Genomic DNA, 57,671 nt, shown 5'->3' with positions numbered 1-57,671 from the left:
AAATAATGTATATATTTATGTATATGATAAATATTTAACTCTAATAAAATCGGTTACTGTTAGTCTTAGTAGTTATAGTTATCAAGCTGAAATAGCATTCTATCGAAATAATCGATTCTATGTAGTTACCGATGGTGGCTCTCAATTTGGTGCGAGAACGGAAGTGTTTAGCGATGACGGGTTAACTAGACTCACAACTCTAACAAATGCTGGAGCAAGAATATGTGCTATAGCTAAGTATCCAATACAATATATAGGATCCTCTATTCAATATTTTAGTACAGCAGATAGTCTAGTTTACATATTTGATTTTTCGTTGAACAATCCGACTTTACGCTTCACACCACCATTCAGTATGAGTATTGCAAGTGGTGGGGGATATTATCAATATATCGAAGCTCTGCAACTGCACTGTTTTACGGATTTTGCTAGTGCATATTTTAGAGTTTATAGTAGCGATTTCAGCTTAGTATTCAATGGTGGAACTAATGTTTATACTGCTATTAGAGATTCTAGATTTCCATTTTATCATACTGAGACTGATGCTATATATGGTATGTACAGTTGGTCTAATGGTAATTACTATTGGATTTATTGGGTTAAGATTAGTAAAACAACGTATCAAGTGATATCCTCTGTTGCACTAGTTCAACAAGTAGGAAGTTCTGCTATGGATAGTACCTATCACTCACAAGGGAGTACGATACCCAAATATTATAGTGGTTCTAAAAAATATTATACTTATTTAAGTGGATTAGGTAGAGTATTTGCTTTTGGTGTAAATAATGATGGAACGATAAAAGGGTTTGAAACGGGGACACCAAAAGATGTATCCTATTTATTGAATCCTGCCAATGTAGAAGCCATAAATTATGTAGATTATCCAGAAAAGAACTTAGTAGCAATGGGGATACCGCAGTATTACGATGAAACCATAATGATGTTTATCAACAACGATACGACTAAGTCTGTCACAAACAAAACATATCATACAGAGTATACCATTAAATAATTGGAGGTTATTTATGATTTATATTGAGTTAACACCAGATCAAGAACATATTGCTCTAACGCATTATGCACCATTTGACAAGGTACATGGGTTGGGTAGGACTAGAGAAGAATTAGAGAAAACTGGTATTTTAGTAAGTGAACTTCCGTCTATCGAAGACCAAGAAGGAAAAGTGCCAACTTTAAGATATAATAAAGAAACAAAAGCGTTTTACTACGAGTATACTGACCGTCCTTTAACTTTAACTGAAGAGATTCTACAACTAAAGTCTGAAAATGCTCAAATGTTATATGCTCTGATGATGGGAGGACTTATTTAATGCTTACTTTTGAAAAAATTAATGGTTATTATGTAAACGGTCTATGGACTAAAGAAATGGTAGCTAATGCAGTAGTAAAGAGTAAAATTACTACAGAACAATATCAAGAAATTACAGGTGAACCATATCATATTTAATTAGTACAAATAGATAACTTTAGGGAAAATGAACACAACACCACAATTATGTAGGTGTATTTTTTATGTCTAAAAACCAAGGAGACGTTAATGAAGATAGATATCGGTGTATTAATTGCAGTTTGTGGCTTAATTTTAAGCTATTTAATGCTTCAGTTTAATAAGCAAAAAGAATCTAAAATTGACACTCAACAAGATGCAAGCATCAAGACAAGACTCGACTACATTAGTAAAGGGGTAGACGATATTAGAATAGATCAAAAGGCAAACGAAAAACAATTACTAGCTCACGGAGAAAGAATTACTAGACTAGAAGAATCACAAAAATCTTCTCATAAACGTTTAGATAATATCGAAAAGGAGTCTAAATCATGAACTTCAAATTTGAACATTCTTCTTACTTCACAATCTTATCGGTGCTCACAGCATCGCTTTTTATATTTAGAGATAATCCCGAATTGGTTAACTTAATTTTAGGTGCTTTCATTGGAGCGTTTACTAAAGGAAATTTAGATAAGAGAGGAGATAATAACAATGGTTGATATAAAGAAAACATGTAGAGATATTAACGAGCTTTTACCAGTTGCACAAAAAGCATGCAGATTATTTCTTGAAGAATGTAAGAAAGCTAAAATCGATATTTTTATTTCAGAAACTTACAGATCACAAGAAAGACAAAATTATCTTTATGAACAAGGGAGAACACTACCAGGAGATAAAATAACTTGGACAAAATCAAGTAACCATACTGGACGATTAGCTTGGGATATTGCGGTAAATCCTCCTAAATCTTTATATGATGAGGCAACTTTAAATAAAGCTGGGGAAATTGCTAGGAAATTAAATATTACATGGGGCGGTACATGGGAAAAAGATAAGACCGATAAACCTCATTTTGAAGTAAGTAATAATTGGATTGCACCTAAACTTACGAATATAGTTTCTAAGCCTAATAAGGTTACATTATCCATTGCAACAGACATAGTTCCATATCCAGGCAAGGCTTTAAAATTCGGTAGTAAAGGTAGAGATGTAGAACGAATTCAAAGAGCTATAAAAGCGACAGTTACAGGTGTTTTTGATGTAAAAACTAAAGAAGCGGTTATTGATTATCAAAAACTTAAAGATTTAGTTTCAGACGGAATTGTGGGTCAAATAACTTGGAGTATGTTATTTTAAAAAAAGCCCTGTGTCCAAGGTTGTTCTGACCCAAAAAAGTTAGACAAAAAAGTTAGGCAGCTTCTAGAACCTGAGTTCGGTATCTACTGGACTTAGGACTTTAAAAAATATTGTAAATTCATAACTTAATAGTTTTGACTACTAAAGTTTAACTAAAGGCTTTCCCATTCTATATGCAGAACATTATTCAAAATAAAGAGAAGTAAAGAGTAAAAGTTTTTCTACAATTCCTTATTATATCAGTGACGTATAAGAAACTGTATAAAATGAGAAAAAAGCCATTCCCTTTTAGTTCAAGGAATTGGCTTTTTTAACTTTCTCTAACAATGTTTATGTAAACTAGATTTATATGTGATATACATGAGAAATTCAAAGCGATTAAATTCAATTATATGTGAAGAAGTAACAATGCATAAAATTTGGAATTTGTAAATTGGGAAAATTTTACAACGTTTTAAAACGGGCATATATTACTAAAAGGGTTTATTTTTCTATGTTTGAAGCGTTTTTGGGTTCATTTTTCATATCTATTTTTTTGTTTTTTACGACAAAAACGCTCATTTTTTTCCCAATACACATATTAATTTTACTATGATAGCATTCTATTATACCGGTATAAATTAATAATGAAAAAAAGGGGAAGTTTTAATGAAAAAGAAAATAACAATCACTTCTGCGATGGCTGCAACAATTTTATTTAGTTCAATAACACCAACTATTCAAGCACTTGCTGATACTAAAGAACCTTCTTCAGAAGTTACTATTCAAAATGATAATGTACAGGCAAAAACATTAAAAGATAATAAATATTTAAAAGAAGTTGAAACTAGGGATGATAAAAATATTTACCGTTCTACTTTTAATAAACAAACAAATAGTATTGAAATTAAAACGTTAGATTTAAATGGAACTCTATTAAACACAGAAACATTTAATAATCCAACAACTAATTCGAATGTCCAAATGGCAGCTGCATCGAGTACTCCTATTGCCCAAAAAGTACCTTACGATAATTATTACTACCGCATTTATAGTTATAATTCTACTTTTATTTGGTTAATTCAAATATTTAATAAAGCTGCTTTAAACCCTACAGAAAATTCAAAAACGAGTGGACCATTAAAAGAATTCAAATCTTCTGTAGATGCGTTTTCTGCTAATAAAAACCAATTAGTTGCAAAAGTTGGCGGAGGTATTTTAACTGCGATCGCAGCTTTATGGTTAACACCAGACCTTACTTTTACAAAATTTGCGGCTCTTTTATTATCAGCAGGTGCTGGAATATATGCTTACTCAGAAGGAAAAGCAGTTTTTGATGCATATACAGATTCTAAACTTGCTTACCAAGCTGTAAAAAACGCTATGTAACAAAAAAAAGACTATCATTAGATAGTCTTTTTTTTGTTTATTCAAAGAATAATTCTCCATAAAAATGATAAAGGATACCCAAACGCTACTATAAACACACCCGTAATAACCCATCTATATTTTTGATTTTTTAGTTTTAAGTTTAAAACAATTAAACCTATTAAAAATAAAAGTGTTACTCCATACGTTTCAATCATATTTTTCTCCTTTTTACTCTTGGATTTTAAATTTTATGCATTTCGAATATAATTACCATTTCTTTCCTAATATATATATCATAGAACGTTTGATTTCAAATGTATATACTTTACATTATATATTTAAGTTAATATGCGATTTTAAATAAAAGTAATTAGGTCTATGTGATAATTTAGGAAGATAGAATCTAATCATCTGTTAGCGATAAAGCGATTATAGATATAAGTTAATTAATGCTATCCACTTTATTAAATCACATTGAATAATATCTATGATCATTTTTATTGCCGATAAGCGTATTTATGTAATCTAAATCTTAGTATTGATTCTTCAATTTCACTTGCGGTAGTTACTTAAGTTTTTAAAGTCGATTTCCAATCGTGGAAGTCGACCTTTTTTAATCCTCTATATTGAACGGTATAAAAACTTTATTGTATTGTTAACCAGGTACAGATTAATTGGTTATACCGGATAGTTCGAAGTTAAATTCGAGTCATTAAAGCTTATAAACATCAGCAATAATATTAAGTGGAAGTAAGTAATTAATTTCCTTTAAATGGATTATTCCACTGATTGCATCAATCTTTTTAATTTTGCCAACCTTAGTCTCATATCTTCCATTTTTCCAATAATCAAATGCAATTTCTTCATCATTTTCAATTGCCTCTGAAATTATAAAGTTAATCCTTTCCTGTTCTGTTTCATCAAGAATTGGTTTAGGTACTTTATTTTGGTCATCGATAATATTCCTAACTCCAGCAAATTGTTGAGGAATACTTGCAAAAGGCTGCCATTTAATAATCCCACGTCCCATACTTCTCTGTGTCACGCTAAATGACCTCCAATTTTATTATTATTTGCTCGAATTGTACTGTGAGCAGTAAAGCTACAAGCTCTTAATAAGCTATTTTTACCGTACTTTCGCCTAATTGAGTCCATAGCTCCAGTGAGTTTCTGGTCTTTTTGTTTCTTTATTGGATCAGTAAAAAATGAAATTTGTTCTGATTCAACATTTACAAAGTTTTTTAAGGCAATTGATATCGTTCGTATTGGTTCTTTGTTATAACATTGTTCAAGTATATTAAGACATACTATATAGAAATCCTTAGTTAGATTCGTTGGTTCTTCAATTGTAACTGACTTTGAAAAGCCTCCAATACCAGAGCTGTACCCAATACCAAAATGGATTGTTCTAGCTTGATGATTGTTACTTCTTAATCGATAACAAACTTCTTCTAATTGTTCTAGGATTAAAGTTTTAATCTCATGTGATTGATAGTCACGTAATAACACCTGACTTTTACCAATGCTCTTATCTTTTGGTTTATAATTCTTCATCTCTCCGATTTTTGAAAAATCTATTCCGTTGGAATGTAGGTGTAGTTCTGTTCCCATTACATTCCCAAATTGCTTAATTAAAACCTCTTTTGGGTAACAAGCTAATTCTCCTATAGTTGAAATTCCTAAACGATTTAATTTTTGTTCTGTTTTTTTTGCAATACCCCAGAATTTACTAAGGGGATTAATTTTCCACATTTTTTTCTCCACATCTTCAAATGACCACATTGCAATTCCGCTTGGAGATTTTTTTGCTTCTACGTCCATACATATTTTAGACATTAACAAATTTGGTCCGATGCCAATAGAACAAGAAAGACCAAAGTGTTCATAAATATCCTCTTTGATAGCATGTGCAAGTTCTAAAGGAGTTTTTTTATGCAGTTTTTCATATCCCTTCATGGAGAAGGCGAATTCATCTATGGAGTACTGCATGAAATCGCAGGGGGCGACGTATTTACTTAACATTAACTTAGTGATTTCATTTGATATTTTTACGTACAAGCCCATAGACGGATTTACGATATAAACGTCCTTCTGTCTTAATATTTCAAAATTACGACTTCCTGTTTTGATGCCTAACTTTTTCATTTCCGGTGTTGAAGCTAAGACCACCGAACCCTCTCTCTTTGTATCACCTACCACAGCTAATTTTGTTGTTAAAGGATCTAAACCCATTAAAATACAACTAATTGAAGCATAGAAAGACTTCATATCTATAAAAAATATCAAGTCATTAGGAAAGGTTGAACCGTCATACATATTTAAAACCTACCTTAAAATAGAATGTTTGTTCGTGAATAATTAAATTATAATACATATTATACACAAACACTTGTTCTTGTATACATGAATTTCATTAAAATGTAACAGTGTTTTAGAATGTTTGTTCTGTTTTGATTAGTAGATTATTTTTAAAATTCTCCTTATTGAGCTAAATGGCAGGATAGTTGCATATGGATTCAATACCAACGATAGATATATTCCAACAAAAGATTAAAATGTGTTATCGTTTAAATATGATTTGTCTAGAGGAGCAACATGAGAAAGGTGTGCAGAAGTGTGAACAAAAGAATATTTTTGATTTTATTTACTGTGATTTTACTATCTGTATTTGTGGGTTGTGGAAAAATCTCTGAACAGACTTCGTCAAAAAATGTGCAATCCCCAACCAGAACGGCTTCTAAGACTGTTGAAACCAATAAGAGTACATCCGCCGATGACACAGAAAAACCAACGAGTGAAAGTGAACCCAACAAAAGAGTACCAGCATCTAGCACTTTAAAGACAACAGGTAGAACGGACGGGTTTGATGACAGCAAATATACACTAATTGTAGTAGATGGCGGAGATATGTCAGGTTATAGAAAGCCGAGTGTCAGAGTTGATATCGGGTTTGGCGATAGGAAATATTGGGCTTTTACAAATGAATACGGACAGCTAATTCGTGTTGAGGCAAAAAATATAATACTCCAAAGCCCGAATACTGAACACGTTTTATCGTCTGGAAGATACTATTCAGATGAAGCAAAGGTTCCCGGTACAGAGAGACAAGAATTAGATGAAGGACATGTGATTGCTGACTCACTTGGGGGAGTATCTAACGCATATAACATTACTCCTCAAGACAGCATTCTTAATAGGCACGGCGATCAAGCCTATATGGAAAAAGTGATTCGAGATGCAGGTGGTTGTACAGATTTCGTAGCAGTGATTCAATATCCAAATACTCAGACGCAAATTCCTAACCATTATAAATTCACATACAAAATTCAGGGCAGATCCATTACAGATGAATTTGACAATGTAAACCCAGATGAAGTGAACAAAAATTTAAGGAAAACGACAGGTACGAGCAGTACGCCACCGAAAACAGATAATCTACCTGTAAACGAAACGGAAAATAGTAATGAAGATGTTAGTAAAGTTGATACCAATCATAACGGAAGTGTTACGATAGCTGAAGCTAAAGCTGCTGGCTTTAAAATGCCAATTAAGCGAAATTCATGGCTCTATAAATATATGGATGATCGAGATGGTGATGGCTTAGTAGGTGAATAAATGGGGGGATACGGCGATTCTTTTCTTCTTATTGAAGTAACGGAGCAGGTTTGTTCAATAAGAAATCACAAAGGGAATGAGCATTTTACTGTAAAATATGATTAGACTTAATGTTCTAATAAAAAAATTATACAAAAAAGGTGATGTACATTAGTTGAATTGTGTTCAACAGTAAAAAATTACGGCCTAACAGTTGCTTTATAATACCGATAAATAGGAATTTATCTGAAATGATTAAGTAAAAATAATGATGAGAATTGAGCTTCTGACAAGGAGGAGATAACTGTGTCAAAATTATTAAATGATATTTTGTCTGGAAGTAGTGACATAGCCAAAGATGCTATCAAAAATTATATCGACGATAAAGTCAATATTTCCATTACAAAAGAAAGAAACAATGGAATTGACATAACAACCGAAGTACTTATTGAAGCAGGTATTAAAGATGGTGTTATTATTAATCTTTTGGTGAAATATTGGGGGTTACTTGATGATGAAGCTAGGGACATATTAAGAGTTATAAAAACAATCGAGTATCCATACAAAGCATTAGCTTTCTACTTGAAAGAGCAAGGGTATACTACTAAAGGAGTTAAAGATTTTATGGTTGTGAATCATGTTCGTAATAAGCTGAGAAATAATCACGAATTATGGAAACTGACTCCGGACAAGTTAATGCAAAAGGTGAAGGAAACATAAATAATCGCGATAGTAGAACAAATTTTAGGAGTCGATGATCGACTCCTTTTTAAGTATTTGGCAGTTTAGTTCAATAATAACCGGTTTTCCTTTTTACGTTTTTATATAATATGTAATAATATTTATATGTAATAATTGAACAACCAAAGATAGGCAACCAAGAAAAACGAATATATTCCCTAAAAATCAGGTTTGAAAATTAAGTGACAAGCAAAAATTTCTGGAAGGTATGAAAGGAAATTACTATGAGTGAATCTATGAAGCGGATTAATGAATTTAGAGATGAGCGCAATTGGCGGCAATTTCATAATGAAAAAGACCTGGCCATTTCCATCTCCTTAGAAGCAAATGAATTATTGGAATTATTTCAATGGAAAACTCCAGAGGAAACGAAGAGAAATCCTGAGCGGCTCAAAGAAGAACTGGCAGATGTTCTTATTTACTCTTATATGATGGCTAATAATCTAGGCTTTGATATTGATGAAATCATCGCTGAAAAACTGATTAAAAATGCCCGGAAATATCCAGTTCCTAAAAGCTTTGGTCAAAAAAAGAAATATAATGAATTGGATGAGGTAGATTAAGCAATGGCTAAGTTTAACTGTATAACATTGAAAGTGAAAAATAGAGAATTGGAAGGTTTCGATAAACTTCGGCTGCCTGAACAAAATACTCTTAGAAACGGCAATGTCGTTTATATTTACAAAGGAACGAAGTCGAAAAAGATTTACATAGGACAAACGAAACGCTTTACTGAGCGGAATAAGCAGCACTATAATGGTCAAGAGGAAAAGTTCAATATAGCAGATTTCGACCAAGTAATTATTCTTATTTCATCCTATTTCAACGGTTCAGCATTAGATGATGTCGAAAGCCAGCTGATTACATATTTTATGGCCGACAATCCAAAATCTAAAAAGCAGCTGGTTCAATATGATAATGATGAGATTATTAATCGAACAAATGGTAACAGCGTGAATAACTACAGAGACCGAGAAAAGGTTGCTTCAGAAGTCATTTTGCCTTTTTGGGAAAAAGAGCTATACCCTAATGGGTGGGTAAGCACACCAACATTAGAGGAGCTACGCAATAGAGCATTGGTCAAATATAGCCCAATCAAAGAATTAACAGAACAGCAAATGGAGTTTCTAAAGCAGATTGAATCGAATCCTGATAAAAGCTTTGTGATAAATGGCGATGCAGGGACTGGCAAAACCGTATTGCTGACTCATTTGGTCGCTAAGTTGTTGAAAGATAAACCTAATCAGCGAATAGCAGTCGTTTTGCAACCTAATTGGATTAAAACGGCAAAGGATATATTTAGAGTTTATGGAATGAACAACAGTAACCTGACACTTGCTTCCTCGACAAAGCTGATTAATGCTGATCAAAATTATGATGTTGTAATTGTTGACGAATCTCATAAGCTTTCTAGAAAGTTCTCCAAGCAAATGGCATCTTTTAACAACGTTTATAAAGGAAGATTTGCTCAGGATGAGAACCACTTGGAGGCTTTAAAAAAGTTAGGTCGTCAAATCGTGTTAATGTATGACGTATTGCAAGCTATTCGTCCTGCCAATATAACACGCGCGAAATTCAATGAAGCAACAAAATACTTTGAAAAGAGATACTTAACAACGCAATTCAGAATTCAAGCTCCAGCGGGAAAGAACTATACATCAGAAGATTTCGTAAATGGCATAAAATATCTTTTATATAAGGATACAGGTCTATTAGATCAAACGAATTTTAACCCGAAATTTGATAGAGCCGTATTCCAAGATAGTGATGAAGATGCTTATTTTGGATATTTCGAATCTGAACCTTTAAAGAATTTGATTGACTGGGTAGAAGAAGACAGTAATTTCAATCCTGAACATATAAACCGTGTGCTAGGTGGATTAGTCGAACCTTGGAGGCAGGCTGATGGCAAAGACCCGTCAATCACTCATTGGCATGAAGGAGATATCAAACGAAGATGGAATTCCACTCAAGAAAACTGGGTTAATTCAGAGGATACCGATGCTGAAGAGCAGATTGGCTCAGTCTTTGCAGTTCAGGGAATCGATTTGAATAAAGTCGGCGTATTAGTAGGCGATGATCTACAAATCGACGAAAATGGTCGATTATTCGGCAATCCAGAGAATTTCCATAATGTCAACGGCAAATTCTCCAAAGAAGATGAAAGCTTGGAAAATGCACATGAGTTTACCTTATTTGTGTTGAATATTTACTATATTCTGATGACTAGAGGAATTGACGGGATTCGGCTGGGATTTTGGAAAAATGATGCATTTAAAAAGTATATGAAGGAAATATTGGAGATTAAATAGTACCTGAAACTTTGCAAGTTTCATAGCTGCTTATTTGCAGCTTTTTTATTTGATGTAATAGCAGTATAGTTCACTAAGGTCATATTAACATTTCAAAAATTATTATTCTTTAATAAAATATATTAGTCTATTATTAAAGTACAATATAATATTGGAAATTAGTCAATGGGACAAAAATTAATAATTGATTTTGATTTTTATCATTATCTGCTGTGTAAATTTGGTATAACTCTGAAGAAATATAAACCATTAAATTAAACGAGGTGCTTTCGATGGTAGTTTTTACGGAATTACGAAACTCCAATTTAATACCTGGAGAAATATATGAAGCTGGAACAACAGGGAGCTTTTTTAAAGATGAAGTAATTAGCAACATTTTTAAATTTAATAACCTAAAAGGTATTGGTAATCAAAGTGGAATACGTCGAACAATGATTGAAAATAATTCCTCTTTGAGGAATGAAGAAGCTTTTGTAATCATATTAGACACACAAAGAGATCCAGAATGGCCGAATATATATAATCGGTCAACTAAGTTACTGGAGTATTATGGTGATAATCAAGATCCCAAAAAACATTATTTAGATACAAAACAAAAGGGTAATGAAGCTTTTGAGAAATATTATCGCCGTAGTTATAGTAAATCAAAAGAACATATAGCCCCTTTCTTTTATTTTGAACGTTTAAATGGAAGAGATGCTCGATTTATTGGAATAGCAATACCTTATGTTGAAGGAATGCCAATAAATGAAGCTTTAGAATTACGTCAGTTCACAAAAGTAGGCGTAGGTAATTACGAAAACTACATTGCACATTTTACGGTTTTAGAAGTTCCTGTTTCTCGACAATGGTTGTACGATTTGAAAGTTGGCAAGATTGAAAGCGAATATATGCCAACTGCATGGAACAACTTTTTACAAACAAGAAAACTACCATCCACAAATGTAGATTCTTTAATTGGTCAGAATCAAAATAAAACCACTCCTCCTGAAAATACAGGTTATAGCATGACTGTATATCGAAAAACACAATCCAAATTTCGTAGCCAACTATTAGAACGTGAAACCGGATGCCAATTATGCAACCTATCCATATCTTCTTTATTGGTGGCAAGTCATATAGTACCTTGGTCAATTGCTGATGAATCTCAGAAAGTTGATATTAATAACGGACTATTACTATGCATCTCTCACGATGCATTATTTGATAAAGGTTTTATTAGCTTTGATGGAAACGGTCAAATAATTATATCAAAGGATATACCACACTCAGAGTTTAATCGGCTTCAAATCAATGAGCAAATGAACATCAAACTTCTTCCAGAACAAGAACAATATATGCGATTTCATCGTTCATCAATGCGAATAAGTAAATAAAAAAGGAGAATGTTCGAAATAGAACATTCTTTTTGTTGTTCAATTAACACATAAGTTAATTGGAATTGATATTATAAAATTATTAAAATCGAAAAGAAAAAAGATTTTATACAAAAAAGGTCACTATATGTGACCTTCTTTTATAAAACATCTGTCCAAAATATTCATTAAAACTTCCCCCAAATCCTCCCCCAACTTAGTGGGGGAGAATGCATTATTTTACAATGCAAATTTAATAGGATTTCCATTAAACCATTGATATATCAAGGTTTTAAGTGGTAATATGTTTAGAAATAAATTATAAAAAGAGTTTCTACCAAACTGCCGCATAGTTTGACTACGAGAGATATGACATAACATATTCTCTCCTAATTTTAGGAGGAGTAAAATGAACTTACATGAAATGAAAGCTTCTATAAAAGCTGAAAAAGCGGATTTTTTAATTATTAACGGAAAGATTCTGAATGTTTTTACAAAAGAAATAATTGAGGAATCTATTGCTGTGACAAACGGCATTATTGTGGGGATTGGTGACTACGAAGGAAATATAGTAATTGATGCAAAAGGGAAATACATTTCCTCAGGTTTTATCGATTCGCATGTTCATATAGAATCATCAATGGTTACCCCTAGCGAATATGCTAGAACTATTTTACCTCATGGCGTTACAACAGTTATCACTGATCCACATGAAATTGCAAATGTTTCAGGTGTAGATGGAATTCAATTTATGCTAGATGAATCTGAGCATTTACCACTAGATGTACGAGTCATGTTACCTTCGTGTGTACCTGCCACATCACTTGAACGAGGTGGAGCAGTTTTATACGCTGAACATTTAGAGGCATTTATGGAACATCCAAGAGTACTTGGTTTAGCCGAAGTAATGGACTATCCCTCAGTCATGTCAATGGAAAAACAAATGATAGAAAAAATACAATTAGCTCATAAATATCAAAAACCAATTGATGGTCATTTAGCTGGCCTTGGAAAAAATGAAATTAATACGTATGCTTATAGTGGGATACTAACAGACCATGAATGCACGAATGTAAACGAAGTAGTAGATAGACTGCGTGCAGGAATGTATGTTGCTTTAAGAGAAGGTTCTGCAGCTAGAAATTTAACTGATTTATTACCTGTTGTCAATGAACACAATGCTAACCGGATTATGTATTGCACAGACGATAAACATTTAGATGATCTATATAAAGAAGGCTCAATTGATTTTTGTATTCGTACAGCAATTGCTTTTGGTATTCACCCTATAACTGCTTACTCAATGGCAACTTTGAATCCCGCTCAATGTTATGGCTTAAACCAGAAAGGTGCAATCGCACCCGGTTATGAAGCAAATTTTGTTTTTATAAATGATTTAGAAAAAGTGGACATTACAGATGTATGGATTAAAGATCAATTTGTCGTTTCAGAACAGAAATTAATTGAGTCAACAGTACAAAAAGAATCTAATAATCACATTGCTACAACTATAAGTTTAGGTGATATTAGATTAGAAGATTTTGTCATCAATTGTGATGGAATGAGTTATGCGAACATTATTGAAATCAATCCAAAAAGTATTGTAACAAGCCACGTAGTAGAAAAAATAGTAAGCTCAGATGATCAACAATTTACTACTAATGTGAAAGAAAATTTATGTAAAATAGCTGTTATTGATCGATACCATTCTGAAAAAGAAATAGGATTAGGCATCGTTAAAGGTATAAATTTAAAGGAAGGTGCAATTGCAACTACGATTGCACATGATTCACATCAATTAATTGTTGCAGGAATGAACGATGAAGATATGTATTTGGCAGTCAAAACAGTAGAGAAAATGAATGGTGGTATTGTTGTTGTAGCAAACGGAGAAATACTAGCTAAATTACCGCTACCAATTGGCGGATTGATTAGTACTAGTTCAGCTGAAGAAGTCGAACACGGATTGAATTTAATCGAAAATGCCTTATTGAAAATTCGTCCAAATAACAATTTTAATGCATTTTTAACATTATCATTTCTTGCTTTACCAGTCATACCTAGCATCAAAATTACAACTAAAGGTGTATTTAATGTAAATACTTTTCAATTTATTCCTTTATTTGTTCAAAAATAGATTGATTGAAAGACTCCTAGATGGAGTCTTTTTTTCGTTTTTTAATGTACCGCATGATCATAATAAAAGACTTAAAATACTAAGCGTTGAATCTGGACTCATTCTCTAAATTGGGCATCTGTCTAGAACAAAATTGGGAAATTGACATAAGTTATAAGTGTAATATCTCATTACCTATGTGAAGGAGGCAATACTCATGAAAGGTTACTCTCCATATTATGGTGGCGGTTGCGGTGGATGCGGTGGAGGATTCGCGCTAATCGTTGTATTATTTATTCTTTTAATTATCATCGGTGCAACATTTGTAAATCATCACTAAAAAACATTGAGCGTCAGCCACAGGAACCGACTAACAAATCGTTAGTCGGTTTCGTTTATTTACCTTAATATTCTATCATAGTAACTAAAGCCCTTTCACCTTCTATTTATAAAATGCATATAAAGAAGTAGGTATATAACTATAAATCTACTGACATTTAAATGATAGTCCTACAATGATGAAGGAGGACCTTAAGTGAAAAATCAACTTTATAAACCACAAAGGCATTGGAAAGACATACCTTTATGGAAAAATGTAACAGATGAACAATGGAATGATTGGCTTTGGCAGCTTACGAATACTGTGCGGACTTTGGACGATTTAAAACAAGTAATCGATTTAACAAAGGACGAAGAAGAAGGAGTTAGAATTTCAACAAAAACGATTCCATTAAACATTACACCATACTATGCGTCATTGATGAATCCAACGGACCCAAGATGTCCTATTCGTATGCAATCAGTTCCGATTGGAAAAGAGTTAAATAAAACGAAATATGATGCAGAGGATCCACTTGGTGAAGATGATGATAGTCCTGTACCTGGATTAACTCATCGTTATCCAGATCGCGTTCTATTTTTAGTAACAAATCAATGTTCTATGTATTGTCGCTACTGTACAAGAAGACGTTTTTCGGGACAGATTGGAATGGGGGTTCCAAAAAAACAACTTGATGATGCTATAAATTATATTCGTCAAAATACAGAAATAAGAGATGTTCTAATTTCAGGTGGAGATGGATTATTAATAAATGACAATATATTAGAATATATATTAAAAAATTTAAGAGCGATCGATCATGTTGAAATCATTCGAATTGGAACAAGAGCACCAGTAGTATTCCCACAGCGAATTACTGAAAACTTATGTGAAATTCTAAAAAAATATCATCCTGTTTGGTTAAATACTCATTTTAATACAAGCATAGAAATCACAGAAGAAGCTAAAAAAGCATGTGAAATGTTAGTGAATGCAGGTGTTCCGGTAGGTAACCAAGCTGTTATTTTAACTGGGATAAACGATAGTGTGCCGATCATGAAAAAGCTAATGCATGATTTAGTAAAAATTCGTGTGAGACCTTATTATATTTACCAATGTGATTTGTCTGAAGGAATTGGCCACTTTAGAGCACCAGTTGCGAAAGGACTAGAGATTATTGAAGGATTAAGAGGTCATACGTCAGGATATGCAGTACCTACATTTGTAGTCGATGCACCTGGTGGCGGTGGGAAAATTTCACTTCAACCAAATTATATTGTTTCACAAAGTAGTAAAAAAACCGTTTTACGAAATTTTGAGGGTGTTATTACCTCTTATCCAGAACCAGAAAATTATACAGAAGATACCGCTGAGGAGTACTTCTCACTTATATATCCGGATTATTTACAAAAGGGTGCTAAAGTAGGTATTGCGAGTATAATGACTGATCAAGTGCAAAGTCTCATTCCAAAAGATTTAGAGAGAATGAAAAAAAGAGAGCAATACCAAGATGATCCATCTCATAGTTCATTAAAGAATAAACGAGAGAAACGAGATGAACTAAAGGAGAAAAAATTCAAAGCTCAAATTCAAAAAATGGATGGAAGTGAAAAGAATGACGAATAATACATTAAAATGTGACTGGTGTGAGCAGCATAGTTTAGAAGAATTGAAGGCTGTTGTACATTGGGAATTACCTGATGGATCACGAGCAATCACAATTACGAATGTACCTTCGTATTATTGTGATCAATGTAAATTTACTTATCAAAAAGAAGATTTAGTAAAAACAATAGAAGATCAATTATTACTAATTTCTACTGAATTACTTCCAGTTTCAGTTTCATTTGACGAATTAATGAAGCAACCAAGATTATTAAAAAGGAATTACTTTGACTTCTCGTCTTATAACTAGTATTTTTAATTTATAAATTAGAGAAACGATTGAGGGAAAATCATGAAAAAGTCATTTTACCATTACATGATGAAACACAGGAACTATAAAGTACCAACAGATATTGGTTTATTTGCAGATCATCTTTTTAATGATCACTCCTTTCCAAAACAAGCATATAACTATGATGAAATTAGCTCATATTTAGAATTAGATGGCACTTTTAACATGCCGATGAGCGTATTTGATAAAGCTTGGAATTTATATGAGGATGAAGAAAATTAAGATACAACAAATGTTGTATCTTTTTTATTTGCTAAAAAATCAAGTCTTGTCTTAAGCTTGCCTAAGCTTATCAGTTATATCAACTTTTCAAATTGTCTAGTTCCAGCGACTTGCCCCTCGAGTCATAAGTAAAATCTCAAGAAAGTTAAAAATCAACTTTGACTGATTTTCGTCTTAGCTTGTCAGGGCAGTGCGAGTCGACTCGACTTTTTAAAATAGGCTATTCCCTTTTTTTATTTGGCTGGAAAATGACAGACAATTATTGTGCTTTTGCATAGTATACAGTAAAAACGTATGAGTCACGACGTATGGAGAAGGAGGTTAAAGAGGATGACAAAGAAAAAACAACCTAAGTATAACGTAGATGATATTGTCGTGATAACGTTATATGGGACTGTCGGTAAGATTACAAATATCAAACTGATGGACGGCATATTCGTTTACGAAGTGAATAATCATGATGGTTTGTATGTTGAAAATACTCTTCAGCTTCTTAATGAATATGATGGCAAAAAACTTGAAAAAGAGTGGATTGAGGTAAATTATTCATTTTCTTTTGGGGATTTAGTTCAGGTGAATGGATATGAAAAAGAAATTTTTCGTATAGTTGGTTATCGTACAGAGGTTTGGCGTTATAAAAATGATGCTTGGGAAGATACAATTTATGAACTTGCCCGCATTACAGATGGTGAATGGTTAGAAGCTGATGAGACTGATTTAACCTTAATTGCAACTGCACAAACTGCGAATACAATTCTAAAAAAACTTAGAAATGATAAAAATGGCATTACAAAATTAGATTTAGAGAAGCTTCGTTCAATGAATGATTTTAATAAAAATAGAAATAAGACGACGAAATTAGAAATTATAGATGGCCTATTAGATATATATAATGATTATGCTGTTCTATATTCTATATTTCAAGATGAAGAATATAAAATCGTGATGGATCTTGTTTTAAAAAATTTAAATAAATTTTCAGAAAAGAAAACGAATTGAGAGAGGATAATCTACAATAATTGTAGAATTATATGAATCATAAAAGGTATGCCTAACCCTATTAAAATCAAAAAGATAACAGAAGTAAACTTTTCTACAGTTGCTTCAAATAATTCTTCATTAAACATTAGTTCTTTCATTTTTAAACTTGAGTTTGATTGCTTGTCCATTTTTAACATTGACATCATTCTCCTTCAACATGTTTTATTTGAATATATGCTTGTCATTGTTGTATTATGCTAAAGGTTACATATTAATAATTTAGGTGCTTGGAAAGGTTTTTTTCATATTTTCTCATTTTTAACATATTAACTAGTAAGGGGTGATGCTAGTGAAAGAAATTGAAGTAGTGATTGATACGGAAGAAATTGCCGAATTTTTCTATCAACAGCTCATTCAGCGAGGATATGTGCCTGAAGAAGAGGAAATTGAAGAATTGGCCGATATTACTTTTGAATACTTATTGGAAAAATGTATGATTGATGAAATTGACGAAGAAGATGAATAGTCATGAAAGTGGCGACGGGTGCTCTCGTCGTTTTTCTCTTTGTATTCAATAGTACAAGCGGGATACCTATATTTTTTTAGTAGGAGGAGTTTATGAAAAAAAATAATTGGATAACCGTTGTTACTGCAGTTTTTTTATTTGTTATGTTAGGTTTGATTTATGATACGAATGTGATTAAAGCAATCGACGATGCACTTTTCGATTTTTTTGTTTCAGTTCGATCAGATGCAATAGATTCATTTTGTTATTTTTTAAGAGATTTTGGTTCTTCTAAAATGTATTTAAGCTTTGCTGTAGTTTTATTAATTTTTTCTATTATTCGTAAACGTATTTGGACAGGGATTTATTTATTAATCACGTTGCTTACTGCTAGATTAGTAGTTCAAATCGTTAAAGGTATTTATGAACGACCACGTCCAGCAGCAATGTATTATGTTGAGGATGGCTTTAGTTTTCCAAGTGGCCATGCTGTAATGGCAACAAGCTTTTTCTTAACATTAAGTTTCATCTTGATCATTTTAGATACTAATTTATTAAAACAAAGACGTATCATTCAAATAACTGCTTTAGCCATTATATTATTAATTTCTTTTAGTAGGATTTATTTACACGTTCACCATTTCTCGGATATTTTGGCTGGGTGGTTAGTCGGATATGTATGGTATAGCATTTGTAAAAATGTATTTATCTTTTTACATGAACGTAAACAAATTTAAGTTTTAAACACCTTATTTACCAAATAGGGTGTTTTTTTATTTGAATATACAATGACATAAAAATAATCATGATTTTTTATGGAAAACACCCAAAAGGACAATATACTTGTTGCAATAATAATGTATATCTAATCGTTGCGTCTGTTGCTTTATCAAACTCTCTAGAACGAAACCCAAAGGTAATGACGACATGTACTTCATAAGGTGATTTGATCTCGGCGTAAGTATCAATTGTCGTTCTAAAGAACATCCCTTCCTGGTCAGAAAATCCATAATCAATAGCACTTAACATAGAATTTGCTTTGTAAACTTTAAAAGGGTAGGTTTTAAATACTCGGGTAATGGTTCTACCACCTGTCATTTTTTCTGGGAATCTAACAATATCTTCAATCATGTTTAGCAAATTTCATCACCTCAAGTGATATATATGCATCTATTCAAGTCCAAATTTCCAATAATCATACAAAAAAACCTGCACTTATGAAAAGAGCAGGCTTCATTGGTATATATATTTATTGCTATTTTATTTGATTACTCGAATTTCGTTAAAAACTCTTCAACTTGTTCTGGCGTTTTCGCATTGGCACTATGTAAGTGACCAATTTTTTCTCCATTTTGATAAACAAGTAAACTTGGAATTCCCATAACTTGCTGCTGGCTAGCGATTTCTGGGAACTCATCACGATCCATTGTATACCATTCGAATGATGGATGCTCTTCAATCACTTCACCAACAAACGCATCAAGACGAGAACAGTCTGGACACCATGTAGCATAAAATTTTACGATTACAGGTTTTTCACTACTAATCACTTCTTCATATTTTTTCACATCAATAATTTTTTCCATAATGGCCTCCTAGAATCTAATAATCCTATTTTGAACGATATTTTCTAGTATTTCAATTATTTTAATCCTTATTATTCAATTTTAGGAATCCAGATGAAAAAAGCATACAAACGTTCGTATCTTGATGTAAAATAGAGTAAACTAAAAGTTCAAATGAGGTGTAAAAATGAAATTTATTCATACAGCAGATTGGCACCTTGGAAAAATTGTTCATGGTGTTCATATGACTGAAGATCAACGTTATATATTAAAAGAATTTATTCATATTATAAAAGAAGAAAAGCCTGATGCAGTAATCATTGCTGGCGATTTATATGATAAGAGTATTTCTCCAACTGAAGCAATCGAGTTGCTAAACGAAGTATTACATCAAATAGTTATAGAATTAAAAACCCCGATCCTTGCTATTGCTGGAAATCATGACAGTGCTGAAAGAGTTGAGTTTGGAAGCAGCTTTATGGAAAAAGAAGGGCTCCATATAGTTGGGAAATTTCAAACCCCTTTTAAAAAGGTCATCATAAACGATGAATTTGGAGAAGTACATTTCTATTTAATACCTTATGTAGAACCAAGCATTGTACGTTACGTATTACAAAATGATGATATTCACTCACATAATGATGCGATGAAAGCAATCATTAATAAAATAAGGGATGAAGAATTAGATTCTTCTGCTAGAAATGTTTTTGTCGGACATGCCTTTGTTACGAATAATGGTCAGCCTTCTGATGAGGAAACTGAAGGAGAACGTACATTAGCAATTGGCGGAGCTGAATACGTATCTCATCATAATTTCCAACATTTCCATTACACGGCATTAGGTCACTTACATCGTGCACATTATGTTGGTAATCAATCTATTCGATATTCAGGATCGCCTTTAAAGTATTCTCTTTCTGAGGAAAACCATAAAAAAGGATGTTTAATTATCGAGTTAAATGGTGAAGGTGAAGTATCCGTAACAAAAAGAGATTTTAATCCTATACGCGATTTGAGAACTGTTGAAGGAACGATTGAAGAAATTAGGAAGCATCCAATTAATGAAGATTATGTTTTCGTAAAATTGACCGACGAGCATATGGTCGTTCAACCGATGGAACAAATCCGTACTGTTTATCCAAATGCAATGCATGTTAGTAGAAAAAGAATAAATGCTGAAGGCACAATTGACAGTAAAAAATACGTTGAAAAACAATCAAAAAATCAACTTGAGCTATATCAGTCATTTTATAAAGAAATGACAAATGATGAATTAAGTGAAGAAAATGAAGAATTTATGAAAGAAATTCTACATGATATTTTTGTAAAGGGAGAATAAGAATGAGACCATTAGAAGTTATTTTACATGCATTTGGTCCATATAAGGACAAAATCCATGTAGATTTCAACCAATTAAATGAAAAAGGTTTGTTTGCGATTACTGGTCCAACTGGAGCGGGTAAAACAACAATCTTTGATGGTATTTGTTTTGCATTATACGGGGAGGCGAGTGGTGAAAACCGAAACGACCAATCTTTATTAAGAAGCCACTTTGCAGATGATGAAGTATATACAAGTGTTGATTTAACATTTGAACTGAAAGGTAAGCATTACAACATCTTTAGACAAAAAGGACATCAAAAGAAACAAAATAAAGGTGTTACAGGTGACAAAATAGAGTTTTATAAAATCGAAAACAGCGAAAAAGTGCCATACTGTCAAGAATTTAATAAAACTACGATTGTTAATAAAAAAGTTGAAGAATTACTCGGTATTAATGCTGATCAATTTAAACAGATTGTTCTTCTACCTCAAGGTGAATTTCGGAAATTATTAGTTTCAGATACGAAGGAAAAAGAAGAGATTTTACGTAAAATCTTTAAAACCGAATTATTTGATAAAGTAAAAGATACAATTGGAATTGCTAGATCTAAAATGGAAACAAATTTTAGAAATCTTAAGCAAAAAATTGTCATTAAATTAGAAACGATAGAAGATCTACTATTAGATAAAGGGATCAATATTACCGAGGATGCTCAAATTAACATCCATATTGTTAGAGAGATTTTAGGTGAACATATTTCAACAATTGATGAAGAAATAAAACAGCTTGAAGAAAAAGAAAAGATACAAAAAGCTCAAATAGAAGTTCTCCAACAAAAATTATTTGCAGCAGAGTCACACAATAAAAATATTAACAGATTACATGAATTAAACGAATTAATCAATTTATTAAACGATCAAAAAGAAGAAATTGATCAAAAGAAAACAAATTTATCAAAGGCTACTAGAGCAGAAAAGGTACTACCGGCAAAAAATGAACTCGAAAAGTTGGAAAGTTTGATTGTACAAGCTAAAGATAAATTGCAAAAAGAACATTATTCGTTAACTGAAATCCTTCAATTAATCGAAACAATTTCAATAAAAGTTGCTACTCTTCCTGAAAAAAATAAAAAATTAGCAAACTTCGAACATCATTATAGTCAATTATTAGAATTGAAGGATAGTATTGAGAAGTATCAAAAATTAGAAGAAATTTATGTAACGAAAACAAAGCAGTTCAAGCAGCTGGAATTTGATGGTCAAAAACTTCGAGAACAAATAACGAAAGAAAATGAAGAGCTTTATCAATTAAAAAATGAGATTGTTACATTTGAAGGTATTTATGAACAGTGGAATCAAATAACATTGTTAAAACAGCAAGTTCATCAAAAAGGTGGGTTTGCAAAACGAATCGTTTTTGCAAAAAACGATTTAGATGGCAAATTAAAAGATTATGAATGTAATGATGCAATTTTAAAAGATCATGTAAATAAATTAAATAGTTTAGAAATGAAAATGTTACAACAAAAAGCAGCGTATTTGGCTAAAGATTTAAAAGATCAAGAAGAGTGTCCAGTGTGTGGTAGTACACATCATCCTTCAATTGCCAAATTTGCAGGCGATGTAAATGAACATGAAGTTGAAACATTAAAAATTGAAGTAACAAGATTACAAAACCAATTAGCAACAAAGCATGGTGAAATAAAAAATTTAGAAAATACAATTAACCTTGATGAACAATCCTTTAAGGAGGAATATGGGGAATTTGATTTTTCAAATGAAGGCTTGCTTTTATTAGCAAATGAATTTAAAGAGATTGATGCGAACTTAACAAGTATTTCAGAGCGAAAAATTACCTTTGAAAAAGTTCAAAAAGCTTTAAAAGAAAAAGAGCAATTTATTGAAAGTTTAACAATTAAGGCAACTGAACTTGGGAATGTCTTAGCGGAGTGCTCTACAAAAATAAATGAATTAAAAGTTGAAATTGTCCAAATTGAGACAAAGCTACCAGAATCGACACGAACTTATGAAGCGTGGTATCAAGATGTACAAAAATATGAAAATAATATTCAATTACTTAAGACAGAAATACTAGAAATTGAAGGTAGCTATCAACGACTTTCAGAACAAAAAACAATAAATGAAACAACTTGTTCACATCTAGAAAATGAAATAAATCGCTTAACCTCAGAAATTGAAAATGCACAGAATTCTTATAAAGAGAAGTTGATTGAGTATCAGTTTAGTCATGAAGAAGAATTTATTATTGCGATTGGATTTATTCAATTAATCGATGAATATCAAAATGACATTTCTAAGTATGAAGAAAATAGTCAAAGAATAAAAACTGAAAGAGATATTCTCGAAAACCAACTGCAATCTAAAGAAAAAATTGATGAAAATGAAATAAGAGAATCATTGCAATTAATCGCTCAACAAGCAGACCATATCTTAAATGATATTATTCGAATTCAAGAATTATCAAAACGTTTATCTCAATTACGTATAGACTTACAATCATATCAAGAGGAGTACGTAAAAACTGAAAAGAAATTGGCTGGATTAAATGATTTATATAAGGTCACAAAAGGCGACAATGAAAAAATGATTTCATTTGAACGTTACGTGCTTCTAGACTACTTCGAGCAAATTATTGAGTCTGCCAATGTTCGTTTGGATCATCTTTCAAATGGACAATTCCAATTACAGCGAAAAGATTCAGTCGAAAAAGGAAGAAAACAAAGTGGTTTAGGGCTAGAAGTATATGATTCATATACTGGTTTAGCTAGAGATGTTAAAACCTTATCAGGGGGCGAACAGTTTAATGCTTCACTTTGTTTAGCACTTGGTATGGCCGATATTATTCAGGCTCATAAAGGTGGAGTTTCAATAGATACATTGTTTATCGATGAAGGTTTCGGTTCATTAGACGATGAATTACTTGCAAAAGCTATCGATACACTCATCCAACTTCAAAAAACTGGTCGATTAATTGGTGTTATTTCGCACGTTCAAGATGTAAAGGATGCAATGCCAGCGGTTATTGAAGTTCATAAGACAAATCATGGATTCTCTGAAATATCCATTGTAGTAAAATGAGTTTAATATGAGTAGGCTAGCGAATGTACCGAGTATACACATTTATTTTAAAATATAATTTATTAAAAAACCTTGTTTATCGATTCTTGATGAACAAGGTTTTTTAGTGTAATTTGTTTCTTTAAACTCAATATGGGGATGATCCATCTGGAAGGTAATCAAGCAATATCTACTTGTAATAAATAGTTTTAGACTAAAAAGAGCATGAAAAATGCTCTTTTTATTTTGAATCATTAGATTGAAAGCTAGTTGATATAAAATATTTCAAATATTCTAATTGTATTTATTGTTATAATTTATTATAATACAAGACATAACAAATAAAGTTTTTATGAATGGAATGTGAAAATATGAAGAGCTAAATGAAAAAATGAGAAAGCCATTTAGAAAAAGCTTGGCCAAGACAATGCAAGATCTTACTTATCTTCATACCAATTATTCGATCCATCCTATACGGCAACCAATATTTAAATGTTTATTAGTTTATACGAGATTATGAAACTTGTAATTTAAATTGGGAGGAACTAAAAAATGAGTAATGGCACGCTCACACGAAAGTTAGGTTTTTGGTCTGCTCTAGCTATTGCTGTTGGAACGACTGTAGGTTCAGGTATTTTTGTCTCATCTGGAGATGTTGCAAAAGCTTCAGGAACACCTTCAATCGCTATTTTAGCTTGGATTATCGGTGGAATAATTGCAATACCTCAAGTAATGGTACTAGCTGAATTATCGACGGCTTACCCTGAAAACGGAAGCGGTTACGTTTACTTGAATAAAGCGGGATGGAGACCGCTAGCTTTCCTATATGGATGGGCAGCTTTTTGGGCACTTGATCCACCTTCAATTGCCATTATGGCTTTAGCGATTGTTTCTTATATTTCTACCTTTTTTCCATTTTTCTCTGGAATAGCTGGAAAGTTATTAGGAATTGCTATTATTCTCATCATAACCTCAATACATTATCGAAGTGTAAAGGTAGCGGGTATTTTTCAAGTAATCATCACTGCGGTTAAAATCATTCCATTTATCATTGTTATTATTTTAGGATTTATGTACATGAATACTGAAAATTATGCTTATACTCCAACAACTGGAGCAGTGAAAACAAGTTTAATCGGTGGCGTGTCTGCGACTACTTGGGCATATACAGGAATGGCTGCCATTTGTTTCATGGCTGGAGAATTTAAAAATCCAGGTAAAGTACTACCTCGCGCTTTAATTAGTTCTGTGTTCATTGTCATGATTTTATATACACTGCTTGCCGTTTGTATTATTGGGCTAATGCCTTTTGAAAATTTAATGAGTACAAATGCAGCTGTCTCAGAGGCAATTAAGTATATCCCTGGTTTATCTGATATTGCATCGTCATTTGTAGCTGTAACTGCTATTATTGTTATTTTAGGTTCCTTAAGCTCCTGCATAATGTTTCAGCCTCGATTAGAATATGCAATGGCAAAGGACGGGCTATTCTTTAAACGTTTTGCTAAGGTTCATCCAAAATATGAAACGCCAAGTTTTTCAATTATCGTTCAAGTACTATATGCGTGTATTCTTGTGTGCTCTAGTAATTTAACTGCATTACTAGGGTATTTCACTCTAACTCAATTAATGATTAATATTATGGATTTTGTTGCTGTTTACAAATGCCGTAAAAGGCAAGATTATAATCCGATTTATCGTATGCCAATATGGAGAGTTACGACGATTTTGGCTATTCTTGGCGCATCATGGCTTGCTTGGGGTACTTTCACATGGGCTCCTATTCAAGGGTTGATTGCAGCATTAATCGTCATTGCAACAGGTCTACCAGTCTACTATTACTGGGAAAAAAAGTATGGTGGAAATATTAAAAATCATAAAGACAATTCAATTAACGAGACAATTTAAGGAGGAATAGTTTATGTTAAAATTTGATGAAGAGTTATTTTTAAAACTGGTAGAAAAAGAAGGTCTAGCATTTCAAAGTCAAATAGAAGAAATTGTAGATCACATTAGTCATAAAGGTTATAGTAATATTTTCTTAATTGGTGCTGGTGGAACAATCGCTATGATGTATCCATATGAATACATATTAAAATCGCAATCTACCATTAACGTTCATGCAGAAATTGCTGCAGAATTTATCTTAATGAACCATAAACATTTAAATGAAGATTCTGTTTGTATTTTTACATCAGTATCTGGAACAACTGAAGACACGATTGCAGCAGTTGAGTTTTGTCGTCAAAAAGGTGCTACTACGATTGCTCTAGTAGCTGAACCAAATACACCTTTAACTCAAATGGTAGATTACTGCATCACGACAGGTTCAGAGAAACATTCTTTTGATACTTTCTTTATGCTACTATACATGTTTATTTTCCGCTTCATGTATAACAATGGTGAGTTTCCTCAATATGAACAATTTACAAAAGAAGTATCTTTGCTACCTCAAGCAATTCTAAATGCAGTTAAGTCATTCGATCAAATAGCAGAGGACTTTGCGATAAAACATAAAGACACAAAATACCATATGATGGTTGGTTCAGGTAACTTATGGGGTAACACATATTCATATGCGATGTGTATATTAGAAGAAATGCAATGGATACATGCAAAGTCAATTCATGCTGCTGAATTTTTCCATGGCACGCTAGAACTTGTTGTTGAAGACACAAGCGTCATTTTATTAAAAGGTGAAGATGAAACAAGACCATTAGTAGACCGAGTAGAAAGATTTGCCGAAAAAATTACAAACAACCTAACGATTATTGATACAAAAGACTTTAGCCTTGAAGGGATCAGCGAAGAATTTAGAAAACATTTCGCCGTGAGTATTAATTGGGCAGTCTTAAGTCGTATAAGTGTATATCTTGAGCGCGAAAGAAATCACCCATTAGAACTTAGAAGATATTATCGAAAAGTTGAATATTAAATTGATAACAAAAGATACAAATACTAATTTTAAAAAGTTTCACGTTGTTTAAAATAGTAATTTTGTAAAACAGACCATACCAAAATCGGGTATGGTCTGTTTGTTTTATATAATAGCTACAGAAAAAAATGTGATTTGAACCATCATTTTGCCGATTTGGCAAAGTTTTGCAAAAAGTTATAGTGAATTAATTAAAAAAATTGGGAAATTCCACAAATAAAGTCTATTTTAAAACTGCTTGTTAGATATCAAAATCTTAGCAAGGTGTTTTTTTGAAAAACTCCTTTTCTTATTAAAGAATTTAGTAAATAAAATTTAGATTTAATTATAAATTGTGAAAGATTTCACTTAAACTAAATGGCAGTTTAGTTTAAGTGAAAACATTCACAAATAGGGTCGTGTTTTTATATTTGAAAACCTAAATTCATCTGCGGTTATCTATGATCAGACAAATTTTTAAGGAAGAAGAGTAATTTATTTTACCATTTTTAGAAGTAGTAACATAATTCCAGGAGTGGTTAATAATCGACTCCTTTTTAAGTATTTGGCAGGATTGTTGAAGAAGGTTATTCTTTTTTTGTATTAAAAATTCTTAAATTGATATGAAAAGGAAATTAATTATCATAACCCAAATATTTAAATGAATTAATAATTATCAAGGTAATATTCAAACAACTTTGGAATCTCAGCTTACTTAGCAAGATAACTGTAGAATTATATGATACTGTAAAAGGTTTCAAAATCTAGATTAATTCTCACTAATATATACGGTTGAGTTTAAATCATTTCTTAATTGCATGGAAGAACGATATATACTTCCATTCACTGTGGTGAATCTGTGGATTCATGGTTGGCTAATACATGCATTAGTTGAAGAAAGAAGGCTGTCCTACAGCTTTTTTATTTTGCAAACAGTTAATAGTAAATTTTGTTTGACGAGGATGTTCTCAATTATTATGATTATAATGAACATTTGTATATTCAAATAATCAAATATACTCTAATAAAATTAGAATCGATAGGGAGAATTGAAAATTATAATAAAGTATCTTTAAGAAAGGAACAAAATTCAGGAATAATAGTTTGAATTCTTGTGATCGAAAAGGACTATGAGTATATAACTGGCGTAGATAATGCGGGAATGTTTAATAAAGATGTAGCTGAAGGTATGGTATCGTCTGCTAACGATAATACAACTATATTAATAAGAAATGCAGAGTTAATGCGATTTAAAGATAATAAGAGTAGTATGAATGTTAACACTTAAAGAAGATATAAGATAAATTACATATAGTTATGGAAGGTGGACGTATGCAATTAAAATTAAATTATGAAATACAAAAAGAAGCAACAGAAAAAGTTAAGGAAATAGTAAAAAAGATGAATGGACTATCGGAAGAAGATTTTGTCAACAAGTTCTACCGAGACCCAAATTTTCGTAATGGGATTGACACTTTAGTAGAATTGTTTATACAAGCAAATAGAGAAGTGGGTAAAGATGAACAAGCGTAACTTCCAATCACCCATTCATATACTTAAACCATTACTAGAAAGGACAATAAACTATGGATTCTTATACTAAAGAACGTCTCTTTACAAAAGAAGAGATTATCCAAACTGGAATTCAATATCTAGAAGGAATAGGTATTTCTTCTATCTGTAATGTGTGTATTTCAAACGGAGGTTCCTGTTGTATGCAATGTACAGAATTAGTGGATGGGGAAGGGTGTCAACAAAGAAATACAAGCTGTACTTCCTGGTTGTGTGGTTTTCTAAAATTGTTATTTTTTGAAGCAGGATTACTAGAAGAATGGGAGCAATTTTGGGATCAAATACCTGGTAGAGCCTTTAGAACAGATTACACGCCTTCTATTGTTGCAATACAAAAAGAGCTGAAAATTCATAATATTAACTATTTAGGTCAGGCTCTAGCGAAAGATGTAGAAAGAATCATGAACCAAAATAAACATGAAAGTATCAATGAATTAAAATATGTTTTAGACTTATATGTAAGATTCTCTTTAAATGGTGTTCAAGGTAAATCTGAAGCAGAGTTTCAGGAATTAACTTCTGACTTTCATTCATTTAAATCAGCTATAGAAATTCATAAAGAGGATTATTAAATGGGCTTTGAACTTTGGTTCATGCTCTATTTATTGTCCTATTAAAAGTGATATATAAATCAATTTAAAAAATTTCAATCAATATTTACATAAACCAAAAATGGAAAACAAATGAAATTGAAAGAGTATGATGACCATTTTAACTTTTTAAGAAAGAAATCAAATAATAACCGCCTTTAAATTTAAGAAAGTTATAGTAAAAGGCATAATGTACTTTTTAGATTGGAGGAATAAAATGAAAATGAGGGATTTATATGGGGGACAAAAATCAAAAGCCTAACAAAATAAAAATGTTATTAAGAGGGTTAATGGTAATAATTGGAGGAATTATAGCCGCATATGGATTAGAAACGGTATTAATACCAAATAATGTATCTGATGGTGGAGTGACAGGTCTTAGTATCGTTGGATCAGAATTATTTGGATTGCCATTAGGGGTTTTAATTGCAGCTATAAATATTCCTTTTATTTGGTTAGGATATAAGCAAATTGGTAAAAGTTTCTCAATTTTTTCTATCATTGGAATAGTATCTCTGGCCGCTGGAACAAGCATTTTTCACCACACTCCTGCAATTATTGAAGGAGATACTTTGTTGATTTCCGTTGTTGGTGGAATTATATTAGGATTTGGAATGGGTTTGGCATTACGTAATGGCGGAGCAATAGATGGAATTGATATGCTTGCTGTTTTGCTAGCTCGTAGATTACCGTTTGGGACAAGTGACCTCATTCTATTCTTAAATATCTTTGTATTTATTTTTGTTTCAATTGTATTCGGCTTACAAGGTGCTATTCTTTCAGCAATTGCTTATTTTATTGCTTCTAAAGTTATTCACATAGTTGAAGAAGGTTTAAGTGGCTCAAAAACATTTCAAATTATCACAACTCAGCCGGAACTATTGATAGAGACTATACGTGATCGATTAGGTCGAGGAGCAACTTATAAAGAAGCTTATGGTGGTTTTTCTAATGAAAAGTTTAGAGAAATCACATGTGTAATTAATCGATTAGAAGAGAACAAACTAAAAGAAATCATTAATGAAATTGATAAAAAGGCCTTCGTTACAGTATATGACGTATCAGAAGTAAAGGGCGGTAATTTTAGAAAGCATAATATTCATTAAGGATAATGGCTATAGCATTTACTTGCTTTGCAATAGTGCTAGGTTTTTAAAAATATTGGATTGGTTGACGGAATTCACGAAATTAATATAAAAATTTTTGGGTTTGGAGCAATGAGGTTAAAACCGCAGTTTGTTAACAAAATAAATCAATTTATTTTCTTAAAGGACCTACAAGATAGGTCCTATTTTTTTGTACATAACACAGTAAAAAGAGATTAAATAATCTGAAATTTAACAATATATATGAAAATTACCGATTTTTACTTTAATGAAAATTTTATTTGACGAAGAGTCACAATAAGAATTATGATTAAATAAATATTCATATATTCAAATAATCAAATATACTATAAAGAGGTGCACTTAATTGTCATGGAGAGGAAGATATGAGAAGTATAATAAAGAATCATTTAGAAAAGACGTAATCGCTGGGTTTATTGTTGGGATAATTGCGATTCCATTAGGTATGGCCTTCGCGATTAGTTCAGGTGTAAAACCGGAATATGGTATTTATTCCACTGTGATTGCAGGGATTTTGATATCTTTATTTGGAGGTTCGAGATTTCAAATTGGTGGACCGACAGGTGCATTTATTCCAATATTACTTTCTATTGTTATGCAATATGGATATGATAATTTACTTATTGCTGGCTTTTTAGCAGGACTATTTCTTATCATAATGGGGATTTTTAAATTAGGGAATATTATACAATTTATACCTAAACCTTTGACTGTTGGATTTACTTCAGGAATTGCTGTCATAATCTTTACAGGTCAAATTGTAAATTTTTTAGGGCTACAAAATATTGAAAATCATGAAGAATTTATTCTAAACATGTTTGAAATTGGAATTCATATCGAAACAATTAATATTTACAGTTTAGTTACAGCCATTATTTGTCTATATATTATTTTCTTATCACCTAAACTATTTCCAAGAATTCCTGGGTCATTGATTGGTTTAATAATTTCTACTTTTATAGCATTCAAACTGTTTAGTGGTGAAGTTCCTACTATAGGATCTACTTTTGGAAATATACCAGGAGGACTACCTGAGTTTCATTTATTAGAGATTAATTGGCAGAAAATTGAAATGTTGTTAGGTCCAGCATTTGTTATAGCGATGCTTGGTGGAATTGAATCCCTTTTTTCCGCCGTAGTTGCAGATGGGATGACAGGAGTTAGACATAATAGTAACAAAGAGCTCATAGGTCAAGGAGTCGCTAATATAATTACACCACTTTTTGGTGGGATACCGGCTACAGGGGCGATCGCAAGAACAGCTGCTAATATAAAAAATGGTGCAGTTTCTCCTATATCTGGTATAGTACATGGTTTGGTTGTTCTTTTAGTACTATTATTATTTGCACCATATGCTTCGCACATTCCTTTAGCAAGTATGGCTCCTATTTTAATGATTGTGGCCTGGAATATGAGTGAACGAAAAGAGTTTATTCAAATTCTAAAAACTAAATCAAGTGATATTATTATAATGGCATCAACGTTTTTTCTTACGGTATTTCTAAATTTGACGTCTGCTATTGGAGTTGGGTTGTTACTTTCGGTTATCATATTTGTAAAAAGAATGAGCGAACTTCTAACGGTAAAGAAGGTACTACCTGATCACTCGATAAAACATAAAAAATTAAAGGCACATATAGTAAGTGAGGATCATGATTGTCCTCAAGTCAGTATTTATTCAATTAATGGACCGATATTCTTTGGAACTGCAAATATTTTCGAAAGGTCTATTATGGAATTAGTTGATTCTGAATCACAGATAATATTGTTACGGATTGGGAAAGTTCCTTTTATAGATACAACGGGTGAGGCTAGATTATCTAGTATAGTTAAGTACTTTAAAAGTCATGGCAGAAAAGTTGTAATCACTGGGATTCAACACCAGCCAAAAGAGTTGTTAAAACGTACGGGACTTTATGAATTAATTAGTCCTCAAAATTTCTTTGATGATTCTGGTGAAGCAATTGCATATGCTTTGACTCAAATAAACTTTAAAAAATGTTTGGGATGTAAGCATTACGCATTTTTAGAATGTTCGCTCCTATCATATGACAACAATTCGGATACAAATATTGAGAAGAAAAATGAATTAAATAAAAGTTGAGATTTCGAATTATTCCCTATCATTAAATTAATGACATTAACTAGACAGACAGTAATAATAGACTATGATTAAATTATAAGTATACTTTTATAGAACATAGTAGATTGGGGTTTTTTATTTGAATTTAGAGCTACAACAATTTAAAGCAGATTTTTTTAAAGCATTGAGTCATCCTTTACGCATTCGTATTCTTGAGTTATTAATTGAGGGCGACAAAAATGTCAATGAGCTTCAAATAATGATAGGCAGTGAAGGGTCTGCCGTTTCACAACAATTAGCAATTTTACGTAATAAAAATATTGTTTATGGAACAAAAGAAGCAAACAAGGTAACGTATTCGCTACGAGATCCAATGATTGTTGAATTATTGGCTGTTGCCCGTCAAATATTTAATAATCATCTTGTTGATGCAATTTCAATGTTAGATAAATTTAATGATGAATAATATTATAAGCAAGATGGTAGTTCAAATATCATGATTTTTTTCAGAGAGGATTAATATAGATGAATTCTTTTGAAAGAGCTCGTCTCGTTACAAAAGAAGAAATAATTCAGATGGGACTACGATATATGGAAGGAGTAGGTGTTAAATCTGTTTGTAAAGTATGTATTTCGAAGGGTGGTTCCTGTTGTATGTATTGTAATCACTTAAAGGAAGGAGTAGGTTGTCAACAAAGAAATACTAGCTGTACTTCCTGGTTATGCGGATTTTTAAGATATATTTACTTTGAAGTTGGTATATTAGCAGAATGGGAACAATTTTGGGAACAAATACCCGGAAAAGCATTTAGAATGGATTATACTCCTAGTGAGATCACCATCACAAAAGAATTGGAACCAGTTAACATTAAATATATAGGTCAGGCTTTTGCTAAAGATTTAGATTATTTGACCAACGAAGATAAAGAATATACGATCAATGAATTTAATAACAAATTAGATCGATTTGTATCATGGTTTTCTATCCATAAGGACTCGATAACCTTAGGCGAAGCTAGTATTGAATTAAACAAATTATCAAACAAGCTATCTTCTTTTCAACTAGCAATTCAAGAATATAAAAACAATTAAAAATGTTAATAAATGAATTTATTAACTCTGAATTTGAAAGCACTACTTTGTATTTTTTAATGGAGGAACAAAAACTATGTTATCATTACCAAATTGCCCAAAATGTAAATCAGAATACACTTATGAAGATGGGAATCTTTTAATATGTCCTGAATGTGGCTTTGAGTGGAGCTCAGATTCGGAAAATGAAAGTGAAGCAGAAAAAGTATTTAAGGATGCCAACGGTAATATTTTGAATGATGGTGATTCCGTAACAGTTATTAAAGACTTAAAAGTAAAAGGAACTTCGCTAGTAGTAAAAATTGGTACCAAAGTAAAAAACATTCGTCTAATTGATGGTGATCATGATATTGATTGCAAAATTGAAGGTTTTGGACCAATGAAGTTAAAAACAGAATTTGTGAAAAAACTATAAAAAAGATTTATTAACGAAATGATGAAAAGAATGAAATAAGCTCTTCATACGAGGACCTTATTACATTCTTTTTTTTGATATTTAATAAATTTGATTATTTTAATATACAGAAGAGGTGATAATCGATTGTCTGAAATGAGAGAATCATTCTATTATCCCTTTATTATACTTAAAATTCTTTTGGAAATTTTAATTTCCTTTGAATAAGGACAATTAATAACAAACATAAAGGAATAATAATTTGAAGAGGGATAGGTAAATAATACGGGACTATTTCAAACCCTTCTTTAACGTGTTCTAAGTAATTTGGGGCCATAAATAAAGAAAGCAAAATGATTATAATACTAAGGGGATAGACTAGCTTTTCAGTTTTCTTTACATTAAATAAATCGGCAGAAGCAGAAAGTGCACAATAGAAAAAAATAGTAATTTTTATAAATCCTCCAAAAACCATTAAAATAATAACAAATGTATCTAGTCTTTGTATAAAATTTGCAATATTAACAAAACTAACTGCCGTTAAAAGTGGAAATGAAGATCTTTCAAATAATGATGCGCCTAAGATTGCTATGTTATTAATATTGAACATAATCATTATTATCCCTGTAAAAAATATCGCTAAAAATCCTATCTTAAAAGTTTTTTTTGTTTTCTTTACATAGGGAAAAATCATAGTAAAAGTTATGAGTTCACCAAAAGGAAAAGTTAATGTAATAGGAAAGACATCTTTCAAGATTGGTTGTATTCCATTTTCTAAAACCGGTTTTAAATTATTAAAGTTTTGTAATTTAGAAATTGTTTCTGCTCCAACTAAAAAAAACATCATAATAACAATTAACATAAAAATTACTTCACTAGCCCGTGCAAATGTTTCAAGTCCCTTATATAAGCTATAAACTAATAAGGACATCATAATAATTCCTATCAAAATTAGAGATGAAGAATTAAAAAGTGTAATAACTAATACTTCTTCAAAATCGCGTAAATCGCGTGCTGCAATATAAAGGAAATATACAATATAAATTAAAGCTAAGACTTTACCTGAATATTCACCTAATATTAGTTGTATGTATTTTGTAAAAGGTAAACTTGGATAAATTTCATATAATTTCAAATACACATATAATAAAATACAACCCAAAATAAGACTAATAAGTATACTTATCCAGCCGTCTTGTTTTGATTTATGAGCAAGACCGAATACTGATGTAGTTCCTCCTTCAAACAAAAAAATCATACAAAATAATTGGAAGCCACTGATAGATATTTTTCGATTCATTATATTACCTCAAATGTGATCACAATTTCATTCTAAGATTATGGTTACCTTTAATTTCTAAAAATATGAGAAAGTGAAATATTATCGATATTGATACTAAGTAAAAGGAATCTCTTTCATTAAATTGTCACTTTAGTGAGGATAAGGTTTCTTTCTCATTCCGACATTATTAATTTGAACGTCGACACTAACTGTTACTTTTGCCTTTTTGAATGTATCATTCCAATTTTTCTCATATTTTTTATAAATTTTTGAATTAGCTAAGTGTAATTTTTCACCAAAACCAAATGCATCTCCACCGAGTCTTTTTACTTCAGATATCCCTTTTTCTACTGATTGTTTTACAACATTTTCAGCTGATTTTTCATATTTATTGATTGTCTTTGCATTATCAAAATTGTCATTACAAAGTACTTCGTCTATATGGCCAATTGAATTAATTTTAATATTTATTATAGGAATATTACCCTTCATTCTAATTTTCGCCTTTGATTTTAACCGAGTAAGTTCCATCGAATTATATTTTTTTTCTTTTTTACTACAAGGTATTTGTACATTCGTTTCTTTAATCAGATTATTAATAATCTGTATTGAAGTTGCCGGTGGCCCATCTAACCATCCAACTAATTTTCCGTCTCTAAATATCCCTGTGCCATTTATCGTACTAAAACTCGATTCGACTTTTTCAAAATTTTCAAGTGTCTCTGATGTTTTACTTTCATTTTCTAATTTCACACCATTTATTACTGGTTCTCTTCCACTACTAGAAATTGCAGAAATCGCCTCACGCATTAATGTTTCTTGGTTCTCACCTAGAAGAGAGGATGTATTTTCAATTTTACCTAAAATTGATTTGACTGGGATTTTATCAAGAGCTGGTAAGTTATTCATTATTTTATATACGCTTTCGTTTCTTGCAATTACAACAGGGATATTTGTTCGAATTTTGGAATCTCTTTCAAATACATCGAAAATAAAATTCAAGGACTCCTGTTTTGCTAATTTTTCACCTAAAATGACAAGTGCAACATGAGAATATATATTTGGTCGGGATCCTCTCTTAGTCACTTTTCGTGCTGCTTCTGAAATTGTCTTACCTTTTTCTTCAAATGAAACAACTGGAATACCTTGCGCACCTGTTTGTGTGGCTATCGCACTTGGATTAATAATTTGGACGGTCATTTGATATTGTTTTTCTTTTGGTAAGTAGTCGATTCCCATTGCAACCACAATTGATATTTGATTCAATTCTTTATAGTTAGAGCACCCACTAAAAATTATGAATAGAATTAAAAATAAACACAGATAAATTCTTTTCACAGTCTACTCCCACCTAATATTTAGATAATAGATATATTTATTAATCTATATAAATTTACTTTCTCCAAAGAATATCTAAATATTCAAAGATATAGATCTAGATAGGATTAAGTAAATTGGGCATACTGCTTTTATGAAGTTGTTTAAATAATTGGAGGTCTTCAAATTGAAGTTAGAGTTGCAGGAATTTAAGGCGGATTTTTTTAAAGCGCTAAGCCATCCTTTACGTATTCGCATATTAGAGATATTAAGTGAAGGGGAAAAAAATGTAAATGAAATTCAAAACATGGTTGGTAGTGAAGGATCTGTTGTTTCACAACAATTATCAATATTACGAAGTAAAAATATAGTTGTTGGAACAAAAGATGGGAATAAAGTTACTTATACATTGAAGGATCCCATGATTAAAGAATTGTTAAATGTAGCAAAACAAATTTTTAAAAATCAATTGATAAATTCTATTTCAATCTATGATCAATTTAATGAAGCAAATTAAGATAATCTGTAATTCTTTATTTATATAACTGTTTAATAATAATTTTTTTATACCGGTCATTGACGTGCAGATAATTTTTTGAATTACAGGACTATATCAGCTTCCGGTGAAAATAGATATTATTTTGAAGGTTTTAAGCAACTTAAAGCATATGAACTACCTCAAAGTTGGAAACATATAGTAAAAAATACTAAAGATAACCATATTGTCATGGTGCTGTTATATGGAATAATCGTGATATATGTACTATCTGATTCGTGACATAGTATCCATTTTATTCCACTGATCACCAGTATAAAATAATAATGTATTTAACATATTATGAATAAAGTAATGGGAAATGTAATGTATATATAATTTACCAATCGGTGTGATTTTAGTTGGCATTACAGCGTATGGACACTATAAATCAAAGACTATCTTGAAAATAAATAGTATGTCTATTCCTAGTATAGTTTAAGGGGAAAACAATGTACTTTTTGTTTTTAGGTATAGCACTTGTAATAGTTACTGTTGTAATAGCAATTATTTATAAGATAATTATTAAAGGTTAAAGCATTCACAAATTTGTGAGTGCTTTTTTTATATCATATATTAGAACACATATTCTTTTTAGCAATGCTGATTAGAAAAGAGTCGTTTAAAAATTCCCCTTAATACAAATAATTCCATTAGAAATTATTAATTAAGGGGTTATTAATGAAGAATATAGTTCAAGAAATTCAATCTGATTTTGCCAACCATGCTGACTTTTTCATTGAAAAAGAGCTAATAGATAATACAACAATTTATTTTAACGGTTTTAATACACTAGTAAACTTAACTAAGTCAGCTCGTCTTAAGTATTACACTGCCACGTAGTTACTTTTATAATCGGTATTGTTTTCTAAGGGTCGGATTATTTTATTTAGTTGGTACCTTTTTGATTTTAATAATTCTATATTCCTTATTAAACTAAGGTATACTCGGTGTCCTATTAAAAGAATTGCCAATTACTTTTTCACTTTAACTATTTATGAATAAAAATTTACAATATAAGGAAAATTAAAAGAGTTACTTTGATAAATTTTAATTACTTTGTTAGATAGAACTTTTATCTAAAGGGAGACTCTTTTAAATGCATGATTCAAAAATAGACGAAAGATTTAGAGCCTTGTCATTATCTGTAGGGGAAAATTTAGAATTCTTGAAAGATACTTTAGTAAACTCTGAGGATATTAAAAGTCGAGAAATCACTTTTCAAGGAAGAAGGACAATAATTTTATATATTGACACACTTGTGGATCTACAAATCATTCAAAAGGATATTATTGACCCTTTGCTTCATAATCAGAACAATGATATAGAAAATATTATTTCCTCTCCAGTAATAGAAAATGAAACAAACCTGAAAAAGGCAATAAATTTTCTACTACAGGGCTATTGCCTTGTACTCATTGAGAAGAAAAAATTTTTTTATGCCTTATTTGCGCCAATCTCTTATAAAAGAAGTATAACTGAACCAGAAAATGAAGGTGTTGTTAGAGGACCACATTATGGGTTAATTGAGGACATGAAAGTAAATCTTCATTTGATTAGAAGATTGATCGAAAGCCCAAATTTTTGTGTGCATTACCTTAGTATTGGAACGGTAACAAAAACTAAGGTAGCTATTGTATACATGCAAGATATTGCAAATCCTGACCTTGTAAGTGAAGTGAAAAAAAGATTTAACACTATTTCTTCAGACATTATCATGTCCCCAGGATATATTCAGGAGTTTACAGAGAATAATTCTTTCTCACCTTTTCCTCAACATTTAAGTACCGAGCGACCAGATCGAATTGTTGCTAATTTGATGGAAGGAAGAGTAGCTATACTTGGTGAAGGTGATCCAACTTCACTGATTGTACCTGTTACGTTATTTGCATTTTACCAATCCCCAGATGACTATAATAGTCGTTGGATGGTTGGTTCTTTTGTTCGTATGATCAGACTTTTTAGTTTCTTTATTGCATTGTCACTACCATCCTTTTATATCGCGACAATTGGATACCATCCAGATATACTTCCTTTAGAATTGGTCTTTACAATTAAAAGCTCATTACAAAAGGTTCCATTTCCAGCAATTATTGAAGCTTTACTTATAGAATTCATTTTTGAGTTATTACGAGAAGCGGGGATTCGTCTTCCGAGCAGGGTTGGTCAAACGATAGGTATTGTAGGTGGTCTGGTAATTGGGGATGCAATCGTAAGTGCTGGCTTGGTTTCATACTCAATGGTAATTGTTGTATCTTTAACGGCTATAGCGTCTTTTCTTGTTCCTTCAAATGATATGAGCGCTGCAGTTCGTATGTTACGATTCCCTTTAATGATAATTGCATCTACATTTGGTTATGTAGGTATCGCAATTGGATTCATGATCCTTTTTATACACCTATGTAAACTTGAGTCATTTGGTACGCCGTATCTTGCACCTTTTGCTCCATTACGTATAAAAGACATGAAAGATGTTATTCTCCGATTTCCAATTTGGAAGTTAAATGGACGCCCACATGACGCTCACCCTAAAAGGTACAATCAAGAGTCCATATCGAGGGAGTGGAAAAAAAGTGGAAAGCCAACAAAGTAGAATAACTCTATTACAACTCTTTTTGTTTATTGTTCAAACTCAGGTTGGTGTAGGAATCCTTTCTCTACCTCATGATCTGCATATGAAAGCTAAAGGCGGAGCTTGGATATCTGTTATTGTTGCAGGTATTGCTATTCAATTGATGCTTTTTATATATTGGCTATTATTGAAGAGGTTTCCCCAAAAAACTGTGTTTGAAATTTTGGTGAAAACCACGGGACTTTATATTGGAAGTATAGTTATTATTCTATACTCGTGTTATTTTATATTAGTTGGAGGCACAGCAATTAGACTGACCTGTGATGTCCTTAAAAGATGGATGCTTCAAAGTACCCCAACATGGGCAGTTGTCATTCTTATTATTATTACCAGTGTTTATCTCGCTAGGGAGAATTCAAGAACAATTGCTCGTTATTATGTTCTAGTATCGATCTTAATTTTGCCAATGTTTTTTTTAATACTATATGGTATTTTTAAAGCTGATTTTAGTTATCCTTTTCCTATACTCGAAGCAGGATGGATTAATATAATTAAAACCGCAAAAGATGCTTCTATTTCAATGTATGGATTTGAAATCTTATTAATTCTTTATCCCCTTGTAATCGGATCAAGTAAAAGTATATTAAAGACTATTACATATGCTAATTTGTTTGTGACTATATTCTTCGCATTTATCGTGTGTACTTGTTTAGTAGTGTTTAGTCCTGCACAATTAGAAATGGTTGGAGAACCTGTAGTTTATTTGTTACGTTCTTTGAATTTTGGCGTTGTTGGCAGAATTGATTTAATATTTTTACCTATATGGATGACTACTGCAATAGCCTCGATTGTTAGTTATTTATATTTTTCTTCTATAGGAATAAAACAAATTTTGCGGAAAAATAATCATAAGAACATAATCCCTTTTGTTGCAATAATTTGTTCAATCATATCCTTGCTTCCACAAACTTCGAATCAACTGGAATTTTTAATAAAAGTCGTAGATTATACTTCTTATGTTTTTTTAGGAGCAATTCCAGTATTGCTTTTGATTTTTTCTCTCTTATTTTTTACTAAAGAAGGAGGGAGAAAATGAGATTCTACTCAAAATTATTAATCCTTATGATTATTTTTAGTATATTTTTATCAGGATGTTGGGATCAAAATAATTTAAAAAAAGCTCGCCTAGGGTATAGTGTAGGCTACGATTTAACACCTAAAGGCGACCTAAGACAGACCATTGAGGTCATAAAATCCGGACAAAGTGAGAATACAAATGAAATTCATTTAGCTAAAGGGAAAAACATTCGTGATACGTCTGATTCAATAAGATATCTTGTTAGTGGAGATATACAATATTTTAAATACGCAACATTATTGTTAGGCAAAAAATTAGTAGAAGAAAAAGATTTATATTCTTTTATGGATGTTGAATACCGTGACCCTGATAATCCAACTTCTAACGTTAAATTAGCAGTAATTGATGGGGAGACAACAGAAGTATTTCAATTACGTAAAGTTGGCAATTTATTAATCGGTGAATTTATCACAGGAAAAATCAAAAGTTTAGAAAATATGAGTGTTTTTCCTAAAGAAACGGTTGAGACAATCTTCACAAAAATGTTCGCAACCGGGCAAGATTTTGTTCTACCTTATTTAAAGATTGATGGGAAAGAGCTATCAACTGTTGGGACAGCGTTATTCCACGAGCAAAAAATGACAGGATTTTTGAATATCGATCAATCTATTTTACATAATCTTTTAACAGGTACTAAAGGAAGAATTGCACGTTTGAATATTAATGTTGAAAAAGACACTTCTAATGATATGAATGATTATATAACAATAGATTTAGCTCAACGTAAAATTAAGAGAAATTTTAAAGTAAATGTAAAAAAAAATGGTGATATAATTGTTGATATTTCACTTTATACAAAAGCGTCGGTAATAGAATATCCTAAAGCTTTTATGGGAAATAAAAATGAACTTAATCATCTAAATAAAGTATTATCCCGAAAATTAACCCAAATGGCTGTTGAGGTAATCGATCAATTACAAAAATCAAAGTGTGACTCTTTAAGCGTAGGTAGACAATTAGTTGCATATCACCCAAAAGTCTGGAAAAAGAAAAACTGGAATGAAGATTATGCTAAAGTAAAATTTAATACGAAAGTAAAAGTGGAAATTGTAGAAAGTGGAGCCTTAGAATAATGTGATAAGTGAGTCTTCATTAATACTTAAATAAGTCTTTATTAAAATACCGCATGCGTTAATTGGACAACAAGAGTTGGTAATACTAGTTCTTACTTAATTGTACTAACTGGCAGGATATTCAATAAGGGATTTCGATATTACCTTAAAACGGAGGAATTAAATATTCCGCTCGATTTATTGCAAAATAGTTAAAGTAGGATTTTTTAAAAATTTGAAGAATTGTTTAAGATAAATTATTTTAAAAGGATATTTTGTTGGTAATATCAGAAGTCCATAAGCAAAAAAGAGAGGAGAATACAAATGACATTCCCTAAAGAAGGTTTATTTGCAAAGGTGGAAATGCTTATCAGAAAACCTGTTGAAGAGGTATTCAAGGCTTTTATAGACCCTTCAATTACTACAAAATTCTGGTTTACTAAAAGCAATGGAAAATTAGAAGTGGGAAAACGTATCCGTTGGGATTGGGAAATGTACGGTGTTTTTGCTGAACTTGATGTAAAACAATTGGAACAAAACAAAAGAATACTCATCAAATTTGAAGATGACACTACCGTGGAGTGGATTTTTACATCTCGTACAGAAGGAACCTTTGTTACAATTATTAACGCAGGATTTAAAGGTAGTCCAAATGAAATAGTTAATCAAGTGATTGATTCAACTGGAGGTTTTACGGTAGTTCTTTGTGGTTTAAAGGCTTTACTTGAGCATAACATCGTCTTGAATCTTGTTTCGGATAAATTTCCTGACGCTCACATAGAAAGTTAATAATTATCTCTCCTGTATATAAAAAAGATTACTTATGATCCATCCTTATTGAACTAACGAAGCCTTAGTTCAAGATTAAGAGCAGCCATTGGCTGCTTTTTTGGTTTGCTAATTGGCAGTTTAGTGGAAATTTCTGGTTATCGCCCAACACATTTAGTGAACGCCGATTATTTAACCACAGGAGTACATCAATACTATGATAGAGAAAAGGTCGAGTTAGGTGAGACAGTTTTAGGGATAATTACATTTATCACTCCAGAAGTATACCCAGAATGTTTATGGGTTGGATAAAGGATTGCAATACATGAAGCATCCCATATTGTTGGGTATGCAGAGATAACTAAAATATTTAATGAAACACTATTAAAGAAAAGTTGTAAGTCTTATTGAACTAACTGGCGCTTTAGTTGAATAACAAATAGAGGGTGATCATTAATCGATCATCCTCTATTACTTTTTATGACAGTTTAGTTTAATAGGATTTTCAAATAATTAGAAACACTTGAGCTGGAGTTTAAAAGTGATAAAATATGATAGTTAAATGAAAATGATAAGAAAGAACTAAAGGAATTTGCACATGAAAAAAATGATATTCATATTTTTACTGTTGTCATCGTTATGTATTGTAGGTTGTACAAAAGAAGAAAAACCTAAAGAAGATAATATACCAAGGAGTACTTTGTATTTTGGAGAGGGAAAATATTGGTTTGGTACATATACTGTATCAAAAGTTGATTCTATGTATTATAACTCGTTAACTATTCAACATATTAATGATGGTATGCATAGTAAAATAGGAAATATTGAATACGTACTTAAAACGGATAATCAAACATTAGAAAGTAGTTTTCCAAAACCACTGAGTGGATATGATTATTTTCATATTTCCAATGAATTGAATGCAGAATTAATTGAAAAAGGGTTACCTAAAAAAGTTACATTGCAGATACAGTGGAAAGATAAAAAAGAAACAATAATTCTAAAAAGACAGAACTAACCTTATGCAACTAACTGGCGCGTTAGTTGATCAAGGATCGACTGTTTCGGCAGTCTTTTTTTTATTCACTAACTGGCAGTATAGCCATAAGTTGAATAAGGAATAGATAACAAAAATTCAAAAAATGATATCAACTAATGAAGATGATTAAATAGGGCATACTAATATAAAAGTTATAGGGAGTATGCGAATGAACCATTTAGAATCCACTTCTTTGACTGTTCATCTACAAAAAAATTTGGATTTCATATCAAAATCATTTAATGAAACGTCAGATTTAAAAATCCGTTCATTTAAAATTAAGAGTGAAGTTATTCGGAATGCTGCGATCGTATACCTTGATGGTATTATTGATACGAAAAATATTCAGGAGTATCTCCTTACTCCTTTATTCCATGTACGTTCAATAGACAGCATGGGGGAACTTCTTGATTTTCATCTTTCACTCATAGATGCGAGCTTAACAACAAAGTTTGAAGAAATAACTAGTGAACTATTAAAAGGAAAAGTACTACTTGTTATTGATGGATTTTCAGAAGGGATTCTAGCTGATTCTTCTGATTGGCAAATGAGAGCGTTAACTGAACCAGATACACAACGCTCAGCAAGAGGATCTATGGTTGGATTCACAGAACAATTAAAAGTGAATGTTAATTTATTACGGAACATGATACAAACTACTACTTTTAATGTTGAATCAATTGAAATGGGGACAGACTCTAAAACGAGTGTTGCAATCATCTATCTTGAAAAATATGTTGATCATAAAGTATTAGACGAGACACGAAAAAAAATAAATGAAATTGAAGTGACATATTTATTGGAAGCCCGTGTAATTGAAGATGCATTAGAAGAGAAAAAAACGCTATTTCCACTTGTATTCACTTGTGAACGCCCAGATGTTTCCGTTTCTGCATTGTTTGAAGGAAGGGTTGTGATCTTGGTTAACGGTGTCCCGTATTCTTTGATCGTTCCGACATTATTTATTCATTATTTTCATCAACCAGATGAGTATGCATTAAAATCTGGTCGCTTCTTTAATCGAATCGCTAGGTTATTCTTATGGTTTTTATCAAACTGTTTAATTGGAATCTATGTGACAATGGTTCGATTTCATCACGATTGGATTCCGCATCCTTTTAATGAAAAATTATTAAAGCAGTCTGATACCGTTTTCCCTATCCTATTCGAAATGGCATTTTTAGTCTTTCTATTTGATATGTTAATCGAAGCCTCTTTAAGAGTGCCGAAAAACACTATTCTCCTTGTTTCTCTCATCGGTGCAATTGTAGTTGGACAAACTGCTGTTGAAGCAAAGTTGGTTCATCAATTAAGTTTGATTGTTGCGGGAATCACAGTATTATCATCAATTAGTATACTTGCGGGTGGACTCGGTGGAGCAATGAGAACACTACGAATACTATTTGCACTTATCGGATATTTTTTGGGACTAAAAGGAATCATGATTGGACTTTTTATTGTGACGGTCTATATGGCTTCTCTTAAATCGGTTGGTGTTCCATATTTAGCTCCTTTCATACCGTTTCGCTTTAGGGAAATGAAAGACGTACTATTTCGTGGTGATTTGAGAAAATTAATTAATAGCAAACATACCTATCCGCACAAAAATAATAAATAATACCGTATAAGCTCTAATTCAACAAACGAGAACGTTAGTTAATATCGAGAAGACTGGTTTGACAGTCTTCTTTTTATTTTGTTAATGGCCAAACAGTTTAGAGGAATACGATGAAAGGAAGGAAATACATATTTTTATGAGGAAATAATTCAAAGTTAGATAAGTATGACTCAAGGAGAGTTTAATAATGGATCGACAAAGGACATTTTTTTATGGATTTATTATCGGAGTTACTTTAATGATTGTTCCTATTCATCCATTCTTCTTTTGGAGAGATGTAATGGATAATGTGGAAACTATTTTTCGTTATTTTGGTTTTGTACTTTTCCTTATTTGTGGAGTTTCTTTAATTATTGATTTATATAATGTCCTAGTGAATAGGAAATAGCATGTATAACTAACTGCCGCTTTAGTTGAAAACTATATATCGGCTGTATGGTCGATTTTTTTATTGTGATGACAGTATAGTTGAAGATGGAAATTACTACATTTTATTGTTACGTTATTAATTGTTATAAATTATCGTTAAAAAATAGGAGGAAAAAATGGGTTGGTTTAAAAAGAAAGAAAAGAAATTTTACATGTCAGGTGATATGATTAAACGACTAATTGACTCAAATGAGGGATGTATTGCTACTGACAGAATTACAGTTGATGGCTGTAAAGTAGGGTTTATGTATAGAGAAGAACCATACCAAAACGGAAATCCAGACAGTGGTTGGAGATTTATGGCGGGTGATGAGAGTGATGATTACATGGATAACCCCGAAAATCATTCAGTATATCAAGTGAACACAATATGTAATTACGATAAAGATATAATTCCGCTACTTAATTCAGCACCTGGTACGGCTTACATTCGTGATGAAAATGGTAAACTTGTCTTAGATGAAGAGTGGAAAGAACCAGAAGATTAATAATATTTTATGTAACTAACTGGAGCTTTAGTTAAATAAGAACTTTCTTTTTGGGGAGGATATTTAAAATGTTAAGATGGTTCATAGGAGCAATTGCAAGCTTAATTATTCTTTACCTTTTTGGATTACTAATAATTGCAGCAACAAATTATGCTTATTGAACTAACTTGCAGTTTAGTAGAAGAAGGAAAAAGGGAAGAAATGTAGAATACCTAATCTTTATATTTAAAGATTCAGTCAATCGGGGGTTATTATATGTCTTTGGTATTTAGAAAATCTACAATGGACGATGTAAATACATTACTTACCATTCAAAAAGCTTCTTTACAAGAGGATTTAGAGAAATATAATGACAAAGAAACTAATCCAGCTTGTGAAACATTTGAAAAGTTGGCGGAAAACATTAAGAAATTTCATCATTTTACGATATTAGATGGTCAAACCATTATCGGTGGGATAGATGTAAGAGGAAATGATGAACGAATGCATATTGATAAACTATTTGTTTCTCCTTCTGTTCAAAATAAAGGAGTTGGCTCAGTTGCTATGCAATTTCTTGAAGAACAATTTTCAAATGTGAAATTATGGACACTGTATACCCCTTTTCTAAGTATTCGTAATCATTATTTTTATGAGAAATTCGGTTATAAAAAGACGAAAGAAGTTCAACTTTCACCAGAATTGATACTATTTAAGTATGAGAGATATACCAAGGATGTTGTAATTTAGATATGTTGAAGATAGTGAGCAGTCATTGGCTGCTTTTTTTATTTAAGTATTAGGCAGGGAAATTGAACAAGAACCAATATATAAAGATAAAGGGATATGGATGCTAGTTCTAGAACTTTTTCTAGAAGGAGTTGAATAAATGAAGAGGCTAGTAATCATTACAGTGGGTAAAACCCATTCTGGAAAATCTACATTTGCAAATGCTTTAGAAAAACGATTAAATAACTCTTTTGTTATGGATCAAGATAACCATGCTGAATTTATAAATACTTATTATAATAACTTACAACCAAAAAAAGGACCTAATACACTTAAACATTCACTGTCAAAGCTAATTGTCGATTATGCCAAGGAAAACACTGATTTTCACTTTATTATTTGCAACTCAAATAGAAGTCGAAAAGGACGATTGTATTTGCTAGAAGAGTTGTTTAATACCGATGAGTTTGTCCGTATCTTGGTTCATTTTGATATTCCAGATGATGTTCTTCAGGAAAGAGTTACTTATAGCCAAAGAAGTAAGAATATATTTAGAAATGCATCAAATTTTGAGGAAGTGCTTTTTAGACAACAGGCTGAATCTTTTCATGAAGATGTTGTTGATCCAATTGAAGGTGAAGGGGACTATTTATTTGTAATTAAAGACAACGAAGAGGTTAATTTAGTTATTCAAAAAATAGTTCATATTGCTGAAAGTTATTAAACTAACTGGTGGTTTGAGGAATAGGGAATGTTATAATAAATTAAAAAAAGAAGGAATTATAGAGGAATCAGCGTGACTATTTTAATGATAATTTTTGCTATTTTTTCATTTTTTGGTTTGATATTTTTTTCTTTTAAAAATAAAGAGTTTTATCAAAATGAAAATTTCGATATTGGCTCTTCAGATATTTTAGGGGAGATATTACTTTATATAATTAATTTATTTCCTTGGTACTTAATAAAGTTATTTATGATTCTACTTTTCTTAGGTTTATGCATATTTTGTTTGTGTTATTTTATTTATGCGTAACGGAATGCTTAAGTATGTTATATAAAGAATTATGAACCTCACACAAATAGAACTAACGGATGCGTTAGTTACATAAAATCAAGAGTCGCAGATGCGACTTTTTTTATTTAGATAAGAGTCGTTGTCCGATTAATGAATACTATAAAGGTATTTAATGAAAATTGTAGAATAAAATTCATTAAAGAGATTCTTAAGGTATATAGTCACATTTAGTAAGGAGGGTTCACTTGAATACCAATGAGAGTATTACATTTGCAGGGAAATTAACTTTTGATGAATTTAAAAAATATAATTTCTATCATACAAAACGTAAACTAGTTTATTCATTTTTAATAGTTTTAATTTATCTCACTGTATGTTTTAAATTTATCTTTCCACAATTTAGATTAGTTGTCTTATTTATTGTATGCGTGATCTTAGCAATATTAATAACTGCATTATTTCGTTTTTTTATTTACCTTCGTGTACGAAAAGAGTTTAAGAGTGATAATCTGATTAAAAACGAGATTAATTTCGTCGCTGATAATGAGGGGATACATCAGAAAGTAAAAAGCTCAAATTTATGCATTGAATGGGATGACATTATTTCAGCTTTTGAAAATGAAGATTTGTTTAGGCTGTATATATCGAGAAACAAGGCGATAGTTATTCCTAAAAGATACTTTGGTTCTGAGGATGACGTAACTACATTCAAGAAACTTATTAATGAAAAATTAGCTATAAAACAAGTAAGTTTATTATAGTTATAAAAATTTGCTTATTATACTAACTGGCGCATTAGTTGTATAGACTGAGTCACTGTTTGTGGCTCTTTTTTGATGAAATAAATGACAGAATATTTTATATAAATGATATAATATTAGTTAAATAAATGGTTATTAGAGGGACATATGATAAAATCTACAATTTTTCAATCTATTATCTTTTCATTTACTATTAATGTAATACTTATCTTAAGTAACTTCAAATTGTTCATAAGTTTATTCCAATTGAAACCTAAAGATGATTTTTCTTATAATGATAGTTACTTTATTGCTTATCATGGTATTTTCGAGGATTATCCAATTATAGCAATGGCTTTTTGGATAACAATTACTTTTGTTTTAATTGCATTACTTTATGTGATTGGAAAATGGATCTATTTAAAATTTATTTTCACCTTGTTCAACTAACTGGCGCGTTAGTTGAACAACAAGATCGACGATTCGTCGGTCTATTTTTATTGAACAAACTGGCAGTTTAGTTCAATAAGGAATGGAAACTTTTTCAAATATTATTGTATGAAAAATATGGTAAAATTTTATTAGATAGAAACTTCTAAAGGGGAAACAGATGCGAACTTTCTTAAGCACAATCATGGGAAAATTTTTAAAAGACAGATTAAAGCCTTTTGTTATAATTCAAGCAATTCTAGTAATCCCAATATTAGGTTACCTAATTTTTACTTATCCACCAAATGATGAAGTTAATTATACTTACTGTGGTCTAGCTTTTATCGATTTATCACTAATATTTTTATTAAGAAGTATTGAAAAATTTATTTTGAAACAAAGTGGTTACATAACTGGCTTTATTCTTTTTTTGATCCCTTTTTATATGGGAATTGACTATATTAAAAATTATTGAACTTAAAGAAATTAGATAGATGGTTCATCAACTAACGAAGAGCGGTAGTTGATGAATTAGCTGCAATTATGCGGCTTATTATTTTGCTTACCTTATATTAAGCACTAAAAGAAAAGATGTATTATTAATATTGGGGGTGAGTTTATGAAGTCAATTTTTATAAAAACATTGTTTTTATGTTTGCCTTTTTTTATTAGTGTTTTAGCTATATTTTACATTGGAGTTTCAGAAGTAGTTAATTTCGTCGGGGGATTAATAATCTATGCTTCTTTCACAGGAGGTGTACCTTTTTTTGTAGCTTGTTTACCATATGTATTGGTTTTTTATTTTATCCGGAAGGGAATTAAGGTTTCTCGTATTATTTCAGTACTTTCTTTCATTTTAACTATAGTAGCATTGGTTTTGTTCATATTTGGTTTGGAAACATATTTCGGCCCATATTATGAATATTAAATAAAGTACATAATAAAATTTTAATTCTTATGCAACTAACTGACGCGTTAGTTACATAAGAGCAAAAGTCGCAAATGCGGCTTTTTTTAATGAAGTAAATGGCAGTTTGCTTGAATAGAATAGTAAAATTAGTAGCAAAGAATATCTTGTGGGGAGGGTTATATGGAACAAGTAAATTTTTTTGACAACAGTCTTTTTTACGAAAAGGTAGAGAAAACTTTCTTCTTACACAAAAAGTTAATCAACGAACGTTTGCCAGATGCTGATGTCCAGCACGTTGGAAGTACAGCTGTCCCGAATAGCCTTACAAAGGGTGATTTAGATATACAAGTGCGTGTTACTATTGAACAATTCCCAATGGCTGTCCAGATACTTTCAGCATTATATGAACTAAATGAAGGTAGTATCAAAACCGATAGTTTCAGGGCATTTAAGGACGATTCAACCGATCCTCCTCTCGGTGTGCAATTAACTGTTATAAATAGTGAATTTGATTTCTTTTGGAAATTCCGAGATATTTTATTAATAAATGATAAATATCGAAAGGAATACGATGATTTAAAGAGGGATCATGAAGGAAAAAAAATGGATGAGTACAGGGAAGCCAAAAATGAGTTTTTTCAAAGAATTATTGAAACTCCAGAGTTTAAAAAACTTTGATCCTTATACAACAAACTGGCGCATTAGTTAAATAACAGGAGATGCGTAAACCTCTTATTCTTAATAAAATAATACTAGTATCACTAAAAGTTCATAAAAGGGATTTCAAAAAAATATTGACGATTAAATTCAATTAATTTATTATAATTCTTAATTATTTGAATTTTAAATATTGCGATGATGAGAAAAGTAGTTATGAATCGTTATTTCCAGAGAGCTCCAAATAGGTGAAAAGGAGTAATAATGTTCTAATGAAGAAAGCCTCGGAGCTTTGCACGGAACTTAGTTTAAGTAAACTTAGTGATGCTGCAACGGGTTCTCCCGTTAAAGAGATAGGGTATAATCGAATATATATTTGACGTACCCGATAAGGTTGATATGGAGACATATCAATAAACTGAGGTGGTACCGCGAAGTTAAAACTCTCGTCCTCAAGATGAATAATCTTGGGGGTGGGAGTTTTTTTGTGTTGTAAATTAGTAATTAATATTAAAGGAGAATGAAATTAATTATGAACCCAATTTTAATTGATATTCCTACCAGAATTAGTACAGAAAGATTAATATTACGTTGTCCAAATCAGGGAGATGGAATGAACGTGAATTTAGCCATTCGGGCATCAATCAATGAATTGAAACCATGGTTACCGTTTGCACAAAATGTTCCTGAAGTAACGGATACAGAGATTAATTTGAGAAATGCACAAATTGATTTTTTAAAAAGAGATAGTTTTAGATTCCTAATTTTTCTTAAAGAATCTGGTGAGTTCTTAGGTTCATGTAGTCTACACGATATAAATTGGGATATACCTAAATTCGAAATCGGTTATTGGATTGATTCTAGATATAGTGGGTATGGGTATATGAATGAAGCAATAAAAGCGTTAACTGAATTCGCTTTGAATGTATTAAATGGAAGAAGAATCGTTATTCGAGTGGAATCCGGGAATCTTAAGAGTCGAGCGATCCCCGAAAAATTAGGATTTACTTTAGAAGGAATTTTAAGGAATGACGATCTATCTGTAGATGGGAATCAATTAACTGATACTTGTATTTACGCGAAAATCAAATATTAAGCTTCAGTAGTTTAAAGGTGTTATATATTAACTGTTGAATTAATTAACTAGAGAATAGTGATTTATGGAGGAATTTATGATTTCTAAAAAGAGCATTTATGTATATTTGATATACTCAATTTTATTTGCAGTATCGTATTTTTTAGTTAGAGTTTTTTATTTAATGACGAGATTAACTCAGCATTGGCCGGTTCTATTGGCGGTGGATTTGTAGGATTTTTAACATCCATTATTTTTGCTAAACCTACTAAAAAAAGATAAATTTAAAAAAGTCTTATAGAACTAACTGGCGCGTTAGTTGAACAACACAGGCTGCTTTTGCAGTCTTTTTTCGTGCTAACTAACAGTTTGGATTAATAAGATACATAAAATAGAAGGAAATTATGGAGGATATGTTGAATTGTTATATTAGAAAAGTTTGATTAGGGAGATTGAAAAATGTATAAACACTATATTTGGGATTTTGACGGAACGCTTTTTGATACATATCCTGTAATGGGGAAAATATTTAAAGACCTGCTTAAAGAAGAAGGTATCGTGGAATCATTAGATGAAATTGTGAAAAACATGAAGGTATCAATATCACACGCATTAAAACATTATGAAAATAAATTCGAGATAGATAATATATTCATTGAAAAATATCATAAAAATAGAAAAGCAATGGAAATGGAATTATCTAAACCATACGAAGGTATAGAAGAAATATGTAGAGATATTCATAAAACAAATAAACACAATTATTTGTATACACATAGAGGAGAATCATCGATTAAGTTATTAAAAAAGTTTGGCTTACATGATTATTTTACTGATTTTATAACATCACAACAAGGTTTTGAACGAAAACCAAGTCCTGATGCAATCAATTTTTTAATTGATAAATATAACATCACTCATTCAGAAGCGATAATGATTGGTGATCGAGATTTAGATTTATTATCAGCAAAAAATGCTGGAATAAATGCATGCTTTTTTAGTGACACAGGTGAAGAAAGCATTCATTCTGATTTTACAATCAATAATTTTAGAATGTTATATTCTATAGTTTAATTTTATTAGTTAAGATATCATCATAAAAAAACTTGTTTATTGAACATAACTGAGTTGCTCCGGCAGCTCTTTTTCTTATTCAAGCAACTGGTAGGATAGCTCAATAAGAAAAGGATTCTATGAATAAAAAAGAGAATAATTCTAGATAAGGTCTTTGGTTTTATTGCCATATCAACTGGTTTAAAAAAAGGGTGATATTAAATGACAACAACTTATGTAAATTGGGGAGAAGCAAAAATAAAATTAACCTGGAAACAGGATAATCAACTACCTACTCAATACCTAATAACAAGTGTTCATGGACTTTGCTTTTATAATAACAAGTTATTATTAGTCGATTTAAATCATAGAGGGTGGGATTTTCCTGGTGGTCACATAGAATTAAATGAAACTCCTGAAGAATGCTTTAAACGTGAAGCAATGGAAGAGGGATATGTTGAGGGCAAATGTGATCTTCTTGGATACATAATAGTTGATCACAACGATAATCCAAAATGGAGTGAAAAGAGTAAATATCCTAAAGTTGGTTATCAAGTATTCTACCGCATGGACATTAGACAATTCCACACTTTTGAAGGTAAACACGAATCAGCCCAAAGGAAATTAATTAATCCAAATGAAATCAAAGCTTACTACCATGAGTGGCATAGCGTATACCAATCAATTCTAGACTATGCTATTGATAAAGATTTATAAAATGTTTATGATCTTATACAACTAACGGTGAGCGTTAGTCGAACAACGATATGCTGCTTCGGCAATCGTATTTGTTTATAAAAAAATTATTAAATATTCTTATCACAATGCATGGTAAAATATGGATATATAAATACGATGTAAGCAGGAGGAAATCTTTATGTGGATTACTATTGGAATGTCAATTTTAATAGTAGGTATACTTTTCTTATTCAATTATCTATTTTTAAAAGTGAATATCACTGAAACCGAAATTATCATTAATTATGCTTCTGATAAACAGGTAATAAAAAAAGAGGAAATCGTTTCAATCAAAATTCCGAAAGAATATGCACCTAAAGCGGAACGTACAATGGGTTTTCCTACAAGAACAAGCGACAGAGTATTAATTCAAACGAAATTAACGAGTTATGCTCTATATGTACAAAATGAACAACGCTTTATCAGTGATTGCAAAAACGTATTGAATGTAGCACATTTAATTATCGAGTAACAAGCCAATCCAAAATGGGTGTTTTTCATTAGTTGTATAATGTTCGACTGCTTCGGCATTTTTTTATTGCACTAACTGGCGCATTAGTTAAATAAGAAGTTAGATAATGAGGTGAATATGTTTGGAGGATTTATATTGTAAAATTTTCATAAATACCAATTTATCAATTGATAAATTAACAGAGAATATCTCTAATTTCCTATCTTTAGAATATGATAAATATTTTTCGATAAAGGGAGATTTATTCACTATTGACGTTAGAAAAAATAAGGAGTTTGAAGAGGAAAACTCAAAAACTCCCATTGATGGTTTTCTTTATTATCGATACTTTTTAGATATGGATCTTTCAGATTATTATAGAAAAGAAGAATATAAATTAATTGTCGGAAAGATGATGGAATTTCTTTGGGGAGAAGGATATTTAGTTGTCGCTTCATGTGATTTTGAAAATGAGTTACCTAATAGAGGTGGCTACAATAAGAATATAAATTAATTTTACTTATTCAACTAACGTATGCTTTAGTTTAATAACAAAAAGGGGATGATCATAAATCGATTATCCTCTTTTTCACTATATAGTAGGTTCGTTTCATAAGAACTGTCGATGTTAAAGTTCTTTTAAATGATTAACATCTTTTAATTTAGGTGTTAAAATTTAATAGAATTAATAGACAAGTAGCTTTTTTAAAAAATTAGGAGGAAGCATTGTGTTTAAGAAAATCACGTACAATCCAGAACAATTAGAAGATAATCCATATCTTGAATTTTCAACTGGAATCAATATAAAAGAGTACCCAAATAAAATAGATGAGTATAGTTTTGATGATGAAATTTCTATGGACACATGCCTGCCTTTTATCAAAGGAATGAAACTATTAATAGAAGATAGTTTGATATATCCTATTAAAGGATTAATTAAACATAAATGCCTCTCCAAGGGAAGAAAGAAAATTGTAGAAATAGAAGACCAGCATCTAAGTGATACAATTTTTGAAATACTAAAAGAGTATGAATATATTAAGAGATTTTTTTTCGCAAATTATTCTAAAGGGTTTCAAGTGGATTTTCCTGAACGTTCAACTGAAGGTATATCATTTAATTTTGAATCACTTGAACAATTATTATTTATTAGGATTGAAGAAGGTAAAATCATTATTTTTCATTATTAAATAAAAAAATTTAGAGGGAATTTTTTCAAAGATATCCCAACGTAATTTAGGTATTTATGTATTAGATTGTTATTTAACTAATTGGCGCCTTAGTTAGATAAACAGTATCGACGGTTTTGTCGATCTTTTTATATTTTGCTAACTGAGTGTTTACATTAAGAACTAGGATTTTTAAATAAGAATCGAATAAGTAATTAAACATTACTTAAGGAATTAAGGGGGAATGTAGATGAAAAGATTAATTACTTTTTGCGTTATGACTCTATGTTTGATTGTAACTGTTAGCTGTTCTATAGAGGATTCTCCCGTAACAAAAAGTAAAGTTGAGACTGAAAAAGAGAATAATCCGAAAACCCAAATATTTTATTTCGGTGAAGGCGAACACTGGTTTGGGACATATACATTATCAAAAGTAAAATCATCTAATTTCTATTCTTTGTATATCCAATATATAACGGATCGCAATACTGCAGTTGATGAACAAACATCCCCAAAAATAGGTAAGATCGAATATGTATTAACGATAGGTGATGATTCTAAAAAAAGTAGTTATCCATTAGCTTTGAAAGGAATTGGTAATTACCATACTGCTACCGAGTTTAATACAGAAATATTTGACCGTATCAGTAATGCCCCAGATGAAATTACCTTAGAGGTGAAATGGTTAAATCATAATGAAACAATTAAACTAAAAAAACAAAAATAATACTTAATACAAGTATTACTTATGCAACTAACTGGCGCGTTAGTTGAAGATCAAGAGCTGCTAATTTGCAGCTTTTTTTAATTGTAGTAATGAGCAGTTTAGTCGAATTAAAATTATTGAAAAATTAAATTATTTAGATGTAAATTTAAAAACTCTCTTGAACCTTATGGTAAAATGTGGAAGTGAAGTGAATTGGAATTCTAAAAATGCTTGGGGGAATTTAAAATTGCTAATACCTATACTTTTTTTAATTGCAATAGCTTGTTATTTAATATGGTATTTTTCAGATGCATTGCGAAAAGTTTCAAAGCAAAATGAAGAAATTATTAAACTGTTAAAAGAGCTAAAATAAATTCATTATTCAACTAAAGCATGAAGAGAAGGTTCAAATATATAGCATCTTGTACGGTTTGATTTGGAGGAGATTCTTTAAAATGGAAAAGGCGTTATTTTTCAGTGGATGGATATTGTATGGATCTATCATTTTAGTATTAATAATATTATTTGTTTTAAGGGTAAAATTCAAAAAAGATTTGGTGTATTTATTCTTTTTCTCGATTATGTCTATCTATTTATGTTATGTTTTAAATTATACTCAATTTCCAATCTATGTATCTGAAACTTACAGGAATTTGATTGGAATACATTTATCGAGAAATCTGAATCTAGTTCCTCTTATAAACCTTACAAAGGAGGATTTTTGGACTTCTTTGCTAAATGTTTTGATGACAATACCATTTGGTTTTGGACTTCCTTTTATTACAAAAAGTACATTAAAAAAAATAGCCATAGCAGGATTATTTTTAGGGATCATACTTGAGTCTTTGCAAGGGATTATCGGACTATTAAATGGTTACACTTTGAGAATTGTTGATATTAATGATCTCATTTTTAATTTTACAGGTTCGTTACTTGGATATGGTATATTTATTTTCTTATTTATTTAAGTTATCAGTAAAAAAAGCAAATTTAAAATTAAACCCGCTATTAAAAAATATATATGATGCTTGAGAAGTGAATTAATTTGATAAACGCCTAGAAGGTTTATACTAACCTTCTAAGGCGTTTTTATTTTAAGATTACTCATAAGCTTATATATCTAAACTAGATTCACATAAGATTTATTGTGAAAATAGGCTAGTTCTTGTACAACTAACTGGCGCAATAGTTTAACAAAAAAGGCTACTTCGGTAGCCTTATTAATTTGATAAATGGGAGTTTAGTTTAATATGAAAATAATATAATTATCACAATAGATTTGAAGAGAAGTGAGATAATTATTATCACAATAAAATTAGTAGATAGAACTTTGGGAGTGTACATCACGATGAAACTGATTTGTAAAACTTGTAAAATAGAGCTTTCTAATAATGTAGAGGAATTGAAGAATATCAAATTATTATCTAGTAACGGTGACCAGGAGTATATACGTAAAGGTTTTTACATACTTGACTTTACTCCTATTGGTGGTGTGGTCTCAGAACTTAACTTAAAAGACTTCTTTATTATTAATATCAAAGATTCAATTAATTCAAAACCTCACATAAATCCTGATAGATTAATTGGATGTTGTGGTTTGAGTGGGGTTTATGGACATAATATTGTTTGCACTAATAATCATGAGATTGGTATTAAAGAAGAAGACTGTTCGGGACCACATTATGTAGCGTTAGATCCTGAATTAGTAAAACGTATATAAATAATTGTAATACTTGCTTATGTAACTAACTGGCGATTTAGTTGAAGAGTAAATTCATTTTTAAATGGAATAGGAGAAAAAATATGTTTCTAATACACCAGGAACCTCTAGATATTGAGGATGATCAATTTTTATACTTTGATGAAAAAAATACTATTCAATCTTTTACAGAATTGAATGGTAATATTTCTAATATGGAAAATATAAATCGTTATGTTCTAACGG

At 31.0% G+C, this 57,671-nt stretch carries 66 protein-coding genes and 1 other annotated feature (1 of these 67 running past the window's edge); of the genes, 58 read left to right on the top strand and 8 right to left on the bottom strand.

Annotated elements, in window-relative coordinates; genetic code table 11:
* The 6 genes from ACX6U0_RS19960 to ACX6U0_RS19935 all read left to right on the top strand — a co-directional run.
* A protein-coding gene (locus ACX6U0_RS19960; protein WP_464961609.1) for a hypothetical protein crosses the window boundary here: on the top strand, positions 1-1,012 show its 3' portion. Its footprint begins 341 nt before the window's first position; only the last 1,012 of its 1,353 coding nucleotides appear in the window; its start codon lies off the left edge, out of view; the stop codon is at positions 1,010-1,012.
* 13 nt (positions 1,013-1,025) lie between these two features.
* Positions 1,026-1,331, top strand: a complete 306-nt coding sequence (locus ACX6U0_RS19955; RefSeq protein ID WP_464961608.1) for a hypothetical protein — start codon at positions 1,026-1,028, stop codon at positions 1,329-1,331.
* Positions 1,331-1,468 (top strand): XkdX family protein, encoded by a 138-nt coding sequence (locus ACX6U0_RS19950; protein ID WP_464961607.1) that lies wholly within the window; start codon positions 1,331-1,333, stop codon positions 1,466-1,468. Before ACX6U0_RS19955 ends, ACX6U0_RS19950 begins: the two co-directional genes overlap by 1 nt.
* Positions 1,469-1,558: 90 nt before the next feature.
* Positions 1,559-1,843, top strand: a complete 285-nt coding sequence (locus tag ACX6U0_RS19945) for a hypothetical protein (protein WP_464961606.1) — start codon at positions 1,559-1,561, stop codon at positions 1,841-1,843.
* A 159-nt stretch (positions 1,844-2,002) separates the two neighbouring features.
* Entirely contained in the window at positions 2,003-2,647 is a 645-nt protein-coding gene (locus ACX6U0_RS19940; RefSeq protein ID WP_464961605.1) for a M15 family metallopeptidase, read from the top strand.
* A gap of 648 nt (positions 2,648-3,295) precedes the next feature.
* Entirely contained in the window at positions 3,296-4,015 is a 720-nt protein-coding gene (locus ACX6U0_RS19935; protein WP_464961604.1) for a geobacillin-26 family protein, read from the top strand.
* A gap of 41 nt (positions 4,016-4,056) precedes the next feature.
* On the opposite strand, the gene ACX6U0_RS19930 is transcribed toward ACX6U0_RS19935, so the two are convergent.
* The 3 genes from ACX6U0_RS19930 to ACX6U0_RS19920 all read right to left on the bottom strand — a co-directional run bounded on the left by ACX6U0_RS19930 (position 4,057) and on the right by ACX6U0_RS19920 (position 6,313).
* Positions 4,057-4,212 carry a hypothetical protein gene (locus ACX6U0_RS19930; protein ID WP_464961603.1) on the bottom strand — a complete coding sequence of 52 codons (156 nt, stop codon included), beginning with the start codon at positions 4,210-4,212 and terminating at the stop codon, positions 4,057-4,059.
* A gap of 497 nt (positions 4,213-4,709) precedes the next feature.
* Positions 4,710-5,042 (bottom strand): YolD-like family protein, encoded by a 333-nt coding sequence (locus ACX6U0_RS19925; RefSeq protein WP_464961602.1) that lies wholly within the window; start codon positions 5,040-5,042, stop codon positions 4,710-4,712.
* On the bottom strand, positions 5,039-6,313 hold the full coding sequence (locus ACX6U0_RS19920) for a Y-family DNA polymerase (protein ID WP_464961601.1): 1,275 nt from the start codon (positions 6,311-6,313) through the stop codon (positions 5,039-5,041). The genes ACX6U0_RS19925 and ACX6U0_RS19920 overlap by 4 nt, the downstream gene beginning before the upstream one ends.
* Before the next feature lie 300 nt (positions 6,314-6,613).
* Here ACX6U0_RS19920 and ACX6U0_RS19915 point away from each other — a divergent pair, with 300 nt between their 5' ends.
* The 11 genes from ACX6U0_RS19915 to ACX6U0_RS19865 all read left to right on the top strand — a co-directional run bounded on the left by ACX6U0_RS19915 (position 6,614) and on the right by ACX6U0_RS19865 (position 17,612).
* Positions 6,614-7,612, top strand: a complete 999-nt coding sequence (locus ACX6U0_RS19915) for a DNA/RNA non-specific endonuclease (protein ID WP_464961600.1) — start codon at positions 6,614-6,616, stop codon at positions 7,610-7,612.
* Positions 7,613-7,897: 285 nt separating this feature from the next.
* Positions 7,898-8,311, top strand: a complete 414-nt coding sequence (locus ACX6U0_RS19910; protein WP_464961599.1) for a hypothetical protein — start codon at positions 7,898-7,900, stop codon at positions 8,309-8,311.
* A gap of 245 nt (positions 8,312-8,556) precedes the next feature.
* Complete coding sequence (locus ACX6U0_RS19905; protein WP_464961598.1) at positions 8,557-8,895, top strand: nucleotide pyrophosphohydrolase; 339 nt, start codon at positions 8,557-8,559, stop codon at positions 8,893-8,895.
* A gap of 3 nt (positions 8,896-8,898) precedes the next feature.
* A complete protein-coding gene (locus ACX6U0_RS19900) occupies positions 8,899-10,644 on the top strand; it encodes a DNA/RNA helicase domain-containing protein (RefSeq protein WP_464961597.1) in 1,746 nt (581 codons plus the stop codon).
* Positions 10,645-10,916: 272 nt separating this feature from the next.
* Positions 10,917-12,020 (top strand): HNH endonuclease, encoded by a 1,104-nt coding sequence (locus tag ACX6U0_RS19895; protein ID WP_464961596.1) that lies wholly within the window; start codon positions 10,917-10,919, stop codon positions 12,018-12,020.
* Positions 12,021-12,408: 388 nt separating this feature from the next.
* A complete protein-coding gene (gene ade / locus ACX6U0_RS19890) occupies positions 12,409-14,136 on the top strand; it encodes an adenine deaminase (RefSeq protein ID WP_464961595.1) in 1,728 nt (575 codons plus the stop codon).
* A 196-nt stretch (positions 14,137-14,332) separates the two neighbouring features.
* On the top strand, positions 14,333-14,455 hold the full coding sequence (locus ACX6U0_RS19885) for a YjcZ family sporulation protein (protein WP_464961594.1): 123 nt from the start codon (positions 14,333-14,335) through the stop codon (positions 14,453-14,455).
* 195 nt (positions 14,456-14,650) lie between these two features.
* On the top strand, positions 14,651-16,060 hold the full coding sequence (gene kamA, locus ACX6U0_RS19880; protein ID WP_464961593.1) for a lysine 2,3-aminomutase: 1,410 nt from the start codon (positions 14,651-14,653) through the stop codon (positions 16,058-16,060).
* The gene (locus ACX6U0_RS19875) at positions 16,050-16,349 is read left to right on the top strand and encodes a YokU family protein (protein WP_464961592.1); all 300 of its coding nucleotides are present in this window, start codon (positions 16,050-16,052) and stop codon (positions 16,347-16,349) included. Before kamA ends, ACX6U0_RS19875 begins: the two co-directional genes overlap by 11 nt.
* 42 nt (positions 16,350-16,391) lie before the next feature.
* The gene (locus tag ACX6U0_RS19870; protein ID WP_464961591.1) at positions 16,392-16,613 is read left to right on the top strand and encodes a YozE family protein; all 222 of its coding nucleotides are present in this window, start codon (positions 16,392-16,394) and stop codon (positions 16,611-16,613) included.
* Between the two features lie 330 nt (positions 16,614-16,943).
* Positions 16,944-17,612: a hypothetical protein gene (locus ACX6U0_RS19865; RefSeq protein ID WP_087997713.1), complete on the top strand. Its 669-nt coding sequence runs from the start codon at positions 16,944-16,946 to the stop codon at positions 17,610-17,612.
* Between the two features lie 11 nt (positions 17,613-17,623).
* Here ACX6U0_RS19865 and ACX6U0_RS19860 read toward each other — a convergent pair whose 3' ends face one another.
* Positions 17,624-17,797: a hypothetical protein gene (locus tag ACX6U0_RS19860; RefSeq protein ID WP_464961590.1), complete on the bottom strand. Its 174-nt coding sequence runs from the start codon at positions 17,795-17,797 to the stop codon at positions 17,624-17,626.
* Positions 17,798-17,943: 146 nt separating this feature from the next.
* Between ACX6U0_RS19860 and ACX6U0_RS19855 the strand changes: the two genes are divergently transcribed.
* Both ACX6U0_RS19855 and ACX6U0_RS19850 read left to right on the top strand, forming a co-directional pair.
* Positions 17,944-18,120 (top strand): YozD family protein, encoded by a 177-nt coding sequence (locus ACX6U0_RS19855; RefSeq protein WP_087997714.1) that lies wholly within the window; start codon positions 17,944-17,946, stop codon positions 18,118-18,120.
* 92 nt (positions 18,121-18,212) lie between these two features.
* On the top strand, positions 18,213-18,836 hold the full coding sequence (locus ACX6U0_RS19850) for a phosphatase PAP2 family protein (RefSeq protein WP_464961589.1): 624 nt from the start codon (positions 18,213-18,215) through the stop codon (positions 18,834-18,836).
* A gap of 76 nt (positions 18,837-18,912) precedes the next feature.
* On the opposite strand, the gene ACX6U0_RS19845 is transcribed toward ACX6U0_RS19850, so the two are convergent.
* Positions 18,913-19,239, bottom strand: a complete 327-nt coding sequence (locus tag ACX6U0_RS19845; protein ID WP_464961588.1) for a hypothetical protein — start codon at positions 19,237-19,239, stop codon at positions 18,913-18,915.
* Positions 19,240-19,367: 128 nt separating this feature from the next.
* Entirely contained in the window at positions 19,368-19,685 is a 318-nt protein-coding gene (locus ACX6U0_RS19840) for a thioredoxin family protein (RefSeq protein WP_464961587.1), read from the bottom strand.
* Between the two features lie 166 nt (positions 19,686-19,851).
* Here ACX6U0_RS19840 and ACX6U0_RS19835 point away from each other — a divergent pair, with 166 nt between their 5' ends.
* The 12 genes from ACX6U0_RS19835 to ACX6U0_RS19780 all read left to right on the top strand — a co-directional run bounded on the left by ACX6U0_RS19835 (position 19,852) and on the right by ACX6U0_RS19780 (position 33,858).
* Entirely contained in the window at positions 19,852-21,003 is a 1,152-nt protein-coding gene (locus ACX6U0_RS19835; RefSeq protein ID WP_464961586.1) for an exonuclease SbcCD subunit D, read from the top strand.
* A 2-nt stretch (positions 21,004-21,005) separates the two neighbouring features.
* Positions 21,006-24,086: an AAA family ATPase gene (locus ACX6U0_RS19830; RefSeq protein ID WP_464961585.1), complete on the top strand. Its 3,081-nt coding sequence runs from the start codon at positions 21,006-21,008 to the stop codon at positions 24,084-24,086.
* 531 nt (positions 24,087-24,617) lie between these two features.
* Positions 24,618-25,973 (top strand): amino acid permease, encoded by a 1,356-nt coding sequence (locus ACX6U0_RS19825; RefSeq protein ID WP_464961584.1) that lies wholly within the window; start codon positions 24,618-24,620, stop codon positions 25,971-25,973.
* Between the two features lie 13 nt (positions 25,974-25,986).
* The gene (locus ACX6U0_RS19820) at positions 25,987-27,000 is read left to right on the top strand and encodes an SIS domain-containing protein (protein ID WP_464961583.1); all 1,014 of its coding nucleotides are present in this window, start codon (positions 25,987-25,989) and stop codon (positions 26,998-27,000) included.
* A 1,093-nt stretch (positions 27,001-28,093) separates the two neighbouring features.
* Positions 28,094-28,267, top strand: a complete 174-nt coding sequence (locus tag ACX6U0_RS19815; RefSeq protein ID WP_464961582.1) for a hypothetical protein — start codon at positions 28,094-28,096, stop codon at positions 28,265-28,267.
* Between the two features lie 44 nt (positions 28,268-28,311).
* Positions 28,312-28,512 (top strand): hypothetical protein, encoded by a 201-nt coding sequence (locus ACX6U0_RS19810; RefSeq protein WP_464961581.1) that lies wholly within the window; start codon positions 28,312-28,314, stop codon positions 28,510-28,512.
* Between the two features lie 53 nt (positions 28,513-28,565).
* On the top strand, positions 28,566-29,123 hold the full coding sequence (locus tag ACX6U0_RS19805; RefSeq protein ID WP_464961580.1) for a hypothetical protein: 558 nt from the start codon (positions 28,566-28,568) through the stop codon (positions 29,121-29,123).
* A gap of 254 nt (positions 29,124-29,377) precedes the next feature.
* Positions 29,378-30,247, top strand: coding sequence for a YitT family protein (locus ACX6U0_RS19800; protein ID WP_464961579.1), 870 nt, complete (start codon positions 29,378-29,380; stop codon positions 30,245-30,247).
* 367 nt (positions 30,248-30,614) lie between these two features.
* Complete coding sequence (locus ACX6U0_RS19795) at positions 30,615-32,372, top strand: SulP family inorganic anion transporter (protein WP_464961578.1); 1,758 nt, start codon at positions 30,615-30,617, stop codon at positions 32,370-32,372.
* A 118-nt stretch (positions 32,373-32,490) separates the two neighbouring features.
* Positions 32,491-32,817: an ArsR/SmtB family transcription factor gene (locus ACX6U0_RS19790; protein WP_464961577.1), complete on the top strand. Its 327-nt coding sequence runs from the start codon at positions 32,491-32,493 to the stop codon at positions 32,815-32,817.
* Positions 32,818-32,876: 59 nt separating this feature from the next.
* Positions 32,877-33,443, top strand: a complete 567-nt coding sequence (locus tag ACX6U0_RS19785) for a DNA mismatch repair protein (protein WP_464961576.1) — start codon at positions 32,877-32,879, stop codon at positions 33,441-33,443.
* A 76-nt stretch (positions 33,444-33,519) separates the two neighbouring features.
* Positions 33,520-33,858, top strand: coding sequence for a zinc ribbon domain-containing protein YjdM (locus ACX6U0_RS19780; protein ID WP_464961575.1), 339 nt, complete (start codon positions 33,520-33,522; stop codon positions 33,856-33,858).
* A 169-nt stretch (positions 33,859-34,027) separates the two neighbouring features.
* Here the strand turns inward: ACX6U0_RS19780 and ACX6U0_RS19775 are convergent, their stop codons facing one another.
* Together ACX6U0_RS19775 and ACX6U0_RS19770 are read right to left on the bottom strand one after the other, a co-directional pair.
* The gene (locus tag ACX6U0_RS19775) at positions 34,028-35,137 is read right to left on the bottom strand and encodes a GerAB/ArcD/ProY family transporter (RefSeq protein ID WP_464961574.1); all 1,110 of its coding nucleotides are present in this window, start codon (positions 35,135-35,137) and stop codon (positions 34,028-34,030) included.
* 132 nt (positions 35,138-35,269) lie between these two features.
* Complete coding sequence (locus ACX6U0_RS19770) at positions 35,270-36,457, bottom strand: Ger(x)C family spore germination protein (protein ID WP_464961573.1); 1,188 nt, start codon at positions 36,455-36,457, stop codon at positions 35,270-35,272.
* Between the two features lie 166 nt (positions 36,458-36,623).
* Between ACX6U0_RS19770 and ACX6U0_RS19765 the strand changes: the two genes are divergently transcribed.
* The 27 genes from ACX6U0_RS19765 to ACX6U0_RS19635 all read left to right on the top strand — a co-directional run bounded on the left by ACX6U0_RS19765 (position 36,624) and on the right by ACX6U0_RS19635 (position 57,446).
* Complete coding sequence (locus ACX6U0_RS19765) at positions 36,624-36,953, top strand: ArsR/SmtB family transcription factor (RefSeq protein WP_464961572.1); 330 nt, start codon at positions 36,624-36,626, stop codon at positions 36,951-36,953.
* 699 nt (positions 36,954-37,652) lie between these two features.
* The gene (locus ACX6U0_RS19760) at positions 37,653-37,814 is read left to right on the top strand and encodes a hypothetical protein (RefSeq protein ID WP_464961571.1); all 162 of its coding nucleotides are present in this window, start codon (positions 37,653-37,655) and stop codon (positions 37,812-37,814) included.
* Positions 37,815-38,070: 256 nt separating this feature from the next.
* Positions 38,071-39,564: a spore germination protein gene (locus tag ACX6U0_RS19755; RefSeq protein WP_464961570.1), complete on the top strand. Its 1,494-nt coding sequence runs from the start codon at positions 38,071-38,073 to the stop codon at positions 39,562-39,564.
* Positions 39,545-40,639 (top strand): GerAB/ArcD/ProY family transporter, encoded by a 1,095-nt coding sequence (locus tag ACX6U0_RS19750; protein ID WP_464961569.1) that lies wholly within the window; start codon positions 39,545-39,547, stop codon positions 40,637-40,639. Before ACX6U0_RS19755 ends, ACX6U0_RS19750 begins: the two co-directional genes overlap by 20 nt.
* On the top strand, positions 40,636-41,754 hold the full coding sequence (locus tag ACX6U0_RS19745) for a Ger(x)C family spore germination protein (RefSeq protein WP_464961568.1): 1,119 nt from the start codon (positions 40,636-40,638) through the stop codon (positions 41,752-41,754). The genes ACX6U0_RS19750 and ACX6U0_RS19745 overlap by 4 nt, the downstream gene beginning before the upstream one ends.
* Before the next feature lie 303 nt (positions 41,755-42,057).
* Complete coding sequence (locus ACX6U0_RS19740; protein ID WP_464961567.1) at positions 42,058-42,522, top strand: SRPBCC family protein; 465 nt, start codon at positions 42,058-42,060, stop codon at positions 42,520-42,522.
* A gap of 577 nt (positions 42,523-43,099) precedes the next feature.
* Positions 43,100-43,519 carry a hypothetical protein gene (locus ACX6U0_RS19735; RefSeq protein WP_464961566.1) on the top strand — a complete coding sequence of 140 codons (420 nt, stop codon included), beginning with the start codon at positions 43,100-43,102 and terminating at the stop codon, positions 43,517-43,519.
* Positions 43,520-43,709: 190 nt separating this feature from the next.
* Positions 43,710-45,158: a spore germination protein gene (locus ACX6U0_RS19730; protein ID WP_464961565.1), complete on the top strand. Its 1,449-nt coding sequence runs from the start codon at positions 43,710-43,712 to the stop codon at positions 45,156-45,158.
* Between the two features lie 187 nt (positions 45,159-45,345).
* On the top strand, positions 45,346-45,546 hold the full coding sequence (locus tag ACX6U0_RS19725) for a hypothetical protein (protein WP_464961564.1): 201 nt from the start codon (positions 45,346-45,348) through the stop codon (positions 45,544-45,546).
* A gap of 157 nt (positions 45,547-45,703) precedes the next feature.
* Positions 45,704-46,075 carry a DUF2185 domain-containing protein gene (locus ACX6U0_RS19720; RefSeq protein WP_464961563.1) on the top strand — a complete coding sequence of 124 codons (372 nt, stop codon included), beginning with the start codon at positions 45,704-45,706 and terminating at the stop codon, positions 46,073-46,075.
* 255 nt (positions 46,076-46,330) lie between these two features.
* Entirely contained in the window at positions 46,331-46,804 is a 474-nt protein-coding gene (locus ACX6U0_RS19715; protein ID WP_464961562.1) for a GNAT family N-acetyltransferase, read from the top strand.
* 139 nt (positions 46,805-46,943) lie between these two features.
* Positions 46,944-47,507 (top strand): ATP-binding protein, encoded by a 564-nt coding sequence (locus tag ACX6U0_RS19710; protein ID WP_464961561.1) that lies wholly within the window; start codon positions 46,944-46,946, stop codon positions 47,505-47,507.
* 536 nt (positions 47,508-48,043) lie between these two features.
* Complete coding sequence (locus ACX6U0_RS19705; protein WP_464961560.1) at positions 48,044-48,559, top strand: YcxB family protein; 516 nt, start codon at positions 48,044-48,046, stop codon at positions 48,557-48,559.
* A 147-nt stretch (positions 48,560-48,706) separates the two neighbouring features.
* Complete coding sequence (locus ACX6U0_RS19700) at positions 48,707-48,988, top strand: hypothetical protein (protein ID WP_464961559.1); 282 nt, start codon at positions 48,707-48,709, stop codon at positions 48,986-48,988.
* Positions 48,989-49,148: 160 nt separating this feature from the next.
* The gene (locus tag ACX6U0_RS19695; RefSeq protein ID WP_464961558.1) at positions 49,149-49,442 is read left to right on the top strand and encodes a hypothetical protein; all 294 of its coding nucleotides are present in this window, start codon (positions 49,149-49,151) and stop codon (positions 49,440-49,442) included.
* 144 nt (positions 49,443-49,586) lie between these two features.
* Positions 49,587-49,895 (top strand): hypothetical protein, encoded by a 309-nt coding sequence (locus ACX6U0_RS19690; protein ID WP_464961557.1) that lies wholly within the window; start codon positions 49,587-49,589, stop codon positions 49,893-49,895.
* 162 nt (positions 49,896-50,057) lie between these two features.
* A complete protein-coding gene (locus tag ACX6U0_RS19685; RefSeq protein WP_464961556.1) occupies positions 50,058-50,555 on the top strand; it encodes a GrpB family protein in 498 nt (165 codons plus the stop codon).
* Between the two features lie 168 nt (positions 50,556-50,723).
* Positions 50,724-50,991: a binding site (T-box leader), on the top strand.
* A 75-nt stretch (positions 50,992-51,066) separates the two neighbouring features.
* Complete coding sequence (locus tag ACX6U0_RS19680; protein WP_464961555.1) at positions 51,067-51,630, top strand: GNAT family N-acetyltransferase; 564 nt, start codon at positions 51,067-51,069, stop codon at positions 51,628-51,630.
* Between the two features lie 438 nt (positions 51,631-52,068).
* Positions 52,069-52,683 carry an HAD-IA family hydrolase gene (locus tag ACX6U0_RS19675; RefSeq protein WP_464961554.1) on the top strand — a complete coding sequence of 205 codons (615 nt, stop codon included), beginning with the start codon at positions 52,069-52,071 and terminating at the stop codon, positions 52,681-52,683.
* A gap of 201 nt (positions 52,684-52,884) precedes the next feature.
* Complete coding sequence (locus ACX6U0_RS19670; RefSeq protein WP_464961553.1) at positions 52,885-53,379, top strand: NUDIX hydrolase; 495 nt, start codon at positions 52,885-52,887, stop codon at positions 53,377-53,379.
* A gap of 160 nt (positions 53,380-53,539) precedes the next feature.
* Positions 53,540-53,872 (top strand): SunI/YnzG family protein, encoded by a 333-nt coding sequence (locus ACX6U0_RS19665; protein WP_464961552.1) that lies wholly within the window; start codon positions 53,540-53,542, stop codon positions 53,870-53,872.
* A gap of 121 nt (positions 53,873-53,993) precedes the next feature.
* Complete coding sequence (locus ACX6U0_RS19660; protein ID WP_464961551.1) at positions 53,994-54,365, top strand: hypothetical protein; 372 nt, start codon at positions 53,994-53,996, stop codon at positions 54,363-54,365.
* 214 nt (positions 54,366-54,579) lie between these two features.
* Complete coding sequence (locus ACX6U0_RS19655) at positions 54,580-55,041, top strand: hypothetical protein (protein WP_464961550.1); 462 nt, start codon at positions 54,580-54,582, stop codon at positions 55,039-55,041.
* A gap of 229 nt (positions 55,042-55,270) precedes the next feature.
* Positions 55,271-55,747, top strand: a complete 477-nt coding sequence (locus ACX6U0_RS19650) for a hypothetical protein (RefSeq protein WP_464961549.1) — start codon at positions 55,271-55,273, stop codon at positions 55,745-55,747.
* A gap of 226 nt (positions 55,748-55,973) precedes the next feature.
* A complete protein-coding gene (locus ACX6U0_RS19645) occupies positions 55,974-56,099 on the top strand; it encodes a hypothetical protein (RefSeq protein WP_464961548.1) in 126 nt (41 codons plus the stop codon).
* 82 nt (positions 56,100-56,181) lie between these two features.
* On the top strand, positions 56,182-56,694 hold the full coding sequence (locus ACX6U0_RS19640) for a VanZ family protein (RefSeq protein ID WP_464961547.1): 513 nt from the start codon (positions 56,182-56,184) through the stop codon (positions 56,692-56,694).
* A gap of 380 nt (positions 56,695-57,074) precedes the next feature.
* Positions 57,075-57,446, top strand: a complete 372-nt coding sequence (locus ACX6U0_RS19635) for a hypothetical protein (protein WP_464961546.1) — start codon at positions 57,075-57,077, stop codon at positions 57,444-57,446.
* The last annotated feature ends 225 nt before the right edge of the window (positions 57,447-57,671 follow it).

It is taken from the genome of Gottfriedia sp. ABJ_BB2_2, assembly GCF_055484705.1.
Note: the sequence above shows the minus strand (reverse complement) of the source record. Positions and strands in the feature narration are given on the sequence as shown.

Bases quoted from the DNA above. Each gene is read 5' to 3' on its own strand.
- ACX6U0_RS19860 (WP_464961590.1), bottom strand. From the start codon at position 17,797: ATGTCAATGTTAAAAATGGACAAGCAATCAAACTCAAGTTTAAAAATG.
- ACX6U0_RS19935 (WP_464961604.1), top strand. From the start codon at position 3,296: ATGAAAAAGAAAATAACAATCACTTCTGCGATGGCTGCAACAATTTTA.
- ACX6U0_RS19730 (WP_464961565.1), top strand. From the start codon at position 43,710: ATGAACCATTTAGAATCCACTTCTTTGACTGTTCATCTACAAAAAAAT.
- ACX6U0_RS19900 (WP_464961597.1), top strand. From the start codon at position 8,899: ATGGCTAAGTTTAACTGTATAACATTGAAAGTGAAAAATAGAGAATTG.
- ACX6U0_RS19675 (WP_464961554.1), top strand. From the start codon at position 52,069: ATGTATAAACACTATATTTGGGATTTTGACGGAACGCTTTTTGATACA.
- ACX6U0_RS19825 (WP_464961584.1), top strand. From the start codon at position 24,618: ATGAGTAATGGCACGCTCACACGAAAGTTAGGTTTTTGGTCTGCTCTA.
- ACX6U0_RS19760 (WP_464961571.1), top strand. From the start codon at position 37,653: ATGAAGAATATAGTTCAAGAAATTCAATCTGATTTTGCCAACCATGCT.
- ACX6U0_RS19805 (WP_464961580.1), top strand. From the start codon at position 28,566: ATGGATTCTTATACTAAAGAACGTCTCTTTACAAAAGAAGAGATTATC.
- ACX6U0_RS19735 (WP_464961566.1), top strand. From the start codon at position 43,100: ATGAAAAAAATGATATTCATATTTTTACTGTTGTCATCGTTATGTATT.
- ACX6U0_RS19695 (WP_464961558.1), top strand. From the start codon at position 49,149: ATGCGAACTTTCTTAAGCACAATCATGGGAAAATTTTTAAAAGACAGA.
- ACX6U0_RS19715 (WP_464961562.1), top strand. From the start codon at position 46,331: ATGTCTTTGGTATTTAGAAAATCTACAATGGACGATGTAAATACATTA.
- ACX6U0_RS19850 (WP_464961589.1), top strand. From the start codon at position 18,213: ATGAAAAAAAATAATTGGATAACCGTTGTTACTGCAGTTTTTTTATTT.
- ACX6U0_RS19950 (WP_464961607.1), top strand. From the start codon at position 1,331: ATGCTTACTTTTGAAAAAATTAATGGTTATTATGTAAACGGTCTATGG.
- ACX6U0_RS19785 (WP_464961576.1), top strand. From the start codon at position 32,877: ATGAATTCTTTTGAAAGAGCTCGTCTCGTTACAAAAGAAGAAATAATT.
- ACX6U0_RS19740 (WP_464961567.1), top strand. From the start codon at position 42,058: ATGACATTCCCTAAAGAAGGTTTATTTGCAAAGGTGGAAATGCTTATC.
- ACX6U0_RS19650 (WP_464961549.1), top strand. From the start codon at position 55,271: ATGAAAAGATTAATTACTTTTTGCGTTATGACTCTATGTTTGATTGTA.
- ACX6U0_RS19905 (WP_464961598.1), top strand. From the start codon at position 8,557: ATGAGTGAATCTATGAAGCGGATTAATGAATTTAGAGATGAGCGCAAT.
- ACX6U0_RS19720 (WP_464961563.1), top strand. From the start codon at position 45,704: ATGGGTTGGTTTAAAAAGAAAGAAAAGAAATTTTACATGTCAGGTGAT.
- ACX6U0_RS19870 (WP_464961591.1), top strand. From the start codon at position 16,392: ATGAAAAAGTCATTTTACCATTACATGATGAAACACAGGAACTATAAA.
- ACX6U0_RS19635 (WP_464961546.1), top strand. From the start codon at position 57,075: ATGAAACTGATTTGTAAAACTTGTAAAATAGAGCTTTCTAATAATGTA.
- ACX6U0_RS19780 (WP_464961575.1), top strand. From the start codon at position 33,520: ATGTTATCATTACCAAATTGCCCAAAATGTAAATCAGAATACACTTAT.
- ACX6U0_RS19820 (WP_464961583.1), top strand. From the start codon at position 25,987: ATGTTAAAATTTGATGAAGAGTTATTTTTAAAACTGGTAGAAAAAGAA.
- ACX6U0_RS19685 (WP_464961556.1), top strand. From the start codon at position 50,058: ATGGAACAAGTAAATTTTTTTGACAACAGTCTTTTTTACGAAAAGGTA.
- ACX6U0_RS19755 (WP_464961570.1), top strand. From the start codon at position 38,071: ATGCATGATTCAAAAATAGACGAAAGATTTAGAGCCTTGTCATTATCT.
- ACX6U0_RS19725 (WP_464961564.1), top strand. From the start codon at position 45,346: ATGGATCGACAAAGGACATTTTTTTATGGATTTATTATCGGAGTTACT.
- ACX6U0_RS19840 (WP_464961587.1), bottom strand. From the start codon at position 19,685: ATGGAAAAAATTATTGATGTGAAAAAATATGAAGAAGTGATTAGTAGT.
- ACX6U0_RS19955 (WP_464961608.1), top strand. From the start codon at position 1,026: ATGATTTATATTGAGTTAACACCAGATCAAGAACATATTGCTCTAACG.
- ACX6U0_RS19665 (WP_464961552.1), top strand. From the start codon at position 53,540: ATGTGGATTACTATTGGAATGTCAATTTTAATAGTAGGTATACTTTTC.
- ACX6U0_RS19895 (WP_464961596.1), top strand. From the start codon at position 10,917: ATGGTAGTTTTTACGGAATTACGAAACTCCAATTTAATACCTGGAGAA.
- ACX6U0_RS19945 (WP_464961606.1), top strand. From the start codon at position 1,559: ATGAAGATAGATATCGGTGTATTAATTGCAGTTTGTGGCTTAATTTTA.
- ACX6U0_RS19865 (WP_087997713.1), top strand. From the start codon at position 16,944: ATGACAAAGAAAAAACAACCTAAGTATAACGTAGATGATATTGTCGTG.
- ACX6U0_RS19800 (WP_464961579.1), top strand. From the start codon at position 29,378: ATGGGGGACAAAAATCAAAAGCCTAACAAAATAAAAATGTTATTAAGA.
- ACX6U0_RS19745 (WP_464961568.1), top strand. From the start codon at position 40,636: ATGAGATTCTACTCAAAATTATTAATCCTTATGATTATTTTTAGTATA.
- ACX6U0_RS19920 (WP_464961601.1), bottom strand. From the start codon at position 6,313: ATGTATGACGGTTCAACCTTTCCTAATGACTTGATATTTTTTATAGAT.
- ACX6U0_RS19640 (WP_464961547.1), top strand. From the start codon at position 56,182: ATGGAAAAGGCGTTATTTTTCAGTGGATGGATATTGTATGGATCTATC.
- ACX6U0_RS19775 (WP_464961574.1), bottom strand. From the start codon at position 35,137: ATGAATCGAAAAATATCTATCAGTGGCTTCCAATTATTTTGTATGATT.
- ACX6U0_RS19930 (WP_464961603.1), bottom strand. From the start codon at position 4,212: ATGATTGAAACGTATGGAGTAACACTTTTATTTTTAATAGGTTTAATT.
- ACX6U0_RS19835 (WP_464961586.1), top strand. From the start codon at position 19,852: ATGAAATTTATTCATACAGCAGATTGGCACCTTGGAAAAATTGTTCAT.
- ACX6U0_RS19690 (WP_464961557.1), top strand. From the start codon at position 49,587: ATGAAGTCAATTTTTATAAAAACATTGTTTTTATGTTTGCCTTTTTTT.
- ACX6U0_RS19680 (WP_464961555.1), top strand. From the start codon at position 51,067: ATGAACCCAATTTTAATTGATATTCCTACCAGAATTAGTACAGAAAGA.
- ACX6U0_RS19710 (WP_464961561.1), top strand. From the start codon at position 46,944: ATGAAGAGGCTAGTAATCATTACAGTGGGTAAAACCCATTCTGGAAAA.
- ACX6U0_RS19875 (WP_464961592.1), top strand. From the start codon at position 16,050: ATGACGAATAATACATTAAAATGTGACTGGTGTGAGCAGCATAGTTTA.
- ade (WP_464961595.1), top strand. From the start codon at position 12,409: ATGAACTTACATGAAATGAAAGCTTCTATAAAAGCTGAAAAAGCGGAT.
- ACX6U0_RS19670 (WP_464961553.1), top strand. From the start codon at position 52,885: ATGACAACAACTTATGTAAATTGGGGAGAAGCAAAAATAAAATTAACC.
- ACX6U0_RS19830 (WP_464961585.1), top strand. From the start codon at position 21,006: ATGAGACCATTAGAAGTTATTTTACATGCATTTGGTCCATATAAGGAC.
- ACX6U0_RS19700 (WP_464961559.1), top strand. From the start codon at position 48,707: ATGATAAAATCTACAATTTTTCAATCTATTATCTTTTCATTTACTATT.
- ACX6U0_RS19810 (WP_464961581.1), top strand. From the start codon at position 28,312: ATGCAATTAAAATTAAATTATGAAATACAAAAAGAAGCAACAGAAAAA.
- ACX6U0_RS19885 (WP_464961594.1), top strand. From the start codon at position 14,333: ATGAAAGGTTACTCTCCATATTATGGTGGCGGTTGCGGTGGATGCGGT.
- ACX6U0_RS19940 (WP_464961605.1), top strand. From the start codon at position 2,003: ATGGTTGATATAAAGAAAACATGTAGAGATATTAACGAGCTTTTACCA.